At 42.3% G+C, this 57671-nt stretch carries 46 protein-coding genes and 1 riboswitch (1 of these 47 running past the window's edge); of the genes, 20 read left to right on the top strand and 26 right to left on the bottom strand.

Annotation, left to right across the window (positions count from 1 at the left end; all coding sequences use genetic code 11):
• From rsxC to gloA, 6 genes are all read left to right on the top strand, one after another.
• Nucleotides 1-1838, top strand: partial view of an electron transport complex subunit RsxC gene (gene rsxC, locus MSG37_RS19785; RefSeq protein WP_248472389.1) — the 3' portion only. Its footprint begins 631 nt before the window's first position; only the last 1838 of its 2469 coding nucleotides appear in the window; the start codon falls outside the window, past its left edge; it ends in the stop codon at nucleotides 1836-1838.
• A gap of 3 nt (nucleotides 1839-1841) precedes the next feature.
• Nucleotides 1842-2894: an electron transport complex subunit RsxD gene (gene rsxD, locus MSG37_RS19780; RefSeq protein ID WP_248472388.1), complete on the top strand. Its 1053-nt coding sequence runs from the start codon at nucleotides 1842-1844 to the stop codon at nucleotides 2892-2894.
• 17 nt (nucleotides 2895-2911) lie between these two features.
• A complete protein-coding gene (gene rsxG / locus MSG37_RS19775; RefSeq protein ID WP_248472387.1) occupies nucleotides 2912-3550 on the top strand; it encodes an electron transport complex subunit RsxG in 639 nt (212 codons plus the stop codon).
• Nucleotides 3543-4238, top strand: coding sequence for an electron transport complex subunit E (locus MSG37_RS19770; protein WP_248472386.1), 696 nt, complete (start codon nucleotides 3543-3545; stop codon nucleotides 4236-4238). Before rsxG ends, MSG37_RS19770 begins: the two co-directional genes overlap by 8 nt.
• A gap of 44 nt (nucleotides 4239-4282) precedes the next feature.
• Nucleotides 4283-4924, top strand: coding sequence for an endonuclease III (gene nth, locus MSG37_RS19765; RefSeq protein ID WP_248472385.1), 642 nt, complete (start codon nucleotides 4283-4285; stop codon nucleotides 4922-4924).
• 413 nt (nucleotides 4925-5337) lie between these two features.
• Complete coding sequence (gloA, locus tag MSG37_RS19760; RefSeq protein ID WP_248472384.1) at nucleotides 5338-5748, top strand: lactoylglutathione lyase; 411 nt, start codon at nucleotides 5338-5340, stop codon at nucleotides 5746-5748.
• Nucleotides 5749-5823: 75 nt separating this feature from the next.
• Here the strand turns inward: gloA and MSG37_RS19755 are convergent, their stop codons facing one another.
• The 5 genes from MSG37_RS19755 to MSG37_RS19735 form a co-directional block, all read right to left on the bottom strand.
• Nucleotides 5824-8340 (bottom strand): TonB-dependent receptor, encoded by a 2517-nt coding sequence (locus tag MSG37_RS19755; protein ID WP_248472383.1) that lies wholly within the window; start codon nucleotides 8338-8340, stop codon nucleotides 5824-5826.
• A 612-nt stretch (nucleotides 8341-8952) separates the two neighbouring features.
• Nucleotides 8953-9372, bottom strand: a complete 420-nt coding sequence (locus MSG37_RS19750; protein WP_248472382.1) for a DUF4402 domain-containing protein — start codon at nucleotides 9370-9372, stop codon at nucleotides 8953-8955.
• Nucleotides 9373-9535: 163 nt separating this feature from the next.
• Nucleotides 9536-12607, bottom strand: a complete 3072-nt coding sequence (locus MSG37_RS19745) for a carboxypeptidase regulatory-like domain-containing protein (RefSeq protein ID WP_248472381.1) — start codon at nucleotides 12605-12607, stop codon at nucleotides 9536-9538.
• Nucleotides 12608-12613: 6 nt separating this feature from the next.
• Nucleotides 12614-13396 carry a hypothetical protein gene (locus MSG37_RS19740; protein WP_248472380.1) on the bottom strand — a complete coding sequence of 261 codons (783 nt, stop codon included), beginning with the start codon at nucleotides 13394-13396 and terminating at the stop codon, nucleotides 12614-12616.
• Nucleotides 13397-13522: 126 nt separating this feature from the next.
• Nucleotides 13523-13990, bottom strand: coding sequence for a hypothetical protein (locus MSG37_RS19735; protein ID WP_248472379.1), 468 nt, complete (start codon nucleotides 13988-13990; stop codon nucleotides 13523-13525).
• A gap of 558 nt (nucleotides 13991-14548) precedes the next feature.
• On the opposite strand from MSG37_RS19735, the gene MSG37_RS19730 reads away from it, so the two are divergent.
• Nucleotides 14549-15061 carry a hypothetical protein gene (locus MSG37_RS19730; RefSeq protein ID WP_248472378.1) on the top strand — a complete coding sequence of 171 codons (513 nt, stop codon included), beginning with the start codon at nucleotides 14549-14551 and terminating at the stop codon, nucleotides 15059-15061.
• 110 nt (nucleotides 15062-15171) lie between these two features.
• On the opposite strand, the gene ruvB is transcribed toward MSG37_RS19730, so the two are convergent.
• The 6 genes from ruvB to MSG37_RS19700 all read right to left on the bottom strand — a co-directional run bounded on the left by ruvB (nucleotide 15172) and on the right by MSG37_RS19700 (nucleotide 23160).
• Complete coding sequence (gene ruvB, locus MSG37_RS19725; RefSeq protein ID WP_248472377.1) at nucleotides 15172-16185, bottom strand: Holliday junction branch migration DNA helicase RuvB; 1014 nt, start codon at nucleotides 16183-16185, stop codon at nucleotides 15172-15174.
• Between the two features lie 10 nt (nucleotides 16186-16195).
• Nucleotides 16196-16813, bottom strand: coding sequence for a Holliday junction branch migration protein RuvA (gene ruvA / locus MSG37_RS19720; protein WP_248472376.1), 618 nt, complete (start codon nucleotides 16811-16813; stop codon nucleotides 16196-16198).
• Nucleotides 16810-17331 carry a crossover junction endodeoxyribonuclease RuvC gene (ruvC, locus tag MSG37_RS19715; RefSeq protein ID WP_248472375.1) on the bottom strand — a complete coding sequence of 174 codons (522 nt, stop codon included), beginning with the start codon at nucleotides 17329-17331 and terminating at the stop codon, nucleotides 16810-16812. Before ruvC ends, ruvA begins: the two co-directional genes overlap by 4 nt.
• A gap of 7 nt (nucleotides 17332-17338) precedes the next feature.
• A complete protein-coding gene (locus tag MSG37_RS19710) occupies nucleotides 17339-18082 on the bottom strand; it encodes a YebC/PmpR family DNA-binding transcriptional regulator (protein WP_248472374.1) in 744 nt (247 codons plus the stop codon).
• Between the two features lie 136 nt (nucleotides 18083-18218).
• Complete coding sequence (gene aspS, locus MSG37_RS19705) at nucleotides 18219-20012, bottom strand: aspartate--tRNA ligase (protein WP_248472373.1); 1794 nt, start codon at nucleotides 20010-20012, stop codon at nucleotides 18219-18221.
• Between the two features lie 337 nt (nucleotides 20013-20349).
• Entirely contained in the window at nucleotides 20350-23160 is a 2811-nt protein-coding gene (locus MSG37_RS19700) for a transporter substrate-binding domain-containing protein (protein WP_248472372.1), read from the bottom strand.
• Between the two features lie 150 nt (nucleotides 23161-23310).
• Here MSG37_RS19700 and cmoA point away from each other — a divergent pair, with 150 nt between their 5' ends.
• From cmoA to MSG37_RS19660, 8 genes are all read left to right on the top strand, one after another.
• Nucleotides 23311-24042: a carboxy-S-adenosyl-L-methionine synthase CmoA gene (gene cmoA / locus MSG37_RS19695; RefSeq protein WP_248472371.1), complete on the top strand. Its 732-nt coding sequence runs from the start codon at nucleotides 23311-23313 to the stop codon at nucleotides 24040-24042.
• On the top strand, nucleotides 24039-25031 hold the full coding sequence (gene cmoB, locus MSG37_RS19690; RefSeq protein ID WP_248472370.1) for a tRNA 5-methoxyuridine(34)/uridine 5-oxyacetic acid(34) synthase CmoB: 993 nt from the start codon (nucleotides 24039-24041) through the stop codon (nucleotides 25029-25031). The genes cmoA and cmoB overlap by 4 nt, the downstream gene beginning before the upstream one ends.
• Nucleotides 25032-25053: 22 nt before the next feature.
• Nucleotides 25054-25809, top strand: coding sequence for an ATP-dependent zinc protease (locus MSG37_RS19685; RefSeq protein ID WP_248472369.1), 756 nt, complete (start codon nucleotides 25054-25056; stop codon nucleotides 25807-25809).
• An 11-nt stretch (nucleotides 25810-25820) separates the two neighbouring features.
• On the top strand, nucleotides 25821-27329 hold the full coding sequence (locus MSG37_RS19680; RefSeq protein WP_248472368.1) for an inactive transglutaminase family protein: 1509 nt from the start codon (nucleotides 25821-25823) through the stop codon (nucleotides 27327-27329).
• Nucleotides 27329-28279 (top strand): alpha-L-glutamate ligase-like protein, encoded by a 951-nt coding sequence (locus tag MSG37_RS19675; protein ID WP_248472367.1) that lies wholly within the window; start codon nucleotides 27329-27331, stop codon nucleotides 28277-28279. Before MSG37_RS19680 ends, MSG37_RS19675 begins: the two co-directional genes overlap by 1 nt.
• Nucleotides 28239-30053 carry a M3 family metallopeptidase gene (locus MSG37_RS19670; protein ID WP_248472366.1) on the top strand — a complete coding sequence of 605 codons (1815 nt, stop codon included), beginning with the start codon at nucleotides 28239-28241 and terminating at the stop codon, nucleotides 30051-30053. Before MSG37_RS19675 ends, MSG37_RS19670 begins: the two co-directional genes overlap by 41 nt.
• A complete protein-coding gene (locus MSG37_RS19665; RefSeq protein WP_248472365.1) occupies nucleotides 29998-31083 on the top strand; it encodes a DUF3541 domain-containing protein in 1086 nt (361 codons plus the stop codon). The genes MSG37_RS19670 and MSG37_RS19665 overlap by 56 nt, the downstream gene beginning before the upstream one ends.
• 88 nt (nucleotides 31084-31171) lie before the next feature.
• On the top strand, nucleotides 31172-32065 hold the full coding sequence (locus tag MSG37_RS19660) for a LysR family transcriptional regulator (RefSeq protein ID WP_248472364.1): 894 nt from the start codon (nucleotides 31172-31174) through the stop codon (nucleotides 32063-32065).
• Between the two features lie 3 nt (nucleotides 32066-32068).
• On the opposite strand, the gene MSG37_RS19655 is transcribed toward MSG37_RS19660, so the two are convergent.
• Together MSG37_RS19655 and MSG37_RS19650 are read right to left on the bottom strand one after the other, a co-directional pair.
• Nucleotides 32069-34576 carry an ATP-binding protein gene (locus MSG37_RS19655; RefSeq protein WP_248472363.1) on the bottom strand — a complete coding sequence of 836 codons (2508 nt, stop codon included), beginning with the start codon at nucleotides 34574-34576 and terminating at the stop codon, nucleotides 32069-32071.
• A gap of 224 nt (nucleotides 34577-34800) precedes the next feature.
• Entirely contained in the window at nucleotides 34801-35052 is a 252-nt protein-coding gene (locus MSG37_RS19650; RefSeq protein WP_248472362.1) for a chemotaxis protein, read from the bottom strand.
• A 230-nt stretch (nucleotides 35053-35282) separates the two neighbouring features.
• Here MSG37_RS19650 and MSG37_RS19645 point away from each other — a divergent pair, with 230 nt between their 5' ends.
• Nucleotides 35283-35669 (top strand): response regulator, encoded by a 387-nt coding sequence (locus MSG37_RS19645; RefSeq protein WP_248472361.1) that lies wholly within the window; start codon nucleotides 35283-35285, stop codon nucleotides 35667-35669.
• Between the two features lie 676 nt (nucleotides 35670-36345).
• Here MSG37_RS19645 and thiH read toward each other — a convergent pair.
• The 7 genes from thiH to MSG37_RS19610 form a co-directional block, all read right to left on the bottom strand.
• Nucleotides 36346-37488: a 2-iminoacetate synthase ThiH gene (thiH, locus tag MSG37_RS19640; protein ID WP_248472360.1), complete on the bottom strand. Its 1143-nt coding sequence runs from the start codon at nucleotides 37486-37488 to the stop codon at nucleotides 36346-36348.
• Entirely contained in the window at nucleotides 37481-38245 is a 765-nt protein-coding gene (locus tag MSG37_RS19635) for a thiazole synthase (RefSeq protein WP_248472359.1), read from the bottom strand. The genes thiH and MSG37_RS19635 overlap by 8 nt, the downstream gene beginning before the upstream one ends.
• Nucleotide 38246: 1 nt before the next feature.
• Nucleotides 38247-38462, bottom strand: a complete 216-nt coding sequence (gene thiS / locus MSG37_RS19630; protein ID WP_248472358.1) for a sulfur carrier protein ThiS — start codon at nucleotides 38460-38462, stop codon at nucleotides 38247-38249.
• Nucleotides 38463-38610: 148 nt separating this feature from the next.
• Nucleotides 38611-39474, bottom strand: a complete 864-nt coding sequence (locus tag MSG37_RS19625) for a HesA/MoeB/ThiF family protein (RefSeq protein WP_248472357.1) — start codon at nucleotides 39472-39474, stop codon at nucleotides 38611-38613.
• A gap of 2 nt (nucleotides 39475-39476) precedes the next feature.
• The gene (gene thiE, locus MSG37_RS19620; protein ID WP_248472356.1) at nucleotides 39477-41066 is read right to left on the bottom strand and encodes a thiamine phosphate synthase; all 1590 of its coding nucleotides are present in this window, start codon (nucleotides 41064-41066) and stop codon (nucleotides 39477-39479) included.
• 2 nt (nucleotides 41067-41068) lie between these two features.
• A complete protein-coding gene (thiC, locus tag MSG37_RS19615) occupies nucleotides 41069-43066 on the bottom strand; it encodes a phosphomethylpyrimidine synthase ThiC (RefSeq protein WP_248472355.1) in 1998 nt (665 codons plus the stop codon).
• A gap of 144 nt (nucleotides 43067-43210) precedes the next feature.
• A riboswitch (TPP riboswitch) is annotated at nucleotides 43211-43309 on the bottom strand.
• Between the two features lie 205 nt (nucleotides 43310-43514).
• On the bottom strand, nucleotides 43515-44663 hold the full coding sequence (locus MSG37_RS19610; protein WP_248472354.1) for a hypothetical protein: 1149 nt from the start codon (nucleotides 44661-44663) through the stop codon (nucleotides 43515-43517).
• Between the two features lie 279 nt (nucleotides 44664-44942).
• On the opposite strand from MSG37_RS19610, the gene MSG37_RS19605 reads away from it, so the two are divergent.
• Entirely contained in the window at nucleotides 44943-45638 is a 696-nt protein-coding gene (locus tag MSG37_RS19605) for a hemolysin III family protein (protein WP_248472353.1), read from the top strand.
• Nucleotides 45639-45754: 116 nt separating this feature from the next.
• On the opposite strand, the gene MSG37_RS19600 is transcribed toward MSG37_RS19605, so the two are convergent.
• The 5 genes from MSG37_RS19600 to def form a co-directional block, all read right to left on the bottom strand.
• A complete protein-coding gene (locus tag MSG37_RS19600; RefSeq protein ID WP_248472352.1) occupies nucleotides 45755-46270 on the bottom strand; it encodes a tRNA-uridine aminocarboxypropyltransferase in 516 nt (171 codons plus the stop codon).
• Nucleotides 46271-46414: 144 nt separating this feature from the next.
• Entirely contained in the window at nucleotides 46415-49771 is a 3357-nt protein-coding gene (locus MSG37_RS19595; protein ID WP_248472351.1) for an error-prone DNA polymerase, read from the bottom strand.
• A complete protein-coding gene (locus MSG37_RS19590; RefSeq protein ID WP_248472350.1) occupies nucleotides 49771-51417 on the bottom strand; it encodes a DNA polymerase Y family protein in 1647 nt (548 codons plus the stop codon). Before MSG37_RS19590 ends, MSG37_RS19595 begins: the two co-directional genes overlap by 1 nt.
• Nucleotides 51418-51456: 39 nt before the next feature.
• Nucleotides 51457-52545: a hypothetical protein gene (locus MSG37_RS19585; RefSeq protein ID WP_248472349.1), complete on the bottom strand. Its 1089-nt coding sequence runs from the start codon at nucleotides 52543-52545 to the stop codon at nucleotides 51457-51459.
• A gap of 274 nt (nucleotides 52546-52819) precedes the next feature.
• Nucleotides 52820-53311 (bottom strand): peptide deformylase, encoded by a 492-nt coding sequence (gene def, locus MSG37_RS19580; protein WP_248472348.1) that lies wholly within the window; start codon nucleotides 53309-53311, stop codon nucleotides 52820-52822.
• Nucleotides 53312-53565: 254 nt separating this feature from the next.
• Here def and MSG37_RS19575 point away from each other — a divergent pair, with 254 nt between their 5' ends.
• Nucleotides 53566-55284 (top strand): MFS transporter, encoded by a 1719-nt coding sequence (locus tag MSG37_RS19575; RefSeq protein WP_248472347.1) that lies wholly within the window; start codon nucleotides 53566-53568, stop codon nucleotides 55282-55284.
• A gap of 113 nt (nucleotides 55285-55397) precedes the next feature.
• Here MSG37_RS19575 and MSG37_RS19570 read toward each other — a convergent pair whose 3' ends face one another.
• Nucleotides 55398-56069, bottom strand: coding sequence for a hypothetical protein (locus tag MSG37_RS19570; protein ID WP_248472346.1), 672 nt, complete (start codon nucleotides 56067-56069; stop codon nucleotides 55398-55400).
• Between the two features lie 211 nt (nucleotides 56070-56280).
• Here MSG37_RS19570 and MSG37_RS19565 point away from each other — a divergent pair, with 211 nt between their 5' ends.
• Together MSG37_RS19565 and MSG37_RS19560 are read left to right on the top strand one after the other, a co-directional pair.
• Complete coding sequence (locus tag MSG37_RS19565; RefSeq protein ID WP_248472345.1) at nucleotides 56281-56634, top strand: methylated-DNA--[protein]-cysteine S-methyltransferase; 354 nt, start codon at nucleotides 56281-56283, stop codon at nucleotides 56632-56634.
• A gap of 113 nt (nucleotides 56635-56747) precedes the next feature.
• On the top strand, nucleotides 56748-57521 hold the full coding sequence (locus MSG37_RS19560; protein WP_248472396.1) for a DUF3108 domain-containing protein: 774 nt from the start codon (nucleotides 56748-56750) through the stop codon (nucleotides 57519-57521).
• The last annotated feature ends 150 nt before the right edge of the window (nucleotides 57522-57671 follow it).

Here is a 57671-nt window from a genome sequence, read left to right as displayed (position 1 = left end):
AAGATAATAAGCCTGAAGCAATAGACGCGATGCAACATGCACTCAATAGCAGTACTTTGGCTAACGGAACGACTCGCATTACAGCCGTACCGACCAAGTATCCGTCTGGTGGGGAAAAACAACTTATCCAGATCTTAACAGGTCAAGAAGTACCATCGGGGGCAATACCCGCCCAGCTTGGTATGTTAGTGCAAAACGTCGCAACCGCTTACGCAATTAACGATGCAGTAGCAAATGGGCAAGCACTTACCCAGCGCGTTGTCACAGTTACAGGCCTAAATAGCCAAACTCCAGGCAACTATTGGGTGCCAATTGGCACACCAGTGAAGCACATTCTTGATACCTTAGGTTTCAACGGCAGCGTAGCAAACGATAAAATCATTATCGGTGGCCCAATGATGGGGCACTCGTTACCTGATATTTCCGCGCCGGTGTTAAAAGGTACCAACTGCTTATTGTTACCTGATAACTCTGAAATCGCTGATTCTGTGGCTGAAAAGCCGTGTATCCGTTGTGGTGAATGCGCCGTGGCCTGCCCTGCACTATTGCTACCACAACAGCTATTTTGGCACTCAAAAGCCGAAGAATATGACAAAGCCGCTAGCTTTAACTTACACGACTGCATCGAGTGCGGCTGTTGTAGTTATGTTTGCCCAAGCGATATTCCATTAGTGGAATATTACCGTATTGCTAAGTCAGCTATACGTACTCAAGCAGAAGAAAAGCGCCAAGCCGATTTCGCAAAATTGCGCTTCGAGGCTCGTTTAAAACGTCTTGAAGATGAAAAACTTGCCCGTGAAGCTAAAGCTAAAGAAGCTGCTGAGCGACGTAAAGGCAGCATGTCTAGCGGTGATAAGAATGCCGTTGCCGAAGCGATGGCAAGAATTAAAGCTAAAAAAGCTGCTGAGGCTGGCACTGAGCCTGCACCAAGTAGTGACATTGCAGATAAAAAAGCGCAGATTGCAGCAGCGCTTGCCCGTGCTAAGGCTAAAAAGGCCGGCGCAGCATCTCCTACCTCAGAGCCAGCAGCAACCAAGGAGTCAGCTCCAGCAGATGCAAATGATAAAAAAGCCCAGGTAGCAGCAGCGATTGCGCGTGCTAAAGCCAAAAAAGATGCAGCAAAAGTCGATAATACTGCTAACACTAGTGGTCAATCTAAAACTGATGCAGTTTCAGCCAATACAGCTCCTGCAGCGGATGATAAAAAAGCAAAAGTTGCCGCGGCTATTGCCCGTGCTAAAGCTAAAAAGGATGTGGCTAAAGCAGGAAATACTGCAACACCAAATGATGCTATTGCTAAAGCTGATGCTGCAACTGCTGATACAGCTTCGGTTGCTGATGACAAAAAGGCGAAAATCGCTGCAGCTATTGCCCGTGCTAAAGCCAAAAAGGATGCGGCTAAAGCAGGACACCCAGTAAAGCCTGACGATGAACTTGCTAAACCTGAAGCTGACACAGTGCCGGCCGATGAGGCTTCGCCAGCTGATGATAAAAAAGCAAAAGTTGCCGCAGCTGTTGCTCGTGCTAAAGCTAAAAAACTTGCTGAAAAGGCTAAGCAATCTACTCAAGATACAGATATAGCAACCGAGTCTGAAACTGTAAGTGAGCCCATAGAAGCTGCAATGCCTGAAATCAAGCAAGAAACAGTGAGCAACATTGATAGCGTTAATGCTAAAGAAAGCACTAATGCTGAAAGTTCAGTAGATGCATCTGTTTCATTAGTTGAAGAGTCAGCTCCAATGTTAACTGCTGAGCAGCAAAAGAAAGCCCGTATTGCTGCCACTATTGCTAAAGCAAAAGCAAAGAAAGCACAGGCAAAACTGCAGGAAAAGGAATAAATAATGGCGTTTAAGTTAGCCTCGTCACCACATTTGAAGGTAAAACTTCAAACACAAACAGTTATGCGCCGCGTCATTATGTGCGCAGTTCCCGGGATCGCAGCTCAAAGCTATTTCTTTGGTATTGGCGTGTTAGTGCAAATACTGCTTGCTGTCACGGTTGCCCTTGCAGCCGAAGCTGCAGTATTAGCACTGCGTAAGCGCGCAATTATGCCAACAATTAGCGATAACAGTGCAGTGTTAACGGCAATACTGCTAGCGGTAGCCATACCGCCAATCGCCCCATGGTGGTTAGTTGTAATCGGAACCTTGTTTGCTATCGTACTGGTTAAACAGCTTTACGGTGGTTTAGGACAAAACATCTTTAATCCAGCAATGGCTGCTTATGTAATGCTGTTGATCTCCTTCCCAGTGCAAATGACCAGTTGGTCAATACCAACTGTTATTGCGCAAAATCCGATGGATATCAGTCTGACGCTGCAAGCTATATTTGGGTCTATGTCTGCAGAGCAACTAAACCAATACAAGCTAGGTTTTGACGGGTTAGCAATGGCAACCCCACTTGATACTGTTAAAACTGACTTAGCACTAGGTTTAACCATGACCGAAAGTCTAAGTAAGCCGATATTCTCAGACGGCTTCGGTGTCGGTTGGTTTTGGGTAAATATGGCCTACCTTGTTGGTGGCCTAGTAATGTTGAAACTAAAGGTTATTCGCTGGCATATCAGCGCAGGGATCATAGGCTCACTGTTTATCTGTAGCAGCTTTGGTTACTTACTCAGCCCTGATACGCATGTTGGGCCGCTCGTTCAGTTATTTTCCGGTGCAACCATGATTGCCGCGTTTTTTATTGCAACAGACCCTGTTACAGCGGCAACCAGCATTCGCGGTAGATTAATTTTTGGCGCGCTAATAGGTGTATTGGTTTACGTTATCCGTACTTTTGGTGGCTACCCTGACGCTTTTGCATTTGCAGTGTTACTTGCTAATCTTTGCGCACCGTTTATCGACTACTACGTTAAACCCCGTACATATGGTCATAGAACCGGTAATTAGGATAAAGAGACTTTATTTTGAAAAAATCCATGTTGAAAAACGGTTTATTACTTGGTTTATTCGCACTGCTTTGTACCGGGCTAGTTGCAATCGTCAATCAATTTACCTATGACAAAATTAAGCAACAAGAACAGCAAGAGCTTGCTCGAGTGTTACATCAGATCATTCCTGATGAAATCCATGACAATGAATTAACCAGTCACTGTATTGGCTTAACCTCAGCAGAGTTTTTAGGTACAGAGGACACTCTGCCAGCTTATATCGCTACAATGAATGGTAAAGGTGTAGCCATTGCCGTTGAAGCCATTGCTCCTGATGGGTATAACGGCAATATCAAAGTCATTATTGGCATTAGTCACGAAGGCGAAGTGTTAGGGGTACGTACCCTTTCTCACCAAGAAACTCCTGGCCTTGGCGATAAAATTGAGCTGAGAAAGTCTGACTGGGTTAAGTCATTTGATGGATTATTATTACTGTCAGATAAAGATAAGCGTTGGAACGTTAAAAAAGATGGCGGTGAGATTGACCAATTTACTGGCGCAACAATCACCCCTCGAGCTTATGTAAAAGCCGTCAAAAAAGCCGTTCAGTATTTTAATGCTAATAAAGCCACATTACTGTCTGCACCTGCAAATTGTGAGGTAGGAAATGAGTGATTTTAAAGAAGTTGCCAAGCAAGGATTATGGAAAAATAACCCTGGCTTAGTACAGCTATTAGGCTTATGTCCACTACTTGCGGTTACAGCTACCCTAACCAATGCATTAGGCCTTGGGTTAGCAACCATGCTGGTACTCATTGGCTCAAATATTCTAGTCTCTTTAGTACGTGATTTTGTACCTAAAGAAATTCGTATTCCGGTGTTTGTAATGATCATTGCTGCGCTAGTAACCACAGTGCAATTGCTAATCAACGCTTATGCTTACGGACTTTATCTATCATTGGGGATCTTCTTACCTCTGATTGTGACTAACTGTGTGATCATTGGTCGCGCCGAAGCCTATGCCTCACGTAATAACGTGGTTAAATCTGCATTTGATGGTTTAATGATGGGAGTAGGCTTTACCTTAGTACTTTGCGTACTTGGTGCAAGTCGTGAAATATTGGGCCAAGGCACCTTATTTTATGGCGCTGATCAGCTATTGGGAGATTGGGCTAAATCGCTGACAATTCAAATCTGGCAAGTGGATACCAGCTTTTTATTAGCCATGCTGCCACCTGGTGCATTTATTGGTATGGGTCTGTTAATCGCTCTTAAGAACGTAATTGACCAGTACTTGGCAAATAAGCAACCTAAAGTTGAATTAGAAGCCCCTACTCGCGCGCGCATCACTAAGGTTAATTAAATCAACGTCAGTGCAAGTGAATAATAAAAACACGAGAGTGAAAAATGAACGCAGAAAAACGCCGCTTAATTTTAGAAAGGCTTAGGGAAAATAATCCTCATCCAGAAACAGAGCTAAATTTCTCTAGTCCATTTGAATTGCTCGTTGCCGTAACATTATCCGCTCAAGCGACCGATGTCAGCGTGAATAAAGCCACTGATAAATTATTCCCAGTGGCGAATACCGCTCAGGCGATTGCCGACTTAGGTGTTGAAGGATTAAAGCAATATATTAAGACTATCGGTTTATATAACAATAAAGCGATCAATGTGGTAAAAGCCTGTGAAATCCTCGTTGAAAAATACGATGGCGAAGTACCAGAAAACAGAGAAGCATTAGAAGCTCTGCCAGGCGTTGGTAGAAAAACGGCTAATGTGGTACTTAATACCGCTTTTGGCTGGCCTACAATCGCCGTAGACACCCATATCGACCGAGTATCTAATCGTACTAAGTTTGCTATGGGTAAAAACGTGGTTGAAGTAGAAAACAAACTGCTTAAAGTGGTGCCAGCAGAGTTTAAAGTCGATGTTCATCACTGGCTTATTTTACACGGACGCTATACTTGCATAGCTCGTAAGCCTAGATGCGGTAGCTGTATCATTGAGGATTTATGCGAGTTTAAAGATAAGGTTTACCCGGAAGATTAGTTCTCTTACCACGCCTCAGTCTAAAAACAAAAAAGCCGCTATTTGCGGCTTTTTTTGTATCTCTATGCTATTAACTATCTTGCGGTTACGCCATTCGATAAGTAAAACTCTCACTTATACCACGACCTAACAAAATAGCTTTAGTACATACAAATAAAGAAAACAGTTAAAAACGCAGCAATCACAGCAGTAAGACCGAGTGACATTTTTAGTTCAGTTTGCATAGTGCTCTCCTTTAAATACTTAACTAATAGTATAAGAAATATGGGACTTTCTCAGAGTAATTTAGAGATTTTGTGATCCATGCACTGACTAAAGAAATTGATCTGGCTCAATTTTTACAAAGTGTGTCTATCAATGAGAATTTCGATATACTTCGGCTCAACTATTCCCCTACTTGTTGGAAATCTAACATGGCACAACTACTACATACCATGCTCCGCGTTGGCAATCTTGAGCGCAGTATTGAATTTTATACGCAAGTTTTAGGCATGAAGCTGCTTAGACAAAGTGAAAACAGCGAATATAAGTACACATTAGCCTTTGTTGGCTATGATGAGGAGTCTACAGGAAGCGCTGTAATTGAGCTTACATACAACTGGGGCACTGAGAGCTACGATCATGGCAATGCTTTTGGTCATATCGCAATTGGCGAAGAAGATATCTACGCACGTTGTGAAGCGATTACCGCGGCCGGTGGTAAAGTTATTCGTCCTGCAGGTCCAGTCGCTGGCGGCAGTACTGAAATCGCTTTTGTTGAAGATCCTGATGGTTATAAAATTGAATTTATTCAGATGAGTTCTGCGGAGAAAGGTTTAGGTTAATTTTTTACCTTCTCTTTTTGCCAATAAAAAAGCGCCTTACGGCGCTTTTTCTTTAGGTTAAATAGCTAATGCTATTTAGAACTTCATGGTTACACCAGCGAAGTATGTACGACCAATTACATCGTAAACTTCTGGTACTGTACCGCCGTCACTACCGTTAGAAACTTTTGATGGCTCTTCATCAGTAAAGTTCTTAACACCAGCGCTTAGCATCCAAGCATCGTTGATGAAGTAAGATGCTGATAGGTTGTGGTAAAGAACAGAATCTACCTTATCACCTGTTGCTAGGTCATCCATTTCACCGATATAACGGTTGAAGTACATTACAGTCCAGTCATCTTGACCCGCTTTGATGCTGAAGTTGTTACGAACTTCTGCGTAAGCACCGAAATTACCATCGATTGTACCTGTGTAATCTTTACCGTCTTGCTCGAAGTTCAACAAGTAAGTTGTATCGTTGCTTACGGTCCAGTCTAGGCTCAATGCCTCAAAGTTATAGGCTAAGTTGAAGTCAATACCGCTTGTATCTTGGAAACCAACGTTAGTTAGTGAGTTGGTCAAGTTAGACAAATCACCATCTGCACCAATGTTGAATGTTTCACAAGCTGATGCGTCACCTGCATAACACGCATCGATACCAGCTTGCGTGTCAAGACGCGTAATTGCGTTCTTCACTTTAAAGCGCCAGTAATCAACAGTTAGCGACATACCATCTACATAACTTGGCGAATAAACTAAACCAGCAGTGTATGACTCAGACTCTTCTGGCTTAAGATCTTCATCAGAAGTACGGTTTACTAGGATCTGTGGGTCTTTTTCGTTACCCCATGGATCAACTAGGTAGTCGTAAGAACCTGAGTTACCGCCATATAGTTCGCTTACGCTTGGCGCACGGAAACCTGTTGCAGCTACTGTACGCAGCATTAAGTCATCAGTTGCTTCGTAAGTAAGACCAATCTTCCAGGTTGATGCATTACCAAATGTTGAGTAATCATCAAAGCGTAGTGCAAATTCACCGGTTAGCTTATCAGTAAATGGTACGCTAACTTCTTGGAATATTGAGATAACATTGTAGCTACCATCAGTTGGATCTTGCTGCGCAGCAGTACTTTCACCAGCAACAACAATTGGATCCGGATTGTAATAACCGCTCTCGTAGCGATACTCTGCACCGATTGCGAATGCTACAGCACCTGCGTCTAGATCAAATAACTCACCATTTAGACCAGCTGAGAATACATGCTGCTCGTTACCACCGTCAGCTTGCTCATCATAAGAAACGCTGTTCAGTACATCTTGATCCGTCATTGGCTGGCCAGTTAACCAAGGATCTTGGTCAGCATAGATAGCATCAGCCATCAAGTTCGCGTTAATAGAGTTTTCTACGCCAGTCTTAGCTTTGTTATTACCGTAAGTGTATGAAGCATCCCAGTTCATACCCGTATTGATGTCTAGTGAACCTTCAAGGCCTGCAGAAATACGCCATGTATCAGTGTCCTGGTTATAAATACGTGGACCCACGTCATTCATACGCTTTCTGTAGTTAACTTGGTCGTTCTTATCAGGAGTAATACCCGCATCGATCATGTCTTGATCAAGCTCTAGACATGTCATTGGATCATCACCAGGCGCACAAACATCTAGCATGATGTTAGCTGGTTGTGGTGCTAACTGCTGGTTAGACTTACGCTTGGTATATAGGATGTCACCAGTCATTACGATGTCATCACCTAGCTCTTGCGTCATGTTAGCGAATAGGCTGTAACGCTTACTTGGTGTCTGGTAGAAGCTATCTTGAGTAAAGTCATAACCTTCTTCACGGTCTACCCAATTGCCATTCTCATCTTTAACTTTACCGCCCAAAGAACCGTTTGGAATGAATGAGCTGTTACCTGGATCAGTCCAGTCACGATCAGACTGAATAACACCTTTACGCTCAGAGTATGCAGCACCAAATGTGTAGTTACCGGTATCGGTGTTAAAACCGTATAACGCGCTGATCTCACCATTTTCGCCATCGCTCTTATCGGTCATGCCGCCTTGAACGTCAACTTGGAAGCCTTCGAAATCTTTCTTAGTGATAATGTTTACTACACCAGCAATAGCATCAGAGCCATATACTGCAGAAGCACCATCTTTTAGAATTTCTACTCGAGCAATCATTGCTACTGGGATTGAGTTAAGATCCACAGAACTGTTTGCGCCAGAACCTGAGTTAACCATACGACGGCCGTTCAATAGTACTAGTGTACGTTGTGAACCCATACCACGTAGATCAACTTGCGCTACACCGTCCGCGCCGTTGTTAGTGCTTGAACCAACAGCTTTACCGCCCATAGACGTTTGTGCTTGAAGTAACTCATCAACAGTAGTAAAACCTTCAGCACGAATTTCTTCAGCGCCAATAACGGTTACTGGAGATGCTGTTTCCATATCTTGACGTTGGATACGGGAGCCGGTGACAGCGATGCGTTCTACATCTGCACCCGCTTCTTCAGCTAAGGCTATGCTAGATGTTGCAAATGCAGTGGTTGAAACCGAAGCAATCAAGCCAAACTTGATTGCAGAGGCCAATTTAGATGGTCTGTTCATTATGTTGTACTCCCTAACCTAATTATTTTTATATACGTCATTTGTTATTCCTGACGTTGGTATCGATACTGCAATTTCACCTTTCAAGCGTCAATCGAGCAATTTATTAACCATTTACCCGCAATGGTTAATAAAAGGTAAACAAAAGGAAAATCAACATAACAAGCAAACAATCAAGCAGTGTGATTAACATCACGGGCCAGTGGTAAAAACTATATTTGTTTAAATTATTAGTTCTTTTAACTAAAACTGGCGCAACCTTTTATTAACCAAACCAAACTAAAGAAGTGTGATCCGGGTCACACTTTTAACTTGGTAAATTTAGTAAAGACAGCTAGTGAAGTTCAAATTGTTAGATGTTGCTCATGTTTTTATAAGCAAAATTAGCGTAGCGGTAAGCGTGGGTTAAGCGAAAAGGTGGGCCGCATCACGTAAATGTGAAAAAATGTTGCGCGAAAAATCAAGATGTGGACAAAGTTAATATTAAGTCGAAATCGCACAAAAAATCATATGTTCTATAAATTATAGTGACTAGTTTGAAAAGAGAGACCATAGAGAAAGCTAGGTCTTGTTGTAACTTGTTACTAACGATTAAGTGCCGCTAATACAAGATTACTGATAGTTAACTTCAATCGTATAATGAATGCTTTTGATACCTTCGGTTGCATTTTTAGTAATTGAAAGTTCTCCTCCTATATAAAGCTCAGTTGTAGCCGTAGACAATAAGATCGATATTGACTGCTGTCCGTTGGGCAGAATCGGCTTAAACTTTACTTCATTATTTTCGGCGCTATTAACCTTGATCTGCACCTGCTGTGAACTATTGCCATTAACAATTAGCTTGCCTAACGAATAGTTGCTGCCTGCACAAGCATTCCCCTTATAACCTGTGTCTGTCACTTCACAAACTCCTTGCGGGATATTATAGATCTCACCCATTTCCAAGGGCTTAGCTTGCTCAATAGACACTGGCAGTACTAAATTAAAATGAGCATGAGCAATTGCTGTTGCCAAACCAAATAGTCGCTGCATATGATTTTCTCAACAGTTCATAGGAGGAGTTTGTTAACTATAGTTGCATACCACGATATTTCTAGCGCTGCTTATATCTGTTCAAAAAATCTTGAAGTCCCCATAGCTGCCAAAAAATAAAGCAATAAAACCTGAATTTCTCAAGCTAAAGCCAGTTTCGCCATTAATCGTTAATCCCCAACTGCGGCAACTGCAAAAACTCGCCAGGCATTAACTTCACGCTGCGAATAGGCTCATTGTCTAAAAAGAGTTGGTAGTCACCTGGAAGAATTTGATCAAAGATGAATACTCCATCATATTCAACCCGCGCTTGGTAAGTCATATCGCTATTTGTTGATTGCAGCTCTAACAATTTTCCTGTTGCTGCTAAACCGCTTTCTTGCCAAACCACCTCTCCTTCGAGTTCAGCGGTATACATAACAGGAAACAAGATAGGTTGAATATGTCCAGGGTGCGGGTTAACACTAATGATATGTGCCGCTGGCAGTAAAAATGGATCGGCCAAACTATTTTCATTCAAGGTTAACTTTTGCTGCCTATTGGTTTGTAGTTGAGTAACAAGTAGCTCGCCGTTTTGATCGGTTTGTTTATTTGATTGACTATGCCCAGAGAATCTAAGTCCAGATATTGGTTGTTCTTCCGCTTCAAATTCACCATTTGCGTTATCATCTTGAAAAGCGATGATTTTCACCGTTCCTGTATTGATATAGCTCATTCTATCGATAAGCCAGCGATCTTGCTCTGTATCCCATAATACTGCGCTATTCCACTTCATTTGTGCGAACCAATCGCCATTGGATGCATTATCAATATCCAGTCGCAAACTGCCAAAGTCGAAAAAATAAGCAATGGAGTTTCGTATACTAAACTCAGTGTCACTATTAGGTTGATAACGCAGTTCAACTTGATAATTAGCATCGTCATTAATAGCAGTATTTAGATTTGATACCCATTGGTTTAAAGTCAATTCTGGGGATATCTCTACGTCAACATAACTGCGTACTTGCCAATCGTTTAACCTGCCTGAAATTGCAATTCTGTCGCTCCAACTATCAAGCTTATTTAAACTAGACCAGCGAAGTTCGTTACTTAGTGATAAAGAGTACAGTTGACCTGAAAGTAGGAAGTTTGCTTGTGCATTGTCGCTACCAAAATTAAGCGCCTGCCAACGGCCATTTAGTCCCCAATTCAATCCTAGATCAGCAAAAGAACCGCTTAAACTGGTAAATGCTTCTTGCTTGATCCGACCGCCAACATTATCCCAGGTTGAATAATTACTATACTTTTGCCACTCAGCTTGCCAATCGATATCACTTTGGCTGCCTTGAATTGCAGCACTCGTAGCGTAGCCTTGTTCGCTTTGAACATAATTCAGCTGGATTAACTGAGCATCACCAACATAATTAACCGATAAACGCGGTAAAAATTGCCATTGCTTTAATTCATCTTGTTGTTGAACTAAAGCTAAGCCAAGGGTCATGTCTTCTCTTGCTGCCCAGTTTATATCTGCATAATACTGTTTTAAGTCATCTTGTTCGCGTGCAATACCGCCAACATTAACTCCAATGCTTCCTTTTTCGAGTACTGAGCTATCAAGTAGTTTGCTAAAAGATTCGACGCGACTTTCACCGTTAGGCCCATAAAAACGCAATTGATACTGGTTTAAACCAATATAATATGGCACTTCAATAAATCGATACAGTCCATCAGATTGCACGCGTTGTACGCCAATTAGAGTATTATTACGATAAAGTTCTACATCCCAGCCTGGCTCCAACTCACCATCAACAACTATGGTACGTAGATCTGCCGTAAACTCACTGCCAGCGCTAACTGTAAAGCCTGCACCTCGAGTTGAAGAAGACACCAAAGATAGGCTGTGGGAATCGACATCACCTAAACGGTAGAAATTAATCCATTGATCTTGGATAACTCTCTCAAGGTAGCCATTAAAGGTTGCTCCGCTTTCTGTTTGAGAATATGCCGCATAACTGTTGTGGCCAAATAGATCAGTCCTTGCCTGAATATAACTGTCTAATTCAGTTTTAGCCACATCATTGAGCGATTGGGTTCTTACGCCTAGATCAACATTCAGTGCTAAATCACCAACAACGGCATATTCTTTATTAACAGCTCGTACAGTTCGCTCATCTGCGCTATTTTTCTGTGCATTGAATAACTGGTATTTTTTCTGTCTTTCAATTAATTGGCTAAGCGGAATATTCTCCGAAGCGGCAATTTCAAACTTTTGCCTCGCTGAATCAAAGTTAATCTCAATACCAAATAGCTGCTGCAATACTTTAGTCTCGATATAAAGATCCCAACTGTCATGATAAATCACCGATGATGTTGCGCTGCAATCTAGCCCTTGATTCCAAAACAGCATCAACTGCTGACCTATTTGTATCGTTTGCGACTCGTCTACAAACCAGCCATGTGCCGACAGAGTATCGATATCGATTTGCAAAGGTAGCAATAACTGCTCAACAATAAACTCTAAAGGTAAATAAATCCGGCTATTATCTTGATAAGCGAACATTTCATTACTTAACAACATATCTGCATAAAAAAGCTGAGTTACCAGAAATAATGCTTCGTCAGCCATCTGATTTGTATAAGGAATAGCTAGCTGATGCTCACAAGCATTCAGTTCTGTCTGAGATAGCGCCACAGAGTTAACCGGCAACACTGGCATTTGAGGAACTTCAGAGAAAGTAGTTTCAGCCGCTTTTTGATTATTATGTGGGTTAGGTTGCAGTGGCGCAGCTGTTGGTAAACTTTTAATACTGCTTTGTTTCGCTAAATAATTTTCTGAGGCAATTTCAAGATTGCCATCAACAGGTTCATCAACGATGGATTGACCTGCTGTCGTCATTGTTACCGCAGAATCCTTATTGCTGCTTCGCTGCGGCAACATTGCTTTATCAGGCCTTAGTTGCGTTATCTGAGCCGGTGAAACTTGCGATACTTGTTCTGGTTGAATGACAGTTTTTACGATGGCTTTTTGTTGGCGATTTAGCGGATTTTCAGATGGGGTGTCGTTAACAATAGTCGGCGTTGCAGAGTCGCTCTCTGTGATAGCTAATGGCGTAAGTGTTTTTAGATTAGCGTCATTAACAGGTTCGTTTATTGATGTGCCTTGTGATACTGGTTTGGGCGCAAGTAACGCGATCAGAAATATCGCTGCTAAAGTAAGCCAGCGACAAAACTGTAAAATGCCAAGTAACGCGCTCAACGTCGGCTATATTATCAAGTTAGCCTCTACGGTTTTTGCTTGAAAAAGCGAGTCATTCTCTTGATAACGAATAAGTAGCTTGGTCCCTGCTGCAACGGGCTGATTCAAAGGTATTGAAAACTGGCGTTGGTTAACCTCAGTGTATATGGCGACATTTTTATTTGCCCCGACGATTTGCTTGGTTTGCGGATTAATCACCTCTATATCACCAATGCTACTGCGATCACCAGTTCTTAGCAGCGTCACCTCAATAGATTGCTTATTGCTATTAATCGCGCTTTTTTCAATCTTAAGTTCGCTGGTTAAATCCCCGACTCGCATCACAACCGGGATAGCAACTTTCATATAAGCAGAAATAGACAAACTGAATGTGTCAGCATTTTGCTCTGCTGCATCAGTGCTACTTATAGGTGCTAAAGGGATCTGATGAAAAACGATATAACTACGATATTCGCCTTGGGCAATATTTCTCGGTAAACGAGCAGCTAAACGAACTCGTACTCCCTGCTCAGGCTCTATATTAACTCGACGGGGTGAATAACGTACAAAACTTGCTAGCGAGTGGGTAGCTTCTTGCTTTGATAATTCGACATACTCGCCATTGCTGAGCATTTTTTTATCTTCAAAATAGATATTGTAACGAGCAGAACTCGTGCTTTTATTGACTAAAGAGAAAACAGCACTGGTATTTTTACGGTCAAGTTCTACACGAGTAGGATTAACAAGTAGGTTGGCAGAGGCATCAAACGCCAAAAGTGCAGCAATACAGCAAAGTAAAATTTTTTTCATATCTACGCCTAGCTAATATACGAGGTTTACCCTCTTTTATTGTTTTAAATAGCTTACTTCGGCACCGACTCTCGTCGATTAAAATAGGGACTATAAAGTCATTTTACTTATAGCCCCTTAAAAAATTTAGTAAGTCACGCTCAATGTATAACTTAGAGCGTGAGTACCTGCAGCTGCTGTTGCAGCTGTAATATCTAGATTACCAGCAACATTAATAGTCGCACTATTGCCAGCAATAGTCTCAGAAGCATTTGCAACCGTTGGCGTAAATACTACGCCATTTACACTGCTATCAGCACCGGATACTGAAACATTAACGACACCATTTGCACCTCCAACGGTGAATGAACCTGCAGCAGATGTTGCTCCCCCCGACACACATGCACTTCCCGTTGCAGAACCAAGGTAATCAACCGCACAGCTGCCATCAGCAGCAATCGACACATCACCAAACTCCATGACTGCAGCTTCAGTTACAGTTAGTGGGTAGACTAGATTGAAATTCGCTGTGCCCGTTGCATCCTCAGCAGTAACGCTAGCAGAAAGTAGTAGTGATGATGCAACAAGAGTAGAAAGTAGTATTTTATTTGTCATTATCCATTTCCTAAGTTTTATCGAATATTTTCATATTTTCGCTATGCTAATTAAGGATTATTAAGCCACTGATCTACCGTAGTAATTATCTTTAATGCGTTGCTTGAAACAAAACTTATAACAATTTCATTACATTCTTCAATAGCTGCAAAGTCCACTTCATAAAACTGTAATAAGAGAAAAATTCGATAAAGCATAGTCCATAAGTTTTATGTGGTTTTAAGAAAACACCAAACAGGATTAAAAACCAACTAAACAGACTTTGACACACAATTAATTCCAACTAAAACAATATTTGCAGTATAAATAATTACTTATTTTTATTATGGGTTACAAATACTTATAACTTAAACAGCTAGTATATAATTATTAAACATAACCCTTTAGTCTAGAGTGAACACTCAAAAATATACTTTTATACTAGATAAAATCTCTTTCAGTCTAATTTTTGAACGACTAATTACTGTTGTTTCTGTCCGGTTGTTATTTTACGGCTTTTCCAACTGTTAACTTTTCAGTAACATAACGAGACCCATTAAAACTATAACAAGGGGAAATATGTTTAATTCATTAAATAGCACAAGACACCTCGCTGTTTATCGAGCGGTATTGGTATTAACAGCCACCCTCATGAGCTACGTTTTAAGTACATCAATAGCTCACGCTGCGGTTATCATTACTGAGATCCAGCCACTGAAGTACCCGACCACCGTTAAGAACCTAAACAAATCCACAGTAGTTATCGTAAACTGGAAAGGTAATCTTGGTGGGGGAACCAATGCAACCTTGCTCGATAATGACTATTACCAAGGTAAATATTTAGTCACTTCTGACAGCACGAAACCAATAACTATTGAGTTTTTTCAGCTTGCTAATGAAACCAAAGTAAATTTAAAAACGTTGAGAGTTAGGTATAAAAATAAAACTTATAAGAGTTTTCCAACAATTGCGCTTGAAAACCCAGGAGTGAATGGAGAAATAATTTCTATTGGCGCTAAAGTAGCGGCGGGGAAAAAAGCGACTGCCGGGCAAAAGTTTCCGCAATATGTACTCAGAGTAACGGAGCAGTAGCAGTACTGCTCCAGTTATAATGACTTATACCCCGTATAAAACCAGCTCAAAAGATTAAACATTTCGGCCAATAAGTATACTGTGACTTAAAATAAGCTTTTTATTAATCGCTAAGCCTCTGGCTTGATGATGTTAAAGTGGCTATAGGCTCTGTTAGTCGCGATACGTCCTCTTGGTGTACGTTGTATAAAACCTTGTTGAATTAAAAATGGCTCAAGCACATCTTCAATGGTTTCGCGCTCTTCACCAATTGCCGCTGCTAAGTTATCTAAACCAACTGGGCCGCCCATAAACTTATCAATAATCGCCAGTAACAACTTTCTGTCCATGTAGTCGAAACCCTCAGCGTCAACATCAAGCATATCTAACGCTTCATCGGCAATCGATTTAGTTACTGCACCGCTATGTTTCACTTCAGCGAAATCTCTAACGCGTCTAAGTAAACGGTTAGCGATCCGCGGTGTGCCTCGCGAGCGTCTTGCGACTTCTATTGCGCCTTCATCATCAATTTCTAGCCCCATCACTTTAGCTGAGCGCGATACAATGCTTGAAAGATCTTTTACATTATAAAATTCAAGTCTAAGCGGAATACCAAAACGTGCCCTAAGTGGCGAAGTTAATGCACCTGCACGAGTAGTGGCGCCAACGAGCGTAAAAGGTGGCAAGTCCAACTTTATTGAACGGGCTGCAGGCCCCTCACCTATCATAATATCGAGTTGATAATCTTCCATTGCTGGATACAAAATCTCCTCGACAACAGGGCTTAAACGATGAATTTCATCGATAAACAACACGTCATTAGGCTCAAGGTTGGTCAATAGTGCTGCCAAATCTCCCGCTTTTTCAAGCACAGGGCCAGATGTTGACTTAATATTCACACCCATTTCATTAGCCACAATCATAGCTAATGTGGTTTTGCCTAAACCGGGCGGGCCGTAAATCAACATATGATCGAGTGCTTCACTGCGCTTTTGCGCAGCTTCAATAAAGATTTTTAGTTGTGCACGGGTATCATCTTGGCCTGTGTATTCATCAAGCAGCTTAGGCCGCATTGCGCGATCAACGGCTTCGACTTCGTCTCGGTCTAACACATGTGGCTGTATTAATCGGTCAGCTTCAATCATCTACAGTTCCTTAAAGCATCGATTTAAGAGCGGATTTAATTAACATCTCAGACGTCATATCTGCAGTATAAACTGACGATACCGCCTTGCTCGCTTGAGCAGGTTTATAACCAAGAGATAATAACGCTGCAATTGCATCTTCTTCTGCAGTGTTAACCACTTCAGGTGCTTTATAGTTAGATTGCAAAACAAATTCTCGCTCTGAGCCAACCGATGTTTCCATCAAGCTCTTAAGCTTGTCACGCATCTCAACCAATAAACGTTCTGCGGTTTTCTTACCTACACCAGGAAGCTTAACAAGTGTTGCTATATCATCGCGCTCAACACAGGCAACAAACTCACCGGCAGTCATGCCTGAAAGAATGGTTAAGCCTAGTTTTGGCCCAACGCCGTTTGCTTTAATCAATAATCTAAATAAGCTTCTTTCTTGCTTTGAAATAAAGCCATAAAGCAGCTGCGCATCTTCTCTCACCACAAAGTGAGTAAAGATCACCGCTTCTTGACCTAGCTCTGGCAGCTCATAAAAACTGGTTAATGGCATTTGAATTTCATAGCCAACACCCGCAACATCCACCACAACTTCAGGTGCTTGCTTTTCAATTAATACACCGCGTATACGACCTATCATTTATATCGTCCATATGTTCTTACATTTGCTCTGCCGCCCAAGGCAACTAAGCTTTGGCAAGTATGATAATGACACACCGCCACACCAAGTGCATCAGCCGCATCAGCCTGCGGTGCACTGGGTAATTTAAGCAGTTGTTGGATCATATGCTGTACTTGTGTTTTTTGTGCGCGGCCTGTACCAACAACCGCACTTTTGATCTGCGTAGCACTGTACTCTGCAACCGGTAAGTTAGCCGCCGTAGCCGCAACAATTGCAGCGCCACGAGCTTGACCAAGTTTTAACGCCGAATCTGCGTTTTTGGCCATAAAAACCCGCTCAATAGCAAACTCGTCAGGCTGATATTGTCTGATGATCTCTGAAAGGCCATCAAAGATCTGTTTTAATCGCTGTGGTAACTCATCAGAACTGGTTCGAATACAACCACTGCCAAGATAAATCTGCTGCCGACCAACACAGTTAATAACACCATAACCGGTGATCCGAGAGCCGGGATCGACTCCCAAAATAATTGCCATAAATTACTTATTCCAAACTTTCCATGACTTCGTCAGAAATATCGGCGTTATGGTACACCTCTTGTACATCGTCATGATCTTCAAGATTATCGATTAAGCGTAAAAACTTAGGTGCTGTATCAGCATCAAGTTCTGCTTTTGTTGAAGGCACCATAGTCACTTCGGCATTCACTGACTCAAGACCTGCAGCATCGAGTGCATCTTTAACCACACCAAAATCTTCAGGTGATGTTAGTACATCAATTGAGCCATCTTCATGGGTGACCACATCTTCAGCACCAGCTTCTAAAGCAGCGTCCATCACAGTGTCTTCATCAACCCCTTCATAAGAGATAATACCTTTTTTATCAAATAGGTATGCAACTGAACCGTCAGTTCCTAGATTACCGCCAGATTTACTGAAGGCATTACGCACACCAGATACGGTACGGTTTTTATTGTCCGTCATGGTTTCAACCAACACCGCGGTGCCGCCCGGACCATAGCCTTCATAAATAATGGTTTCTAATACTTGACCATCTAACTCACCTGCGCCGCGCTTAATGGCACGTTCAACGGTGTCACGGGTCATATTATTTGATAACGATTTGTCGATAGCCGCACGCAATCTAGGATTTGAATCTGGATCTGAGCCGCCCTCTCGCGCTGCTACAGTTAATTCTCTAATAAATTTGGTAAATAGCTTTCCGCGCTTTGCATCTTGAGCAGCCTTACGGTGCTTAATATTGGCCCATTTACTATGACCTGCCATCTCTATCTCCTTAATTTATACCCAAACAACCTAAACAGGCTTTACAACTTAATTTGCTTTTGTTGGATGTAAGTCACTTGGGTATATTTTGTCGAAAAAAAAGCCGAGTCTTAACTCGGCTCTTAATCACACTTTATTATTCAGCGTCTTTAGCATCAGCTTTTGGCTCAGCCTCAACAACACTGACACCGAGTTCAGCTAACTGAACCGGATTAGCAAAACCTGGCGCGTTAGTTAACGGACAAGCTGCTGTGGTTGTTTTAGGGAACGCCATAACGTCACGAATTGAGCTAGCACCTGTCATCAACATGATGATACGGTCAAGACCGAATGCTAAACCTGCGTGTGGTGGTGTACCGTAACGCAATGCTTCTAATAAGAAACCAAACTTCTCACTCGCTTCTTCGTCATTAATACCTAGAATTCTAAATACTGCTGACTGCATTTTGCTATCGTGAATACGTACCGAACCACCGCCTAATTCACAGCCGTTTAGTACCATGTCATATGCATCAGAAATAGCAGCAATTGGATTCGCTTCTAGCTCTTCTGGTGTCATGTTACTTGGCGCAGTGAATGGGTGGTGCATTGCATGCAAACCGCCGTCAGATGTGCGTTCAAACATTGGGAAGTCAACAACCCAAAGAGGCTTCCACTCGCCCTGTAGCAAGTCAAAGTCTTCGCCCGCTTTAAGGCGTAGTGCACCCATTGCTTCTGCAACGATGTTAGCTTTATCAGCACCAAATAGGATTAGATCGCCAGTTTGTGCGCCAGTACGCTCAAGTAACGCTTTAACCACATCTTCGCTTAGGAACTTAAGTACTGGAGACTGAATGCCTTCCATACCTTGAGCAAGGTCATTAACCTTCATCCAAGCTAGACCTTTAGCACCGTAAATAGTCACATACTTAGCGTATTCATCTAACTGCTTACGTGAAAGTTTAGCGCCGCCAGGAATGCTTAGTACCGCAACGCGACCTTCAGGATCGTTTGCTGGAGCGTTAAATACCGCAAACTCAACGTCTTTAACGATGTCAGCAACATCAATTAGTTCTAGCGGGTTACGTAAATCAGGCTTATCAGAACCGAAACGACGCATCGCTTCTTCGAATGTCATTTTAGGGAACTCGCCTAAATCAACATTCAATAGCTCTTTGAACAGGCCGCGTACCATTTCTTCAGTCTTGTCCATCACTTGAGCTGATGTCATGAATGAAGTTTCAATATCGATCTGGGTAAATTCAGGCTGACGGTCAGCACGTAAGTCTTCATCACGGAAACACTTAACGATTTGATAATAGCGGTCAAAACCAGACATCATCAACAACTGCTTAAACAATTGTGGAGATTGCGGCAATGCGAAGAACTGACCTTTATAAGTACGGCTTGGTACTAGGTAATCACGTGCACCTTCTGGCGTCGCTTTAGTCAGAATTGGGGTTTCGATATCTAAGAAACCGTTGCCGTCTAAGAAACGTCTAACAGCACTAGTTACTTTAGAGCGGAATACAATGCGATCAGCCATTTCAGGACGACGTAAGTCTAAGTAACGGTACTTAAGACGTTGCTCTTCAGTGTTGTGCTGGTTTTTGTCCATGTTGATTGGCAATGGCGCAGAGCTATTTAAAATAGTTAGCTCTAGACCTAAGATCTCAATCTCACCAGTACGCATGTCAGCGTTAACTTGGCTATCTGGTCTTGCTCTTACAAGGCCTTTAATCTGAACACAAAATTCACTGCGTAGTGTGCTTGCAACATCAAACACTTCTGGAAGGTCTGGATCGTAAACAACTTGAACAATACCTTCTCTATCACGTAAATCGAGAAAAACTACGCCGCCTAAATCTCGGCTGCGGTTAACCCAACCCACTAGGGTCACTTCTTGACCTACGTGAGACTTATTGACGTCTCCACAATAATGACTGCGCATTTAACTCTTCCTTTATTCCGCAAAGCGATGCTTGAGGATCTGGTTCAAAACAAGACAAAACGGGCATTATAGAGAAATATTGCCGTTTTCCAAATAACTTATCGACTAGTCGGCTAACTATCCACCAATTTAGATTAAAAACTTATCTTAAGCTGTCAATGAGCTATCACTAGTTTACTTAGGTTTTAATAACTCTGGGCTGACATACTACAAACTTTTCAAGTCCGGTATGCGTAATCGCGACTTAAATAAACAATTCTTGGGCTCATTTGCTCTCGCCAAGATAACAACGCTCATTCAAAACTCATCTGGAAAATAACCCAGCCCAAGTTTAGCGCTATTGACTGCGGTACGCCCTGCCGCCTGAGTGTTTAGCGCGATACATTTGCTTATCCGCAGTTTTTAATAGGCCATCTATGCTATTACCGTCTTTAGGGAATACTGCAATACCTATGCTGGCAGATGCTGAAACCTCTGAATCTTGTAAAGTAAATGGCAGTGCTAAACTCGCCAATAGAGTTTCAGCAACCTCATAAACTGACTTGATGTCTTTTATATCATTCAAAATAACCACAAATTCATCACCGCCTAAGCGCCCAATCGTGTCAGAGCGACGGATCCCATGTTTTAATACACCACTGACGTGCACTAAAAAGTCGTCACCTGCATGATGGCCGAACTGATCGTTTATCAGCTTAAAGCCATCAAGGTCGATAAAGATAACCGCAAACTGCGCCGTGGTGCGCGTATGTAACAAAATCGCTTGCTCTAACCGATCCTCGATAAGCGAGCGATTAGGTAGCTGAGTCAAACTATCATGCTTAGCAAAATGGGCCATTTTGGATTCAGCGGTTATCCGTCTATCAACCTCTTTACGCAAGTGCCTAATCGCGAATAAAGCCACAATAACCACAAGCATTAATACCACAAATATCACTAAGCCAAATTGCAGCTGTTTGTGGTATTCATCACGACCAAACTCGATTGTTTGTGCCACCCATTTTTGATGAATGTTTTTTTGAGTTTCAGGGTCAATACTGGCTAATACTTTATTCATTAATGGTAACAATGCTTTTTTACTTAAGTGCACACCAATGTGACTACGTTGCTCAGCAAAGTCGACCAACATCGACATTTTCAAACTTGAATAATCGCCATTCCTTAATCCATTACTCAAATTAACAACTTTGTCGATAAACACATCAGCTTTGCCTTCACTAACCACCTGCAAGCCCGCTTGACTATGAGGCACCAACACTAACTTTAAATCTGGGTATTGCTGCATTAATTGCCTAACAATATGATAGCCCTCAACAACGGCGACCCGCTGACCACTGAGCTCATCTAAACCGAATACATTAATATTGCTATATTGAGTAACAAGTCCCCAAGGTGATGGCCAATAAGGTGCAGAGAAACCAATTTGACCTTGTCGCTCCGCAGTTTGTGCAACGCTGGCAACCATATCAACAGATCCAGAAATAAGCGCATCTAATAATGTTTGCCATTCATCAAACGCCTGTGTGGTCACTTTTAAGTCAAGCTCTTTAGCCACAATATTGACTATATCGCTGTTAATTCCCGAATATTCACCATCAAGTTCAAATTCCATCGGCCGCCAGTCACGTAAATAACCAACCTTTATTGGTCCAATGTTATTTATAATCGCTTGTTGCTGAGCAGTTAACTCAACCATACCGCCCTGCTCACGATAAATGCGGTCATCTGGATTTAGCATCCATTTGCGCTCAATAGCTGCCAGCTCAGCTAAAGAGATCTGCTGAAAGCCGGCAGCCACTCGCGCCGAAAAACCAACATCTTTATTGCGATTTAACACATACAGGTCAGTTTTAAATTCAAGTCCGCCAAACTGATGAAACAAATCCCAATTTTGATTAAGTAACAAGTGATGCTGAGTCCAAGCACCGGCGGCGACAAATGCACTTATTTCACCTTTTTTTGCCATTTCAATCATTTTACTCACTGAGGAGTAGTAACGAATTTCTGAATCAGGCAGCGTATCAATTAAATCGGTTAAATAAGGAGAAGTGGGTGCAACTCCCACTACTTTACCTTTAAGTTCGTCCAAAGACATAAGTGGCTGTTGGTAGGAAAATAATCGACTAGTGACTTGGTAAATGGTGTGGGCACGATTTAGCCCCGTTTGTATCGAAGCGCTTTCAGGATAACCAAGGTGTACATCGGCTATGCCCCTTTTCACGTAATCAACACTTTGCTTCATGTTCCCTGCAACAAAGCGGATTGGTAGGCCCGTTTTTTCTGACCATAATTTCCATATATCGACCAGCAAGCCATGAGGTAAGTCATCTGCGCCTATGTCTACATAAGGCCCTACACCCGACTGCATTGCGATAACTATGTCATTTTGGTAGCGTTTATCTCCGAGCCACTGCTTAACATAACTATCAATAACGTTTTCAGGAATGGCCTCGAATCCCGCAGAGATCTGCTTTAATAATTCCTCATTAGATTTTAGTAACGCCGGATAAAAAGACATCTTGGCAATCGATTTACGATTATCCTTTGGAAACTGCACCGAAATAGTGTTATTTATTTGGCTCTCTCTTAAAAAACCTTCCAAGCTAACAAATACAAAAACTTCACCATTGATAACTGCTTTAAGTAATTCAGTCCGGTTTTCATAAAAGCTAAAGGTCAGTCTAGGTTCTTGCTTTTGTAACAGTGCTATTTGCGCGGCGCCTCGAACAACACCAATTTTATAAGGTAATAGATCAGCTAAATTTTGCGGCTTAGGTAGCTGGTAATTGATATACAAAAAACTCTGAAAATTTAATATTTTTGGCCCGAACTGATACAAATCTTCTCTGGCACTAGTTTTAGCCATGCCCATATGCACATCTGCAACCCGATTATCCAGATTAGTGGTTGAATCAACCCAATTGGTTGGTTTAAAAATCACTTGAGTGTTGGTTTGTTTTGACCATTCAAGCCAAATATCCACTAGGAGTCCGCTTGGTTGATTATTTTCATCAACAAATTGAAACGGATAGGTATCATTACTCATCGCAATAATAATTGGCGGCTTAGCTTCAACTGCGCTAGATATTGCAGGAAACGAAACCAGCAAGACTAAAAAGGCAAGCAACAAACAAGTGATAGTTTTCAATTACATTTCCCAAAAAGGTTAAATTTTTGCTTATTTTTTGTTTTATTATTGCTATTAGACAAAATTTTATGGGGAATTTCCAGTGCTAGCCTTGCTGCTAAGTGTCATGTTTAGCTAGAATAAAGTGTTGAACTCCCACGATCTGATCACATGAACTCTTCACAAGACAATCTTTTTGCCAAGCCTTACAAACAAGTCAGCGACTTTCAATTCGATGACAAAGTAGCCGGTGTCTTTAATGACATGATCAGGCGCTCAGTACCTGGCTATGGGCAAATCATTAATACTATTGGTGATCTGGCACAAAAATATGCTGCGCCAAATACAAAAATTTACGACTTAGGTTGCTCGTTAGGCTCAGCAACGTTAAGCATTCGCCGCCGAGTAGAGGGACGCAACTGTCAAATTGTGGCTATCGATAATAGCGAATCGATGATTGAGCGTTGCAATGAAAACCTTGCTGCTTATGTCAGTGAAACCCCTGTAGAGCTAGTTTGCGGTGATATTAGAGATCTCAAAATTGAAAATGCGTCACTTGTTGTACTCAATTTTACTATGCAATTTTTAGCGCCGAGCGATCGTGAGAATTTACTGAAAAATATTTACCAAGGACTGATACCTGGTGGCTTACTGGTCCTTTCTGAGAAACTGTATTTTAAAGAAGACAAAATTCAGTCAACGCTAGATGATTTACATCTCGATTTCAAAAGAGCAAATGGTTACAGTGAGTTAGAAATCAGCCAGAAGCGTAGCTCGTTAGAAAATGTCATGAAACCTGATACGCTAGCCGAACATGAGGCAAGAATTAGAGCCCAAGGGTTTGAGCAGTTCAGTGTATGGTTCCAATGTTTTAATTTTGCATCAATGGTGGCAATTAAGTGATTAGCTTTAGCTCGTTTTACAAACAAATTTCAGATTCTAGCCTGCAACACTGGCTGGAAACCCTGCCAGCGATCCTTGGCCAATGGCAGCGCGAACATAAGCACGGATCACTACCTAAGTGGGAAAAAGTGCTAAATAAACTGCACTATCCTGAAGCAGACATCATTGACTTTAAAAGCAGTGTAAAAATTGGTTCAGGTGAGCAACTAAGTGATGGTGAACGTGAAAAGCTTGAAAACCTATTAGGTATTTTTAAGCCGTGGCGCAAAGGCCCATATTCATTACATGGTGTTGAAATCGATACAGAATGGCGCTCTGACTGGAAGTGGGATCGCGTTGTACCACATATTTCACCACTGGCTAATCGTACCGTTCTCGATGTGGGTTGCGGTAGCGGCTACCATATGTGGCGCATGTTAGGTGAAGGTGCTAAACACGTTGTTGGTATCGACCCATCACCACTATTTATGTGCCAGTTTGAAGCAGTTAAGCGCTTAGCCGGTAACCAGCACCCTATTCACTTCCTGCCATTAGGGATTGAAGAATTACCTGCACTTGATGCATTTGACACTGTATTTTCAATGGGCGTGCTGTATCACCGCCGCTCTCCTATTGATCATATCTATCAATTAAGAGATCAACTACGTACTGGTGGTGAACTGGTACTTGAGACGCTGGTTGTAGATGGTGATGAAAACACAGTTTTAGTACCAAATGACCGTTATGGAAAAATGAACAACGTATGGTTCTTACCCTCTGTTGCCGCACTTATGCTGTGGTTAAAGAAGTGCGACTTTACCGATATTCGTTGTGTTGACGTGGATGTCACCTCGCTAGCAGAACAAAGACGCACCAAATGGATGCCAAATGAATCATTGGTAGATTATTTAGACCCTAATGATGTTAGCCTAACGGTTGAAGGTTATCCGGCGCCTAAAAGAGCGACGATTATCGCCACTAAAAATCAGCCAAACAAAGACTTAATCTAGCCAATAGTAAATGGGAAGCACTATGTTCAAGCAGATAATTTGTATTGCCGCAGTCACAACCGCTCTTGCAGGTTGTGCAACGACTAACGACAAGAATGCACCAATTCCAGTTGATGCCACTGCGCTTGAAGCCAGTTTAACGAAGCAAGAAACTAATATTCTTGCGGCAATTAATAATTGCGATCAAGCGCAATCTGCGGGGTTCGCAGCGCTTACAGCTCAAATTGACGAACTCAATAACAAAGTTGCTGAAATAAACATAAAACCAGAACCCGCGGTTGTGCCGGTCGTCGCACCAGCACAATGCCCACCATCACCGATTGGCGATAAGTTTATGCTTGGCGCCGTAGAGCATGTTTATATTGATGAAGTGAAATCAAGCTTCGAGACCCGTATCGATACCGGTGCAGAGTCATCTTCACTTGATGCTCGAAATATCATTTTATTTGAAAGAGATGGTAGCCAATGGGTTCGTTTTGACGTGTTCACCCAAGGCGAAAAGCAACCCGCTAAAACCTTCGAATCAAAAGTTGAACGTTTTGTACGTATTAAGCAAGATGCAGAAGATAAAAGTGATCGCCGTCCAGTGATCCATGCTCATCTTGAAATTGGTCAGTACAAAGCTGAAACGGATTTAAACCTGAGTGACCGTAGCCATTTAGAGTATCCACTTTTACTTGGCCGTAAGTTTATGCAAGATATCGCCGTAGTAGATGTTGGACAAACCTTTATCCACGGAAAAAAACAAGACGCTAAGTCGTCTAAAGCCAATAAATAGGATAATTGCAAATGCATTCTAGAAAACCCTTTTACATTTTAGTCGCATTGCTATTTATTAGCGGTATTGCGGCTAGCGTTTATCGCGGCATAGAGCACAGCGTACCTTTTTTACCAGGTAAGCAAGTGCAAAGCTGGGCTGTTGACGCCAAAGTGAGCTTTCGTGGTACAGGCGAGCCTGCAGAGGTATCGTTCTCTCTGCCTGAAGATCCTGCTTATGAAATTTTGGTAGAGAACGCGACCTCGCCAGGTTACGGCTTAACTATTACGAATAATGCCATTGATCGCCGCGCAATTTGGTCGATTCGCAGTGCAACCGGTACTCAAGATCTTTATTACAAAGTCACGCTCATTCCAACAGGCCAAGACAAGCTTTTGGAAGACAAAGAGCCACAAAGCCCATCTACGTACACATGGCCAGCAACAGAGCAAGCTGCAGCAGAACAGGCTATTGATGAAGTATGGTCAAAAAGCGCGACTAACCTTTCTTTTGCTCAACAGCTAAATAAAGAATTAAACGCCAACGAGCGTAGCCAGAATATTGAGCTACTGCTGACCAGCAATTCACCAACTAAATTGTTTATCCGTATGCTGCATAGCAAAGAGATCCCAGCTAAAGAAGTCAGTGGTCTTTATTTAGAAGATCAGCGCCGTAGACAGCAATTATCTAATTTTGTTGAAGTGTATAATGACGGCCAATGGCATCTATTTAACGCAGAAGAAGGCACTCAGGGCCGTCCTGATAACCTACTGCTGTGGGATCGCTCAGGCACATCAGTACTGGATGTGATTGGCGGCGTAAACTCTCAAGTTAACTTCTCAATGCTGCAAGACACGCGTTCAGCGTTGGCAACAGCAATTGATGTAATGAAAAACGACAATGCGTTAGATTTCTCGCTATATCAATTACCACTAGAAGAACAAAGCTTATTCAAAGGTATTTTACTGATCCCAATTGGCGTACTTATGGTCGTGTTCCTGCGCGTACTTATCGGTATTAAAACATCGGGTACTTTCATGCCGGTGCTAATTGCCCTCGCCTTTATTCAAACTACGCTGTTTACAGGCTTAATTGGTTTCCTATTGATTGTGGCATTTGGCTTGATGATCCGCTCATATCTGTCTGAGCTCAACCTCTTGCTCATCTCCAGGATCTCCGCGGTAATTATCGTGGTGATAGGGATTATCGGCTTATTTACCTTGCTGTCGTATAAGTTTGGCTTAAGCGAAGGTTTAACCATTACTTTCTTCCCGATGATTATCTTGGCATGGACCATTGAGAGAATGTCTATCCTTTGGGAAGAAGAAGGCCCGAAAGAAGTTATCGTGCAAGGTGGCGGTAGCCTATTTGTGGCAACCCTTGCCTACTTAGCAATGAGCGCAACTTGGGTTCAGCACTGGGTATTTAACTTCTTAGGTATTCACTTGGTCATTTTGGCATTAGTGTTATTAATGGGCCAATACACAGGATATCGCTTGCTTGAACTTAAACGCTTCAAGCCACTAGCTGGAGAAAAATAATGTTTCTAGCTAAGCCATCAGATTTACGCCGTAACGGCGTGCTTTGTATGAATAAACGTAATATCGACTACATCGGTCGCTATAACCCGCGTAAGTTTTACAAGCGAGTCGATGATAAATTAACCACTAAGCAATTGGCATTGGCGAATAATATCGCCGTGCCAGACCTAATTGGTACGGTATCTGAGCAACACGGCATTGCTGATATTCCTGGCATGGTAAACAACACTGACGGCTTTGTGATCAAGCCATCCAAAGGTTCTGGCGGTAAAGGGATCTTGGTGGTTACCAAAGTTGAGAATGGACGATACTACAAGCCCAATGGTCAAGAAGTCACTCCTTCAGAAGTGGACCGTCACGTTTCTAACGTACTCAGTGGGCTATTTTCATTAGGCGGTAAGCCTGATGTGGCCATTGTAGAGGGCTTGATTCAATTTGATCCTGTGTTTGATGGTTACTCTTATGAAGGTGTACCAGACATTCGTCTGATCATCTTTAAAGGCTTTCCAATTATGGGCATGTTACGATTATCTACTGCAGCATCTGACGGCAAGGCAAACTTGCACCAAGGGGCTGTGGGTGTCGGAATTGATATTGCAACAGGCAAAGGCCTCCATGCTGTGCAGTTTGACCAACCTATTGATCTGCACCCTGACACGCAAAAAGAGCTAATTTCGATACAAGTTCCTCAATGGGATACGCTATTGCATACAGCTTCTATGGCTTATGAAATGTCAGAACTTGGCTATCTAGGTACCGATATGGTTCTGGATAAAAATAAAGGCCCGCTTTTGCTTGAGCTAAATGCTCGCCCAGGATTAGCGATCCAGATTGCTAATGGTCGCGGTATTTTACCTAATCTTCGCCACGTTGAAAAAATGGGCAACCATAATATGACAGTCGAAGAACGTGTGGCCTACGCCAAAATCCATTTCAGTGCCAACAGCTAATCTGCGTCAATGGCTGTTAAAGCCAGCTATTTGGTGTTTGTTTTGCTTTAATACGGCAGCTTATGCTGCCGTATCTCCTATCCCACTGTTAGTCGAGCAATGTCTTAGTTATCAGTTTCCTGTTAAGCCCAATTTAGATAATCAAGCTAACAAGCCTAACGAAAACAATAATTTTACTATAGAAAACCAAGCCATCGAGCTTGAACGAAACCTCATTGGCTTTTTCAATATCAACGATAGACTCAAGTATTATCGTCAATTTCCACTCACATACGCTGATCGTGAGCGTGTGTTGCAATGTCAGTTATATCTAGCTGACGAGCTAGCGCTATTTTTTAAGTCTGCAGAATTTCAATCCATTCGCTTTAAACTCGCCGCCAGTCAAGATCCGAATATTCAAGCGCTAGTAAAACGCATCAATCGTTTAGCAAAAAACACCGAAAACCCCTACGATAAAGCGCAATTACATACGGCGCAGGCGGCTTTTAAGCAAGGTGTGAGTAGCCAGTTATTAAGCCTGAATTTTATTGGCCAGCGTTGTAAATTAGATCAGACTGCAGCGATTACTGAACAAGTAACAACTGAGCAAGTCACACCTCAGCGCGACAAATCCTTTAACGACTCTTTAGCCAGCTATTTAATTAAACAGCCCAATGAACAATGTAGAAAAGAAGTGTGGCAAGCATATCAAGGTCGCGCATCGGTAAAAAACCACACCGCACTCATGCAAATCACAGAGTTGCGCCAACAACAAGCCACACAAGCAGGTTTTACTGACTATGTCGATACTATGCTGAGTCAGCAATGGCTAGCTAAGCCGAGATTAGTCGCTAAATTTTTAGATGCGCAAACTCAAGCTATTAATATCGCCCCTTGGGATCTCGGCCAGTTACTCGCAAAAGCGCAGTCAACAAAAGTCGAGTCATACAGCTCAAAGTTATGGCTACAACAAATAGGTGCCCAACTCGAAACGCTTGGGATCCGCTTTTCTGAGGTTAATCCAAAGCTGTATCGTATTTACCATGAACAGCGATTAATTGGTGAGGTTTATGTCAATCTTGGTAAAAGGATTAAGGCCAAAGCGATTCGTCATACTGTGGTTGGCCAACAGTTTGGTCAATTTGAGCTAACACTTCCCACTAATTTAAGCCAATATAAAACCCAAAGTCAGGTGATTAACGTATTTGCGCAAATTGTTAGTCAGCTAGCCAGTGGCGATAAGTATTATCTTAATAATACCCTAGGCGAAACCCAGGACAGCGCCAAAATCGACCAGCTTTGGCTACAAACTTGGCTTAGAGCTAAGCTTTTACCGACACCGACATTCGATAGCAGAGAGGCAATATTGCAGCGTTATTCAGCGCAGCTACAGGTGTTTCGCGCTAAGGTCGCATTCAATACTTATTTAGCGGCAGACAGCAACAACAAATTCGATTTAAGTAAAGCATTTACGCTCGCATTTGGTAAGAGTTGGGATAAAATTAGCGATTCTGCCTATAGTTTTAGTGGCATTGTGTACCAAGGACCAATTTACTACCAGAACATCTGGCAACAAGCCGTAGCCAAGGATATTTACCAGTCGACAAAAGACTGTCAGAATCAAAAACTTGTTTTCAACAACTTAGTGGTTAATGAAACCGCTAGCGATTTAGCAACTCGATTGCAATTATTACTAGGGGAGCCAATAACCAGTGACTCACTCATCAAAAGGACTCAATATGCCTTCAATCCTCAAGATCAGCACCCTCGCAGCTGCACTTTTTTGCGCCAATAGTTTTGCCGCCGACCTTGCTGTAACAGAGTCAACTAAGGCACAAGTTTATCAAGGGATCAAAAACAACCTTGAAGAGCATCTATTTGAATTGCCTCCTCGCGTGCAAGGTCACTACGGCATTCGTCAATATCGGATGACTGGCGATGCTAAATACGCCAATGCTGCACTTGTTGATTTATACGCTGTCACTGAAGCTCAAGCGTTTTACGCCTGTAATAGTGATAAGCCCGGCTTTATCTCTGAACAAGCAGAACAAGCAATTTCGGTTCTGGGTAAAGGACCACGTGCTAAAGCACGTAAAAAGGCATTACAACCCTTCCCTGAATTCATTTTCTATACCGATGTATTATTGCGTTACTCAAGCCGTATTGATGAGTTTGGTTTTACCGGTCCATGTCATGAACAGCTTACTGCAGCACTGAAGAAAGCCGACTTAAAAACCGGTTTAACTGATAAAGCCATGATAGAAACGTGGGCTGCGCAGCTCATTAACTACGTTTATTGGGCAAAGCAGATTGGTGTAGGTGATTATCTAGCAGATTACAAACAAGCATTTATTGATGTTTATCCTGACAATAAAGACAAAACGCTAGATAAAAAGCAGTACCGCAACAAATTATACGGTATGACCCACTTCATTTTTGCCGCGAGTGAGTACTACCAACACAATGTCGATGCAAAAGAATTTGCTTGGATTTTAGATCATTTTGAGCACAATATTGACCGGATCTTAAAAGACGCCACGGACGATATTATTGCTGAAGTTGGCATTAGCTTCTTATTAGCTGGCCAGCCAAACAACCCTGTTGTAAAGAAAACCCAGCAGCACATCATCAATGCATTTGATCAAAAAGAACAAATCATTCCATCACCAAGAGGTAACCCAGATCTGGTGATTGGCGAACACAGAAACGTGTTAGCGATGATGTTACTTGATTGGCCGGAAAAATTACATAAAGGCCCATACCTTTCAGAGTTAAAGGCGACTAAAAAGTACCTACCAAAACAAGTTACGCCAATAAAAAAGTAATTCGTTCAGTTAAATAAATTACCTTTAAAGGGCCCCTAGGGGCTCTTTATTTAAGATTCGCAACACCATTTCAGATAATTACACTCCTATGGACAGAGCAAAATCAACGCTTGAGCAGTGGCGAATACTGCAAGCAGTGGTCGATTTCGGTGGTTACTCTCAAGCCGCAGAAAAACTCAATAAGAGCCAGTCATCACTTAACCATGCCGTCGCCAAATTGCAATTGCAGCTTGGGGTACAACTACTTGAAGTCAAAGGTCGAAAAGCCTATTTAACCGAATGCGGTGAAGTGTTACTACGTCGCTCTCGCCACATAACCCAATCAGTTAATGAGCTCGAAATGTTGGCTAATAACTTGGAAACGGGTTGGGAGCCCACATTAACCATTGCCCGAGAAATAATTTACCCAATGGAGCACTTAGTTGACGCTCTTAGTGAGTTTTTACCACAAAGCCGTGGAACAAGAGTCACGATTGTCGACACCGTAATTACCGGCACAGCAGAATTAATCAATCAACAAAGTGTTGATCTTGCGATTTGTGGTGGACCGCCTCCCAAAGGCCATATCGCTGAGCCCTTGCTCGATATAGACTTTGCACTTGTTTGCCATCCAGAGCATCCACTGGCTCAAATAGGTATTATCGACGATGATCAAACCCTAGCACAACATCTACAAATCGTTATTAAAGATACAGCCTTAACACCAAATACAGACTTAGGTTGGCTGAAAGCCGAGCAACGCTGGACGGTGAGTAATTTCCATGAGGCGATTACCATTTTGAAAAAAGGCATGGGATTTTGTTGGGTACCACAAAACCTTGTAGACAAAGATCTCGAATTACAACGATTAACTAAACTACAACTACAAGGCTCTAGTAAACGTAGAGCAAATTTGAGCTTAGTGATCCCCAACCGAGATAAACAGGGACCTGCCAGCGAATTACTTGAAGCCATTATTAAGCGGCACCACCAAATTGAATAAGCGCTAATGTACTTTAGCGAGCTTATCTAGCAATACTTCTCGTTTAAATGGCTTAGGCAAATAATCATCCATGCCTGAGTCAAAACACTTTTGGATATCATCATCTAAAATTGAGGCGGTTAAAGCGATAATGGGAACTGGTTGAGTCGCCAATTGCTTTTCCAAATTCCGAATCGCTTTTGTCGCTTCAAAGCCATCCATCACCGGCATCATACAATCCATCAAAATAACTGAAAACTGACCACGATGCTTTTTAAATTGCTCCAGTGCTTCTTTCCCATCATTGGCAATAAGATAAGGTAGATTAAGCTTCGCTAGATTTATTGATACGACTTGTTGATTAACCTTATTATCCTCAACAACTAATACCATTTTGGCTAATGCAGTTGGCTGTTTTTCTGCAGACGTATCTCCCTTACTATATGCATAATCCTTTAGCTCTGGAGCAGTTAAATTGTTTGAACCGCTGTTTATTATGACATTTGATTCAGGAGCCGGTTCGTTATCAGCGTCAGTTCTGTCTAATCGTTCAACCTGTTGTTTACTCTGCAGAGCAACAGATTGCAGCAGACTATCTAAGCGGCTGCCAAGCAGCGGTAAAGTTATGTAACCTGCGACTGTATCACCAAAATCTTCTTTATAATGATGATTCGCCCGAGCAAGTAAAATAGCAATATTCGGATAACTGCGTGAGACATCATGCAAAATAATCACGCTCGATTGCTTTAATAAGCCTCCAATATTGGCAATATTGCCGGTTAACACAAAAGGATAATGTAGGCCTTTTAAGTTTTGTATTAGCAAGGAGCTTGGATTAGTCGTGCAATAAACAACATGTGTATTACGCAGTTTAGGAGTAACGACTTCATCATTTTGTAGCTCGAAATTGAGTAAAAAGTAAAACTCACTGCCCTCGCCTTTACTCGATTTTATCGCGATCTCTCCTCCCATCATGTTCACCATTTTACTGGAGATGGAAAGACCTAGCCCAGTGCCACCATAATTGACCGAAGTATTCGTTTCCTCTTGTTTAAACTCTTCAAATATTTGCTGATGCTTACCTTCATCAATCCCAACACCCGTGTCTTTAACTGAAAACAACAATTTAATCGAGTCAGCTGTTTGCCCTTGGTTTTCTACCCTAAAAGCCACATAACCTTTGGCGGTAAATTTAACTGCATTAGAAGCCAAGTTCATAAGCACTTGACGTAGTTTTTGTTCGTCAGCTCGAATGTAGTTAGGAATGCTTTCATCAAGGCTAATTTCGATATGGATATTCTTTTGCTGCGCCTTGGGGGCAATCAGTGCTGCGGTGTCATAAATAATTTCTTTAACGCCACAGGTATGAGAACAGATCTCTAAATGACCAGACTCAATTTTAGACAGATCCAAAATATCATTAATCAACATTAATAGAGTTTGCGAGGATGAGTTAATCGTACTTAGATAATCTTTTTGAATCGCCGTTAATTTAGAATCATTAAGGATCTCTGTCATGCCTATAATGCCATTTAATGGTGTTCTTATCTCATGGCTCATATTAGCTAAAAAGGCGCTTTTAGCTCGATTAGCTCGTTGCTCTTGCTGCTTGGCAGAAATAAGCCCCGATTCCATTCGAGTAATTGCTAAATAGAGATAACAAAGAATTGCAGCGATACATAGAACCAACAAAATCTCAGTGATCAATTGGGTGTTTACGAGTGCAGAAATGCTATGGTCGACTTGAGCCGGAATGGTTTTAAAAAGTAGATTTAAGCTTTTTTCAATATTGTGAACATTTTGCCGAAATGCGCCGTGATAACCTTGAGACTCACTATAGCCCCGCCTTTGCATAGACTGTTGCAGTTGATAAAAAGCATGCTTAAAGTCGCTAAATGGTTGCTGTAACTCACTGCTTAAGCCCGAGCGGCTCTCTATATGACTTTCAATATCAGAAAACTGCTTAGATATTTCTTCCAGTAAACGCGGTTCAAAACTGTCAAAGAAATCGAATGTCGTCGATTGATTATTAATGATTAAGCTAAATAATGTTGGATCGTCTAGCTCATTGGCCCGTAGCTGTAACAGACTAGCATTGCGGTCAAATACCTGTAAAAGACCCACTTGATGATTGCCACCATGTAATCGATAAATCTCATTGGTGAGCAAAGTAAAAGAGCTAATATATTGATCAAGTTCGCGCTGTGCTTGCTGGCTGTTAAATGAGATATTTAGGCCACTTTCAGCAAGTAAATGGTTAATTGATGTTAATTGTTGCTCTAGGCTTAATTTTAGCGATTGTAGCTGAGTAATATATTTAGGCTGTATACGGCTGATAAAGTCCTTTTCGTTACGCCGGATCATTAATAGCGTATTTGATGACTCAACAACCTTTGATTCAAGCTCTAATAACGCGGCTTTACTACTAAATACATACTGTGTAACTAACACATTAACAATAACCAGCGTAAAAATGGCTATACTACCTGCAAGCAAAAATTGCTTTATGGTCCAACTTCCTTGTTTAAACATACTGCAATGACTCTAAAAGCTTGTAATCATCTAACAATAGATTATTAGTGAAGGATTCACCAATAAATAGCTGATTCAAAGCGTAAAACACCATCCTAATGTGATTAAGTTTGGTTATTAGCCACATCCCAATGATAGAACCAGTTACACTTTTACATGCATAAAAAAACGCATCTAAAATGCGTTTAATATTGATACCTTAATCAAGCGTTTGTATAGCTCACTTACACCTTTATATCGATCAAACTACCAATCATATCCGATGATGTTTGAATAACCTCTGCAGATGCTTGAGCATGAATAACAGCCTGATTGGCATCAACTAATGCCTCAACCGCACTTGTCCCCGCTGAACTCACACTGGTACCACTTGCAGATTGGCTGGCACCTGCCACATCAATTGTAGCTTGGGTTAAATCAGACTGTGCTGACTGAAAACCATTTTGTCCTGAAATAATACTTGGTGGGATCTGCATAGCATCACCTTTAAAAGTTACTATAAGTGATTAAATTATCTTCTAAACTCTATTCGATGTACAGAAAATTCAAAACAAACATACACATATTAGCTCAATCTATTCCGCTGTAGACTACAATAAATACAGTGTTAATTTCCGCGCAATAAATAGCCTTTAATATAAGAAAATGATAGCCTTATCGTATAAAAATAACGCTATAAAACTGATACGTTGAAGAGGGTCGCTAAATGGATAAAGTACGAATTCTGGTCGTTGACGATGATCCTTTCTGCTCAAGCCTATTATTATCAATCCTAGGCGATGACTATCAAGTAACCACGGTCAATTCAGGTTTAGACGTTATAGATATTTCTACGGTTCAAAAGCCAGACTGTATATTTTTAGATATCATGATGCCTGATAAAAATGGCTATCAGGTACTCAAAGATCTAAAAGATAACCCGCTAACCACCGAAATTCCTGTCGTTATTGTCAGCGGTTTAGCTGAAGATTCTGACCAAGATCTCGGTCTTAGGTTAGGTGCCAGCGGCTATATTGCTAAACCTATCAACCCAGCAGAAGTGTTTAGGGTACTAAAAGAATGCAAATGTAATACTGCTTTTACATCAAAATAGTCACTCGCGTTATGTTAAGGTGTGGCTCCCTATTGCAACCACTTATTGTTTTAATCACTGAGAAATAGTGGGGATTGAAACAATTAGTCTCGCTTATCTTGTTTTTTTATAGGCGTTTTATCAAATATAAAAAAGTAAGAGGCAAAGACTCCAGCTATGGTAAGAACCGCAATAAGTATAGTTTCCAGCATAATAGCTAACCTCTTTTTACTGTTTAGATCTCAATACTCATTATGTAAGCATTGACGAGTATTACAATTGCTGTAGTTGATAGTGGCTATTGTTAATATTGCTCTCTTTAAGAGTGTGCAGGTTTAATCGAACTATCATTAGCAGAATAAGTATTAGCAAAAATTAGTGCTGAATGCCACTACCGTAAAACGTCTTGTTGCAACTTTTACACTGCATTTTTATCGGTAATGGCTGTAGCCCTAACAAGCTTAAAATACCCAAGCCCACTGGAAAACTGATTAAGTTTGGTAAAAACCTAAATCTCACTTTTACCTGTTTGCTCTGGCAATAACGGCACTGGCAAAATAGGTTCAACTCCATTTTCTTTTGTAGTGAATTCATCCTTGTTTTACCTCGACTTTTTACTTCCTTGTTATAACACTATCATTAAACTTAATTGCTAAAAAGCTAGCTAAACAATAGATAACTGACCGATAGCTAATCGCTACCACACCATTTCCCAGTCTTTCCATACAGGATTCAATCCGCGTTCAAGCATAGCTTTAGCGACCAGTTGCGGCGAGCGCTCATCGCTAATTTCAAACTGATCGAGCTCAGTATTTGGCTCAACATAACCACCAGGTTGAGTAGAGCTACCAGCACTTACGTTTGTCACCCCAAGTGCAAATAAGTTATCCCGTAGTGTTGGCGTTTCTCTAGTCGACAAACTGATTTCAAGCTGTTGATTAAAAAGCCTAAACGCACAGATCATTTGCACTAAGCCTTTATCTGTAAGCTCAACTTTTGGCGCCACGCCGCCAGTGCAAGGCCTAAGTCTCGGCAAAGAAATACTGTAGCGACTTCGCCAGTAGGTTTTTTCTAAATAAGCTAAGTGATGGCCCATTAGTAATGCATCTAGACGCCAATCATCAAGACCTAGTAATACTCCCAGGCCAATTTTATCAACGCCAGCTCGCGCTACGCGATCCGGTGATTCAAGCCGATAAGCAAAGTCACTTTTTTTACCACGAGTATGGTGCTCGCCATAAGTCAGTGGATTATAGGTTTCTTGATATAGCATCACTGCATCAAGCCCTTCTGCTACAAGCTCCTTATAATCTTGCTCCTCTAGCGGCTGCACTTCCATAGCTACATGGCTAAACTCTTTACGTATAAGTGGCAGCATTTGCTTAAAATAAGGCACACCCACTTTGGTTTCATGTTCACCGGATACCAGCAAAATTGAGTCATAGCCCATGGCTTTTATCGGCCGAATTTCATCGCGAATTTCATTTTCAGATAGGGTCTTACGCTTGATTTTATTGCTCATGGTAAAACCGCAATAATCACATTCATTCGCGCAAAGATTCGATAGATAGAGCGGAATATACATGCCAATACTCGCGCCAAAACGTTGCCTTGTAAGGGAAACTGACTGCTGCGCCATCTGCTCTAAATATGGCTCTGCGGCAGGTGATAATAGCGCCAATAGACTATCTAAATCGCCAGCTGGTCGCTGCAAAGCACGCTCAACATCTTCGCCCGTAGTCGAATAAAGCCTGAGCTTAAGCTCTGCTTGCGACAGTTGTTTAAATACATCAACAAAACTTTTTTGTGTATTTGCCACTTTGTCTTCAGCGTTATTCATTCAAAAAACCTGTCAATGGGCTGGTATGCTGAGCTTGTTGACTCACAAGCCCTAATCCTGCCATATAAGCTTGCCTACCTGTATTAACGGCTTGGGCAAAGCATTGCCCCATTGCAATAGGATCGGCACTACTTGCAATTGCGGTATTCACCAACACAGCATCAGCGCCCAACTCCATCGCATGGGTCGCCTGCGAGGGTGCACCAATACCGGCATCAACAATCACTGGCACCTTGGCTTGCTCAATAATGATTTTCAAGAATGTTTCAGTGGCCAAACCTTGATTAGAGCCAATAGGACTGCCCAGCGGCATGACTGCTGCACAGCCAACCTCTTCAAGGCGACGACACAGCACTGGATCGGCATGCACATAAGGCAGCACCACATAGCCTTGCTCACATAAAATTCGCGCAGCTTCTAAAGTCTCAATAGGATCTGGCATCAGATATTTGGGGTCGGGATGAATTTCAAGCTTTACCCAGTTTGTACCTAACATTTCACGCGCTAAATGAGCCGCAAAAACCGCTTCCTTTACGTTTCTCGCCCCTGCTGTGTTAGGCAGTAGTTTTACGCCACTATCAAGCAGCGGTTGTAATATATTATCGCTACCAGTATTTAAATCGAGGCGTTTTACGGCCAAGGTCACTAACTGAGACTGAGAGGCTTTTATCGCTGCCAGCATGGTTTTAGGCTGAGCGAATTTACCAGTACCGGTAAATAATCGTGATTCAAATTGATGATCCGCTATGGTTAACATATCAGCCTCCGGCTACCACTGAAAACAGTTCTAATTTATCGTTCGCTTGGCATTGAGTCTGTTGCCAAGTCGCTCTAGGCACTACGCTACCGTTTACCGCAACGGCGATAGTCGCTAACGTTATGCCCTTTTCTGAGCCGTACGCTTCTAGTACGTTATATAAACAAGTTTCAAATTCAACTTGTTCGATTTCATCGTTAATAAAAATGTTAATCATCGCTGAGCCTTTACCTTCTCATTGATTATGTCTAGCTACATTATTGTTTGCGTCACTCACGCTGCCTAAGGGCAGTAAGCTATTTAAGCTGTTTGAATTACTTAAACAATTTGAGTTATTTCGGTTGCTTGCGTCACTATTTTCCGTGTTAGCCATTAACACACTCATGCTTGCTGAGCTCATGGCCACACACCAAGCAGCTATCATCCCGTATAAGCGTTAATTGCCGCCAACTAAATTGTTTGCCATCAAACCGATATAAATTGCCCACTAACTCGTTATTTCCCAGTAATAGCTGCAGAGCTAACAAGCTCTGCATAGATGCAAGCGTGCCAACCATAGGTCCTAATACACCAACGGTTTGACAAGTTTGATTGACCTGCATATCTGCAGGGAATAAGCAGTGATAGCAGCCACTATCTGGGCGAGCCTGTTGCTCTACACATAAAAGTTGGCCTTGAAAGTGCGCCGCGGATGCCGAAACTAAGGCAATTTTGTGCTCAACAGCAATGCGATTAACCAAGTGACGTGTACTGAAGTTATCACTGCAATCTAACAACAGATCATATTGGCCTTGAGCGCCAAATATTAGCTGAAAATTGTCATGGCTTAAGTGTTCATCCACAGCACGAACTTGAGTATTGGTATAGGCAATACTTAACTTAGTTTTCGCCACTTGTGCTTTATTAAGACCAAGATCCTGATCGCTAAATAACAGCTGACGCGGTAAGTTTGAGACTTCTACCTTATCGCCATCCACCAGCGTAATATTGCCGACACCTGCAGCAGCAAGATATTGCGCAACTAAATTACCTAACCCGCCCACGCCAATCACGATGACATGAGCATTAGCAAATTGGAGTTGACCAATTTCGCCCACTTCAGCTAGCAGCACTTGGCGTGAGTAACGTAAAAAATCACTATCGCTTAGCGCTGCAGTAGTCCTTTTGGCTTTGGCGCTACTCTTAACCTCAGTGCTGCTGTTATCTGCAGTTATCTCTGCCTTAACCACTATTACGCCTCCACCAGCCAAGCAGCTGTTAGTGCTTTAAATGCAGCTTGCGGGTCTTGTGCCTCAGTTAATGCACGCACCACGGCAATATCGTCAACTTGCGTTGCTTTAACACTGGCAAGGTTTGACGCATCAATCCCACCAATTGCCACTATGGGTAATGTCCCTTTCATCAACGACACGTAGCGAGCTAACTTTGTTAAGCCTTGAGGCTTTGATGGCATAACCTTAGTTGTTGTCGGGAAGATATGGCCGAACGCGATATAAGATGGCTTGTGCTGATAAGCTAACAAGATCTCAAAGTAGCTATGGCTAGACAGCCCTAGTGCCAGCTTTGCAGCGCGCAGCTGCTCTAAGTTGCTGGCAATGAGATCTTCTTGACCTAAATGCACCCCATAAGCTTGATGCTTAATGGCCAATTGCCAGTGATCATTAATAAATACTCGCGCCTTGTAATCACGGCCAAGTGAAATAGCCTGAATAATGCTTTGCTCAAGTGTCGGCTCACTAGGATCCTTTACCCTTAACTGGATTGTTTTAGCACCCGATTTGAGTAAAATTTCGAGCATTTCAACATCAGCAACCACTGGGTAAAGCCCCAATGGCTCATCAATCTGCTTAAAACGGCTTTGACTGACGGCATCGTCACTCGAACTAAGTGACACAGGTTTAAGATCACTTGCAGTAATGGCTTTAATGGATGGAAAATTGCTTAAATCTTTAGGCCAAGCCGTTCTAGCCAAGCAGCCTGGGCCTCGACCAACTTGATAACTGGCCTTAAGCCCAGCATTAACATAAGCCTTCGCGACCACGACAGCATCATTAAGCACAAAGCCATGAGCCATTACAGCTGCAATTGCCGAAGATAATGTGCAGCCTGTACCGTGATTATTATCGGTATCAACGCGCTGACTTGATAGCCAAAAGCTTTGCCATTGATGTTTATCAGAAATCCCATCAACATCGGTGCAAACCAGTAAATCGTTCGCTTGTTGATGACACCAAGCTGGCCCATTATCACCACCTTTTGCTAGCACTGAAGTATTTAAGGTTGCAGATAATTTCTTAGCGGCAGCAATGCACGCATCAACGTTCGTAAGCTCAGTTGCAGCAAGTACAGCCAATTCACTCACATTTGGCGTGATTAACGTTATTAACCCTTTTAGCGGGGTAAAGTCTAAGCCAGCACCATTTGCTAGCGCATCACCACAGGTAGCCACCATGACGGGATCTAAAATAACCGGCACGTTTTTGCCTGATTGCAACCAATTTGCTTGCTCAGCAGTTAACCATTTAGCTAACAGATTTATTTGTGCCTGATCGGCAAGCAAGCCAACTTTTATCGCTGCAGGCGGCAAATCACTGGCTAAAGTATCAAGTTGAGATTGCAGCATTGGGTTTGAAACTGATTCAACCAATGCCACAGTAACCGAGCTTTGCGCCGTTACCGCAGTAATAACACTGCAAGCGTGGGCTTCAAGATCTGACATAGTAGACAGATCAGCTTGAATACCCGCACCACCGCCACTATCTGAGCCCGCAATAGTCCAAACAATTGGACGATTCACAGATAACGCATCTGGGTTTGCCATGGTTAATCCTCTAGTGCTACATCAGGCTGTTTATGGCTTGCTTCATGGTAAAGTTCAGCGCCTTTAGCTTTAAACTCAGCAGACATTTGCGCCATTCCTTGAGCCTTTTCAGCAGCAAGCTTTGAGCTTTCTATAGCCCCATAGGATTCATACTCAGCAGCAGATTTGATATCAATCGCTTTTGACTCAGCATCTCTCTCCTGAGCTGCGGCATAATCGCGTACTTCTTGGGTAATTTTCATCGAGCAAAACTTAGGGCCACACATAGAGCAAAAATGAGCCACTTTTGCCGACTCTTGCGGTAGTGATTCATCGTGATAAGCACGGGCAGTTTCAGGATCTAAACCTAGGTTGTATTGGTCCTCCCAGCGGAACTCAAAACGCGCCTTTGATAGCGCGTTATCGCGAATTTGTGCGCTTGGGTGGCCTTTTGCCACATCACCTGCATGAGCAGCAATCTTGTAGGCAATCAATCCTTGTTTAACATCTTCTTTGTTTGGCAGGCCTAAATGCTCTTTAGGCGTGACATAACACAGCATTGCGCAGCCATACCAAGCAATCATTGCCGCGCCAATACCTGAGGTAAAATGATCGTAACCTGGCGCAATATCGGTCGTTTGCGGGCCTAAGGTGTAGAACGGCGCCTCATCACAAGCCTCAAGCTGTTTATCCATATTCTCTTTAATAAGATTCATTGGAATATGACCCGGACCTTCAATAATGGTCTGCACGTCATATTCCCAAGCAATTTTCACCAGCTCGCCTAAGGTTTCTAGCTCAGAGAATTGCGCTTCATCATTGGCATCGGCAATTGATCCCGGGCGCATACCATCCCCTAATGACAGCGAAACATCATAAGCTGCGCAGATCTCACAGATCTCTCTGAAGTTTTCATAAAGAAAATTTTCTTTATGGTGCGATAAACACCACTTCGCCATGATAGAGCCACCACGCGACACAATGCCGGTCAAGCGTTTAGCCGTCATCGGCACATAACGCAGCAAGACGCCGGCATGAATCGTAAAGTAATCGACGCCCTGCTCGGCCTGTTCAATTAACGTATCGCGGAATGTTTCCCAGTTAAGATCTTCAGCAACGCCATTCACTTTCTCTAGCGCTTGATAGATAGGAACCGTACCAATAGGTACCGGAGAGTTACGAATGATCCATTCCCGGGTCTCGTGAATATAACGACCGGTAGATAAGTCCATTACCGTGTCTGCCCCCCAACGGGTAGACCAAACGAGCTTTTCAACTTCTTCTTCAATCGATGAGGTCACTGCTGAGTTACCGATATTGGCATTTACTTTCACCAAAAAGTTACGCCCGATAATCATTGGCTCAGCTTCAGGGTGGTTAATATTCAGCGGGATAATCGCGCGGCCGCGGGCGATTTCTTGTCTTACAAACTCTGGAGTGATCGGCTCACCAATCACTGCACCAAAGCTTTCACCTTTATCTTTTTGGGTAAGAATGGGATCTGTGACTTCAGATTTGGCCATGTTTTCACGGATGGCAATGTATTCCATCTCTGGGGTGATGATACCTTGGCGAGCGTAATGCAACTGGGTAACACGCTTGCCCTCTTTTGCACGGCGTGGCGGTAATAAAGACTCAAAACGTAAGTGATCTAAACCATCATCGGCAAGACGTTGCTGAGTAAAACCTGAGCTTGCTCCTTGTAATTGCTCAGTGTCGCCGCGCTCTTCAATCCAATTTTCACGAAATTTTTCAAGACCTTTACGCACATCAATCTCTGCATCAGGATCTGAATAAGCACCAGCGCAGTCATACACTTTTAATGGTGGATTAGCTTCAAAAACAGGGTTTTGTTCATCACCACCAATCAAGGTATCGGCTTGGTGGATTTGGCGCATACCGACTTTAAGATCCGTACGGCTGCCTTCAAGATAGATCTTTTCTGAATTAGGGTGCTGTAGTGGTTTTAGGTTATCAATAAACTGTTGTGCTTGAGCACGGGTTTCGCGACGATTTGACATTAGCAAACTCACTTTTTGTAAGAAATGAAGTTGCTTGCCAGGAGAAAATGAGAATGTGAAAAGTTGAACATATAACAGGTGATAAAACACCAGTTACACGTAACCACCGAAATGCTGCTTTTGCTTATTATAAAGTCATTTTATGCAGTTATTTCGCTTGTTTCCTTCGCAGGTTCTAGCCTGATCAGGTTCAACGGATCCCGAATTAACGGTCTCAGCCATATGGCACTCCGACAAGATGAACTGGCAGTATAGACCTATCCGCAGGTAAGATACAAGAGCTTAAAAAGTTATTAGACCAGAAGTTGATAACAAAAATTTTGTTCTTCAACTAACTGAAATTTAATAACTAAAATTAAATTCACCACAAAATTTGTCTACTAACGCGAATATTAATCAGTCAACTATGTCCAATAAACCTTGCTTATTAGTATTCTAAATTTACACGTTAACGGCTTATCATTCGCTGCTCTAGCCGTTTATCTATACTCTCATTCATCGCTTTTTTGACTTTATCTTCTCCGCAATTAAACCAATATCCAAGGTTTTCTGCATAGGGGTTAATTTGGTTGCCATTTTTGACAACCCGGTAGCAATCATCACCGTGTTTTACAACTCTATTAGGGTCTAATCTATGCTGAGTGGTGATAATTTTACTGTACTCATCCTCCTGTAAAAATATCAGCTCTTGCATATCGCCATCCATTTCGCTTAATGAGCGTTTTTGAGTATATTGGGCTGCACTGTTTGCCACTAATTCATCGAGCTGATTCACTCGCTGTCGCTGCAAATAAGACTGGGTATAGCCACTGGTAACTGAGGTATGATTTAAGTTGTTACTTTGGATTTTATCTGTTTTATATTCAGCGGTTTCAGTCGCTTTTTCAGGCTGAATCTCTTTAATTTTATCATGCATTTTCGGTGCTAAATCCTCTGCAGGTTTAGTATCTGGCTTAGCTTTTATTGTAGAGGCCTGTTTCGTTGATGCCACTGTAACATTGTCTACTGTGTTAACCCTTTCAAGCTCGTCTGCTTCAGCTTTAATTGTTTTTTCAGTCTCCATTTCAATTTGTGAGTGTTCAGTCTGTAAAATGGTTTTATCTAAAGGTGCAACGTACAAGTAAGATTGTATCGCTGCTACGGACTCTTTTGGCTTGGTTTGCTCAGAGACATTCCAAAAATAATTAACCAACACAATCAAAATAATATGCAGTAGTAATACCGCAATAAGCGTCCAAAATATTCGTGCCTGGGTAAGTGCTGAGTAAAAGCCTGAATTGCCGCAAGCACTAACAGGACTTTTGCGATGACTATGGCTATCACTGTGACTATTGGGAATTGCGTCTAATAAGTTCGCAACAAACGGGCTATGGGGAAAAAGCTCGGTTTGAATACTAGCATCTGTCGAATTGATGGCATTAATGCGATTAACGCCATAAAATACCGTTATCAGCTTATCGTCATTATCAAGTGCGTTTTCACTACGATTATGCGCTGTAAATATACCAGCTTGCTTTGAATTGCTTAGGCTGTTTTCTCCTAGGCCATTTTGACGGTTATTTTTGCAAGCTGGGTTACAGCTAGTGTGGTCTGACATTCCTTGTGTACATCCTTGAGTTATCCCTATTGCTGTTTTAAATCCTATTTAGCACTATGTATTTGCTATTGTTACTGGCTCTAAACGTTATATAGCCGGAGTCTCTCATTTAACGATAGTTTAGAACAAACTTATTAATATAAGTTCCCTACCGCGAATGAGGAGTTATGAGTTATCACAAAAAATTTTAGCGTACACGTGTTAGCTAAAGCGATAGCTTTTCAAATCAAAGCTGTTACACTGCCCCTAATTGTGGTCTAACCAGAAGTCTTTTATACGATGGCAGTAGAGCAAGCGACAGTATCAAACAAGCAAACACCTCAAGTAGCAGCGAAGCAGATCACTCAAGCGAGTTACTGCGCTAAAGAAGAATTGGCCAACAGTATTAGCCATGGTCTTGGCGTCGCGATTGGTATTATTGGGCTACTTTTGTGCTTGCTAAAAGGATATGACCACCTTAGCTTTGTTCAATTAACAGGTGTGGTGGTTTACTGCGCGAGCTTCATCTTATTATTTCTTTGCTCTACCCTTTATCACAGCGCCACATCACCGCTTTTAAAGCACAGATTGAAGATTGCCGATCACTGCGCGATTTACCTTTTGATTGCAGGCACTTATACGCCTTTAATGCTTATCACACTCACAAGTAGTGATGCAGATTGGGTTTTGATAGCCATTTGGTCACTCGCGATTGGCGGAGTGCTATTTAAAACCTTGTTTATTGGCCGCTTTAAGGTGTTCAGCTTAATTTTGTACCTTGTTATGGGTTGGCTATGCGTGACAGTGATGCAAGACTTAATCGCCAATATGTCAGATCTAGGGTTTTATTTGCTTTTAGGTGGCGGGTTATTTTATAGCTTAGGGGTAATATTTTACGTAGCAAAGAAGATCCCGTTTAATCACGCTATTTGGCATCTGTTTGTATTAGCCGGCGCAGTGTGTCACTTCTTGTGTATCTATCTTACTGTGATTTAACGGTATGAATTTAACGGTATTAGCACTTGGTCGATTGGCATCATCAAGCCTAATGCTGCGTCCATCAAAGGCTCATTCGAGAATAAGGCGCTACCAGCGCCTTATTAATAGTTAACTTACTGGCAGAAACGCTGAAACTCTTCCTGTAAACATTGAGCCTCTGCGTTCATATTAGCTTGTTTAAACAGCTCAATAATGCATTCCACAGTACATAACCCGCCTTCCACTTGATTACGGCGCAAAGTAAATTCTGATTTAGTGGTTTCCGTAAGGCAATAACGCGCTGCGGCCTTTAAATAAGGGCTTTGACGCAGCATTTTTCGTGCCTCTTGCCATGTCGCATCTATGATGACTAATGTTTCCGGTAACTGTTTCAGCTCTCTTTGCTGCGTCAGCACATCGTCTGTATTTTCTAACGATACTTCTGTTGCTAAGGTCTCGGTAGAAAGAGTCTCTTTTGGGAACAAAATCGCAGTATCTGCTAAAGCCAATTTATCAAGTAATAAGGGTGATGGTGTCACCCGAGACCAAATAATGCGCTGACAATAATCACCTGCATACTGCAGCGCAATATTGCCGGTATTGGTAGCTCGAGTCGCTTCGCGCTCATGAGTTAAAAGGATAATTTGCAACGGTATGACTCTTAAATAAATTACGGCCGCAGTATATACCTAAAGCGCTGATGTCCCAAAGCTTCATCTAACCAGCCCTTTTTTACTCAACATGACAATGAAGCTTAATCATAAAAATCATGGCCAGACTCACTAGGTTAATACTTAGTGAAAATCACGGGAACGAACAGACAATTTATCAAGTTCGTGAGAAATATCTTCGAGTTTTCCGGCAACCACATGAGTCACTCCAGATTGCCGCTCTAACACACCACTGACTTTCATAATCTTTGAAACTAAATACGCTTGTCGCTGCGATCGAGCCGTTGCGCTCCACACTACAAGATTAACATTTCCGGTTTCATCTTCTAATGTAATAAAAGTCACGCCTGATGCAGTACTTGGCCGCTGCCGACCAACAACTAATCCAGCAACTGTAACAACTTGACCACTACGACACCCCTCAAGCGCTTCTGCAGTGATGCAGTTATGCAAGCAAGAGCGAGCTAAACGAGATCTTGCTCTAAGCATTGCCATCGGGTGCTCGCCTAGTGTCATGCCTGTATAAGCATAATCTGCTTGCATCGACTCTGCAGCCGTAGGTGGTGCCAGCTTAGGAGTCGACTCTCGTTCAACCTGGATATGCTTAATCGTGTGCGCTCGTTGCTTAGAGCCATCTTGTATTAACTCGCTATTAGGTGATTGATGCGATTTATCTTGAGCACCTTTTACTCTATCCAGTTGATTAAGCTCATCCTCTGCAAAAAGAGGTAAACTTTGCTGACAAGCCGACAACTGCCAACGAACTTGGTGCCTATGCCCTGCAAGGGTTACAAACGCATTCGCACTCGCCAAGGTTTCAAGTTCATGGCAAGCAATCCCTAGTTGATAGATCTGCTCAAGCTGATGAAATCCCTGTTTAGGCCTTACCTCTACAAGGCGAGCACACTCTTTTTGATTGAGTCCTTTTACTAATCTAAAGCCTAAACGTAACTGCTGCTCACCATGTTCATTAGACTCTAAGGTATGCTGCCACTGACTTTGATTAACACACACCGGCAAAACATTTACCCCATGGCGTTTCACATCTTGAATTAACTGTGATGGGCTATAAAACCCCATTGGCTGACTATTTAATAAAGCGCAGCAAAATGCCGCCGGATAGTGATATTTCAAATACGCTGAAACATAAGCAAGTAGCGCAAAACTTGCAGAATGTGACTCAGGAAAACCATACTCGCCGAAACCTTTTATTTGCCGGTAAATTTGCTCGGCAAACTCTGTTGAATACCCCCGACTTTGCATACCGTTTAACAGCTTAGTTTCAAACTGTTGCAGCTCACCAGAACGTTTCCAACTGGCCATTGCTCGCCTTAATTTATCGGCTTCGCCGCCGGAAAATCCTGCTGCGACCATAGCTAATTGAATCACTTGCTCCTGAAAAATCGGCACCCCCATAGTGCGAGATAATACCGCTTCAACTTCAGCACTTGGGTAACTTACCTGTTCTAAGCCGTCTCGACGCCTTAAGTAAGGATGCACCATATCACCTTGGATAGGGCCCGGACGAACAATCGCTATTTGCACCACTAAATCGTAATAACACTTAGGTTTAAGCCTTGGCAGCATTGAGGTTTGTGCCCTTGACTCCACTTGAAATACGCCAATGCTGTCGCCTCGTTGCAACATTTGGTACACCTCGGCTTGCTCCCAACAAATATCCGCCATTGAAAATGGTTTAACTTGCTGAGTTTGGTAAGGCTCTAAACTATTATCTAAGCTATGACGGTTTTGCAGTGAAAGATTATCGTAAGTTTGGTTTTGAGTATTGGACTGTGCCTGAGTCTGAGAGTGGGTCTGAGTAATAAGCTCAAAACATTTTCGAATAGCTGTTAGCATGCCTAAAGCCAACACATCGACTTTCAGCAAGCCTAAGCTTTCTAAATCGTCTTTATCCCACTGAATAACCGTCCTATCTGCCATTGCAGCATTCTCAACTGGCACTAACTCACTTAATGGCCCAGATGAAATAATAAATCCGCCCACATGCTGAGACAAATGCCGCGGAAAACCTAAGATCTCCTGCACCAAGGGCAATAAATACTGACCAATTCCCTCTTTTGGCACCAAGCCTTTAGCCTCTAACTGACTTAGCCAATCAAACTCACTATCGCGCCTATCGACACTGTGCAGTATATGCTCAATATGTTGCCTATCAATGCCAAGCGCTTTGCCCACATCACCCATGGCACTTTTGAAACGATAGCTAATCACCGTAGCAGCAAGGGCTGCGCGCTCACGGCCATACTTGCTATAGATATATTGGATGATCTCTTCACGGCGCTCATGCTCAAAATCCACATCAATATCAGGCGGCTCATCACGCTCTTTTGACACAAAACGTTCAAAAAGCATATTGACTTTGGTTGGGTCAACTTCGGTGATCCCCAAGCAATAACACACCACAGAGTTTGCGGCAGAGCCGCGGCCTTGATGCAAAATATGTTGTGATTTAGCAAACTGAACTATGTCGTAAATGGTTAAAAAGAAATACTCGTACTGCATATCTTTAATTAACTGCAGCTCTTTTACATATTGCAGTTTAACGGCTTTAGGCACCTCATTATTAAAACGCCAAGTAGCCCCTTTTTCGACTTCTTGGGCTAAATACTCACTCGCAGTTAAATGACTAGGAACCACTTCACTTGGGTATTCATATCTCAACTCATCTAAACTAAATTCACACTGTTTTGCTATCACTAAGCTGTTATCAATCCAAGCCTTAGAATAACGCTTAGCAATGGCATTTAACGGTTTTAATGCCGTTTCAGTGTTCGCAAGTAACAGCGCTCCAGCATGCTCTAATTGCGTGCCATAACGGATGCAAGTCAACACATCTTGCAGCTTTTGTCGCTGCTCACAATGCATGCGTACATTACCCGCTGCCACGCATTCAATCTGTAAATGCTCTGCGAGTTTTTGCCATAATTGCAGCTTTAATGCTTCACCAGCCAGCAAGCTCCGCTCCATGAGCAAATAGCAACGATTAGCAAATGCTGAAACTAACGCCAAACCAACTGTCAAACACTGCGCTTGATATGCCTGTAACTGATCTTCGATCTGCACTCTTGTATCTAGCTCAGGCTCAAGAGGCTGCGGCTTCCACAATAAAATACACTCATCTAACCCATCTAAAAGCTCAGTAAATTGCAGTTGATAAGCGCCTTTTTCTGCTCGACGACGCGAAGAGGTTATAAGCTGACTAATCTGTCCGTAACCTTTGCGATTTTTAGCTAAGAATACGAATACACCTTCAGCTAAACGAAACTCCGCACCAACCAATAAGCGGATTTGATGCTTCTTAGCCGCTTCATGGGCTTTTACTATGCCTGCAAACGAACATTCGTCTGTAATCGCAATTGCGCTGTAACCAAGTTTCGCCGCTTGCTCCACCAGCTCATGAGGGTGAGAAGCGCCTCTTAAAAAACTGTAGTTTGAAATAGCGTGTAGCTCTGCGTACATTAACCAAACCATCCGTGCAGATAAAAACCACCTTGCTCTTGATAAACCCAGCACAGGCCGCCATCAACATGGCTAGCAATATAATAGTCACGACAATAACTGGCTTGTTGCCACCAGTGAGTTTGTAATCGCTCAGGCCCCTTTAACAGTTCAAACTCTGTTGTTGCTATTGCCTCTGGCTGAGCAAGTAGCCAAAAAGGTCGGCAAGCCCCCAGCGCCAATCTATGTTTTTGCTGCTTAGTTTGTATCTTGCCAATACTGCTAAGTGCTGTACTTTGCCAACAATGCTCAGGTAAGTGCTCAGATACTGAGGTGATCCCTTTAACTTTATCGCTGCCAAGCCGTGCTTGTAAGCTCGATAGCAAGTATCGACCAGCATCGTTTTTCCCAGCTTTTGTATGAGTTAATAAATGAGTTTGCCCTTGAGTGATTGGCGCAAATTTATTGGCATAAATACATAGTTCAACAACAGGCTGATATAAGGTTACGCGCTCAAGTTGCATACGACATAAACTAAGCAGTTCGGCGCTTCTATGTTCAGCGAAAGGGTAGTAAATTGTCAGTTCTAAAGGCGCTAGCTCTCGGTCTCGATAGCCTAAACTTAAGGTCAGTGTTTGCAGTGCCCACTGGCGCTGCACTAAATAACCGGCGAGCTCATCTAGCATTCGCCTTAGCGGGAAGATAATTCCCGGCATGGATTCAACTTCATAGAGCAAGGTTAGCTTTTGCTGATAATGACTTGCAGGTTCAAAATACGACATTGGTTGGGGTAATTTGCCACTGATCTTAGCCAATAATTGCAGTAAGGGTTGACCGAAGCGCTGACCAAGATCTTTTTCGGGTAATGCGGTTAACATAGATAACGTATGCAACCCCATATTGGTAAATGCCTCGGATAAATAGTTGGATACCGGTAAAGCCTGAATGGGCAGAGTATCTAGCAACAAACTATTATGTTCATGTTGTAAATAACGGCTTTGCAGCTCCGCTTGATGTTCAAACTCTGATACTTGCTCATTACGCTGATAACCTTGCTCAAACGATGCCTTATTCAAGCTATGAGACAATGAAATAAATCGCGGTGCTTGTAACGCTAAAAGCTGAGCTGCTAGCGGTGTTTCAGCAATAGCAAGCTGTACGTCTAGCCCAAGTGCTAACGCCTTTTGTCCATATTGCTGAGCCAGGTTGTCAATGCCATCAAACACTAAGCCCATGGAGCTAACTTCTAATACTAAACAGTCATCAACAAACTCATTCACAGAGAACTTGCCTGCTTTTTTTACCAAGCTTTGGTTCAATACCGCACTGTCATTAGTCAGTTCTTGCTTGGCATATTGAGCCGCTAGCGAGCAATGCAGCGGCGCAACTCGGGCGCTAAACCCATAACTCCACTGACAGAGCCAGTCAGAAGCTTGTTGAGTCACATGAGCGTCAAATTCTATCAGTACCACTTCAGCTAATAAGCTTTGCGCAGTGCTAATACTCATGCCACGGCGAATTCCTGATTGTGTTGCACTATGATCACAGGCTAATACCTGTAATGACTTAGGTTCAAATAGCACACAGCCATCAATAGATTGCTGTTGATGTAAATACCTAAGGTATTGAAATGCCCATTGGGGATAATAAGCTGCAAGCCATAACATGTTGGTTTTCTCGGCAGTTCTTGTTCAGTTAGCGCTGAATCAATTAGGCGCTGAATGGATAGCGTTATTGACAATACTGAGTTTGAACGTCTGCTCTATTTGCAGATCTTTATCGGTTAATCTTCTGTGAGACGCAACATCTACTAACGCTTCTGCCGCTAATCTAGGTGTTAAATAGTTAGCCGTCCCAAGCAAACTTTCTTTTAAATGCGGTGGCAGTAACGACAAACTAAATGCTTTACTCGGCCAGCCACCACGACGCTTAATAATGTTAATGCTGCTATCGCCACAGCGCTCCACAGCCCGAATAGTATTGGCACTATTAGCATTGACTCTCTTTTTAGCCAGGATCTGATCTTGAGAAAAGAGTTGCTTGTTAGACGTTACTTTAGTGCTCATTTGCTTACGGCGGAAAAATGAGCGTTTAAGGGTTAAGCGTAAATTAACCGGATGTGAGTTATCCGCCAACTTGCTCGGTAAATATAATAGACACAATGCTTGGCCTTTTTCCGCGGCCAGTTGCAGTCGTCTCGACTCAGTAATGGATAGATAACCCAGCCATGCCAATACCAAAGGTACAGCGCCACTACTCAATGCTTGTTCTATGGCCCATAACTGCTCTTTTCTGTCGCTGCTATCAATCCAAATTAAACGTTCAACTTCAATTCCTTGTAGTTCAAGCGCTTGAGGGTTGGGAATATAGGGCGGTGCAACCAGCATGACTAATGACTCTGCATGGTTTGTATGATCTGCATCTGTCTTGCTAACTTCAGAGTGCTGCTCTGAAGCAAGCGTTTGCGATACAAGACGTTGACCAATCAATTGCTGTAATAAAGGCAATACCAGCGTTAATTCACCTTGGCCGGGATTATCGTATAAACATTCACATACACCTTGTTTAGGCCAGCCATTATCAGCCAAGTGCTTATTAAGTAGCGAAAAACCGGTGCAATATGCCTCGTTCTGATGCTGCCATTGCTCGCCTAACCAGAGATCTTGTCGCTCAAGTAAATTAGCTAGCGGCGGTTTTACTGTTAACCCACTGCTTGAACACTGATTAGCTTGCTGACTGGCAGCAATACTTGCCTCCTTTAATTCATCTACTGTTAACGCTTTGGCGTAGCTCATCTTATGCACCTAATTTCGTCAATCAGCTGCTCACCTTTCATTTGTCACTTAGCATTACTTTGCTTAAGACTAGTTGCTTAAAAATAGCTGTGAACTAGGCGAACATATTCAACGAACCAACAAATACTGTATAAAAACACAGTATAGTTATCTTTTATTAGATCGCAAGTGATCTTAACTGCAAAAAAAAGCGCTCCTCTATAAGAGGAGCGCTTAATTGATTAATTTAGCATCGCGTTATTAACGAATGAAATAACCCGACTAAGTTAATAACTTACTTGTATTTTTTTACTTTCTTCAATGCAACTTGTTGCTTCAGCATAGAAAGATGATCAGTAAACACGATACCGTTAAGGTGATCCATTTCGTGTTGCAGAACAATCGCTAAGAATTCGTCAGTATCGATCTCAAACGCTTTACCTTCACGATCAAGCGCTGTGACTTTAACCCCTTCGTGACGATTAACCTTAGCGCGGTAACCTGGGATAGATAAACAGCCCTCTTCACCTTGGTATTGACCACGTGACTCAACGATTTCAGGGTTAATCAGCACCATAGGTTGATCGCGTTCTTCAGATAAATCGATAACTAAAATAGCATGCAAACTACCCACTTGAGTTGCCGCTAGGCCGATACCATCATCGGTGTCATACATAGTTTCAATTAGATCGTCGATAAAACCTTGCACAGATTCAATATCTGTTACCGGCACAGCTTTACGCTTCAAGCGCTCATCGGGGATCGTTAAGATGTCTAACACTGCCATACTTTTATCACACTAATGTTAACTAAAAAATTCGCGCTATTATGACCGAATCATCAATAAAGGCAATCTCGACTTATATTTAAAGTCAGCAATCCCTCTACTGGAGGGCTTATTAACGCAGTAATCGACGAATTTCAGCCCTATAAAATCACCATATCTGCCTACTAAAGCGTTTCTATTTTGCACAATTTGCTCCACTTTTTATTAACATGTGATAGCATAAATCAAAATGTATAAAATATACGGAAAATAATATGACCTCTGCAGGACGCACTGCGCTGCCCCCTACATTCTTCGTTGCCAATACAATGGAGATCTTTGAACGCCTAGCCTGGTATGGTTTTTTCGCCCTATCATCTTTATATATGACCTCACCACAAAACCAAGGTGGATTAGGTTTTTCAGAGCAAGAACGCGGCCTACTACAAGGTATGATCCCTTTCTTCCTCTACCTATTCCCGGTATTAACCGGTGCGCTCGCAGATAGGTATGGTTACCGAAAAATGTTTTTAGTTGCCTATGCCATTATGTGTCCGAGTTATTATCTACTCGGCCAAGTTGATACCTTTATGGGATTCTTTGTCGCTTTTATGGGGGTTGCTGTTGGCGCGGCCTGCTTTAAACCTGTCGTCACAGGCACTGTAGCTCGCACAACCGATGAAACCAATCGTGGTTTAGGTTTTGGCATTTTCTATATGATGGTTAATATCGGCGGATTCTTAGGGCCTTTCATCGCCGGCTATGTAAGAGCCATTAGCTGGGACTGGGTATTTATTATGTCGGCTTTTTGGATAGCAGTTAACTTTATTCCGGCCTATTTCTTTTATAAAGAGCCTACAGATCAGAGCCAACAAAAAGGCAAGCCGCTTAAAGCGGTATTTCAAGATATCCAAGAAGTACTGGGTAATGCTCGCTTTGCCATTTTATTCTTCGGCACGTTAGTGATTTTGATGTCTTATGGTGCTAAATGGATAACGGGTGAAACCACATTAATCATTTATGCCATTTGGTTCGCGGCACATATTATTTGGGATAAACTGGCTTCGACTCACAAGCAAGCTCCTTGGTACGCCCAAAAGATCAGTCTAGGCAATAAGCCCTTTGTGATTTACTTACTGATCTTATCTGGCATGTGGATGGTGTATCAGCAGATATTTATCACGCTACCTATCTATATTCGTGACTTTGTAGATACAAGCGATCTAGTATTAATGCTTGCGCCTTACCCTGATCTACTGCAATTTTTTGCACCTGTTGATGTTAATTTACTGCAAACAGAACTGACTCGCCTTGCAAGTGAAGTGACGAGCGGCACACTAAACGCCAAGCAGGCCTACTTTGAACTGGTGCACACTAAAGTGATGGTACCAACCACTGAAATAAGCCAAGCATTAACCGCAATAGCGCAAACACCAACAATTGCGGCGCAGTACGCACAAACTTGGGCTGTTGAGTATCGACAAGTTAATCCTGAATACCTTATTGGGCTGAACTTCTTATCCATTGTGGTCATGCAATTGATGATCAGTCGTTTTGTAGAGCGTTTCCAAGCGCTACCCGTTTTGGTTGGCGGCACCATTATTCTGGCTCTTGGCACAGCTATTGGCGGTATTGCCCACGGCGCAATTATGGGCGGTGCTATGGTGCTGACCTCTATTTTAGTCTTCTCAATTGGCGAAATGGTTGCTTCACCAAAAAGCCAAGAATACGTAGCAAGCTTTGCACCTAATGATAAAAAAGCCATGTTTATGGGCTACTATTTTGTCTCTTCTGCTATTGGCTTTTTATTAGCGGGGCCTTTATCGGGCTATTTATATTCTGAAGTTGCTAAAGGCGCTGATAGACCCGACCTTATGTGGTACATCATAGGTGCGTTAGGCCTATTAACGGCGTTAGGTTTAGTGCTATTTCATAAGTTTGGTACCACACCACAAGCTGAGGATAACGAGCTTGAGCTGGCTGAAGTCAATTAGAGGTATAAGCTCCACACAGAACTGATGTAGGTGCTACCCCCCAACAAAAAGCCCATATTGCTTATCAATATGGGCTTTAAAATATAGCTAACATCAAACTTACAGCAGAGAAATTAGAACTGCGAACGGATAGCAAATACCCACTGGGTATCTTCGTTTTCAATTTGCTCTAATTTTTCCCAGTCATATTGGTAGCGAATCACCCAAGACCACTGCGGATTAATTTGATAACCCAGTGCTAACCAGCTTTTGGCATCATAACGCTCAACACCATCAATACCGGCGTTACCTTGCAAGTAAAACTCACTGTACCAATGCTCGGTCATCGGCTTTAACACAGTCATGCTAGCATTCGCTGCCGTGCTATCTTTATAGCGCTTAACCGCTAAATGGTTAACAGCAAGCTCGGTAAAGACTTGCGTAGCAAACCAACCTTGGTGCTCGGTCATTAAACCCATTTGGTATTGATAGTGGCTTGATTTACCTTGTGGAGTATCTGTTTTACCGTGATCAACAGAGGCTCTAAAATTAACGTTACTGGCTGAATACAAATAACCTAAATGCCATTTATCACCATCAACATTAGTATTAGCTGAAAACTTTTGATGACTGGTTGCGAAACTACCACCGACTTTAAATGTATCGTCATCAAAACCAATATACAGCGAGTCATTTAAATTCAATGGGTCGGCAATATGGCGAAAGTCACCAGCAAAAGCTGGCGTCGACACTGCAGAGAGTAATAACAAAGACCCGATAACAGGACGTAAAGCCTTTACTGACATTATATATACCGTGAAAAAGGCGCTATTATTACTTTAGCGCTAACTGTCAGCAAGAGCTTTTACCTTATATTACAAGTGCGTAACCAATGAGGAACAGCAGAGATTTTAATTAACAGTTGCAACGCAGGATCGGCATTTTAGGCATACATATTTATTAGACTGTTGATCTCAATATTATTAGAACTTACCGTAATGCGAGGAGGTAAGCCTTATGCAACAAACCAGTAAACCTTCCCCGATGACACAAATTTGGCATATTGTGTCTATGATCCCAGAAGGAAAAGTATGCTCCTACGGTAAAGTCGCTGACTTAGCAGGTCTTCCAGGTAGAGCGCGTTATGTATCTAAAGCCTTAAAGGCTGCACCTAATGAACTAAAATTACCTTGGCACAGAGTGATTAACAGCCAAGGTAAAATATCGTTTGCCGAGCATAGTGAACCCTTTATTGAACAGATGCAGCGGCTGCGTAGTGAAGAGATCATTGTTAACCGCGGTAAAATAAAACTATCAGAATATGAATGGCGCCCCGATATGGCAACCTTAGTCTTGTCAATGCCGTTTTAACGAACAGACATGAGGCTATTTACATGATTAATTCTCTAGCTTTTCCAAAGGAGTGGCCTTTGCTTAAAACACTTTCATCAAAACAGCTATTACCGCAAAAATTAGTGGCACTCTTGGCGCTTGGTTTTCTATTAACCAGTCACAACAGCGCAGCCAACACCACAGCACTTACGCCACATATGGCAGAGTACGAAGTCTATTACGGCAGCATAGAACTTGGCCGAGCGCGTTATATTCTAGAAGCACCTGAGGGAAACCTATTTAAATATCGATTTGACAGTGATATTGGCCTATTAATGCTGTCGGACAAACGCCATATTCGCAGTGAATTCAGCTTAGAGGAAAACAACCACCTTGTACCTATGCGCTACTCCGTTGAGCGTACAGGCACAGGCCCAAGCTTTCGTGAACAAGCGGCTTTTGCCAAAGCACAAAATGTGGTGCATAGCCGCTATAAAGATGAGCGTGCAAAATTCCCTTACGATACAGAATTGTTTGACCCTCTAATGGTGCAGCTACAATTTAGGCTCGATATGGAAGCCAATAAAGACGCATTGCATTACAGCATGGTTAAAGAAGGCGAAATCGATGACTATGATTTTAAAATCGTGGGGAAAGAGCGCGTTAATATCGACAGCGGCAGCTATCAAACCGTTAAGTTTGAAGTGGTACGTGATAGTAAAAAGCGACAGACATTCTTTTGGATGGCACCGGATTTAAGCTACTTGCCTATTCGGTTATCTCATTTTGAAAAAGGCAGTAAACAATTAGATATTAAGCTGCTGAATTATCGATTTGAAGCAACGACTCCAACAGAGCAAGCACTAAACAATGAGGCTGCTCCAAAGCTTGAGAGTGATAATCTTGAAAGTAACAAACAAGGCTAATCTACTACAGCTAAGCTAACTAAGAAATCGAGTCGCTTTCGAGCTTAGAAGCAAATCATAAAAGTCGATTATAAAAGTAAAAGATCCACCTTCTGAAGAAGGTGGCTTTGATATAACTCCCTAAAAGGGAGCTTTCCTGCCGTGCGTTAA

It is taken from the genome of Shewanella sp. 1CM18E, from assembly GCF_023161665.1.
Taxonomy (GTDB): domain Bacteria; phylum Pseudomonadota; class Gammaproteobacteria; order Enterobacterales; family Shewanellaceae; genus Shewanella.
Note: the sequence above shows the minus strand (reverse complement) of the source record. Positions and strands in the feature narration are given on the sequence as shown.

What these genes read in the sequence shown, in the direction of transcription:
- MSG37_RS19635 (WP_248472359.1), bottom strand. Translation starts at nt 38,245, where the DNA reads ATGTTAACCATAGCGGATCATCAATTTGAATCACGATTATTTACCGGT.
- thiC (WP_248472355.1), bottom strand. Translation starts at nt 43,066, where the DNA reads ATGTCAAATCGTCGCGAAACCCGTGCTCAAGCACAACAGTTTATTGAT.
- MSG37_RS19610 (WP_248472354.1), bottom strand. Translation starts at nt 44,663, where the DNA reads ATGTCAGACCACACTAGCTGTAACCCAGCTTGCAAAAATAACCGTCAA.
- ruvA (WP_248472376.1), bottom strand. Translation starts at nt 16,813, where the DNA reads ATGATAGGTCGTATACGCGGTGTATTAATTGAAAAGCAAGCACCTGAA.
- MSG37_RS19685 (WP_248472369.1), top strand. Translation starts at nt 25,054, where the DNA reads ATGTTCAAGCAGATAATTTGTATTGCCGCAGTCACAACCGCTCTTGCA.
- MSG37_RS19680 (WP_248472368.1), top strand. Translation starts at nt 25,821, where the DNA reads ATGCATTCTAGAAAACCCTTTTACATTTTAGTCGCATTGCTATTTATT.
- rsxD (WP_248472388.1), top strand. Translation starts at nt 1,842, where the DNA reads ATGGCGTTTAAGTTAGCCTCGTCACCACATTTGAAGGTAAAACTTCAA.
- MSG37_RS19650 (WP_248472362.1), bottom strand. Translation starts at nt 35,052, where the DNA reads ATGCAGATCCCACCAAGTATTATTTCAGGACAAAATGGTTTTCAGTCA.
- MSG37_RS19645 (WP_248472361.1), top strand. Translation starts at nt 35,283, where the DNA reads ATGGATAAAGTACGAATTCTGGTCGTTGACGATGATCCTTTCTGCTCA.
- MSG37_RS19660 (WP_248472364.1), top strand. Translation starts at nt 31,172, where the DNA reads ATGGACAGAGCAAAATCAACGCTTGAGCAGTGGCGAATACTGCAAGCA.
- MSG37_RS19730 (WP_248472378.1), top strand. Translation starts at nt 14,549, where the DNA reads ATGTTTAATTCATTAAATAGCACAAGACACCTCGCTGTTTATCGAGCG.
- MSG37_RS19595 (WP_248472351.1), bottom strand. Translation starts at nt 49,771, where the DNA reads ATGTACGCAGAGCTACACGCTATTTCAAACTACAGTTTTTTAAGAGGC.
- MSG37_RS19735 (WP_248472379.1), bottom strand. Translation starts at nt 13,990, where the DNA reads ATGACAAATAAAATACTACTTTCTACTCTTGTTGCATCATCACTACTA.
- MSG37_RS19770 (WP_248472386.1), top strand. Translation starts at nt 3,543, where the DNA reads ATGAGTGATTTTAAAGAAGTTGCCAAGCAAGGATTATGGAAAAATAAC.
- MSG37_RS19675 (WP_248472367.1), top strand. Translation starts at nt 27,329, where the DNA reads ATGTTTCTAGCTAAGCCATCAGATTTACGCCGTAACGGCGTGCTTTGT.
- MSG37_RS19585 (WP_248472349.1), bottom strand. Translation starts at nt 52,545, where the DNA reads ATGAGCTACGCCAAAGCGTTAACAGTAGATGAATTAAAGGAGGCAAGT.
- MSG37_RS19750 (WP_248472382.1), bottom strand. Translation starts at nt 9,372, where the DNA reads ATGCAGCGACTATTTGGTTTGGCAACAGCAATTGCTCATGCTCATTTT.
- MSG37_RS19590 (WP_248472350.1), bottom strand. Translation starts at nt 51,417, where the DNA reads ATGTTATGGCTTGCAGCTTATTATCCCCAATGGGCATTTCAATACCTT.
- MSG37_RS19605 (WP_248472353.1), top strand. Translation starts at nt 44,943, where the DNA reads ATGGCAGTAGAGCAAGCGACAGTATCAAACAAGCAAACACCTCAAGTA.
- MSG37_RS19655 (WP_248472363.1), bottom strand. Translation starts at nt 34,576, where the DNA reads ATGTTTAAACAAGGAAGTTGGACCATAAAGCAATTTTTGCTTGCAGGT.
- MSG37_RS19755 (WP_248472383.1), bottom strand. Translation starts at nt 8,340, where the DNA reads ATGAACAGACCATCTAAATTGGCCTCTGCAATCAAGTTTGGCTTGATT.
- ruvC (WP_248472375.1), bottom strand. Translation starts at nt 17,331, where the DNA reads ATGGCAATTATTTTGGGAGTCGATCCCGGCTCTCGGATCACCGGTTAT.
- ruvB (WP_248472377.1), bottom strand. Translation starts at nt 16,185, where the DNA reads ATGATTGAAGCTGACCGATTAATACAGCCACATGTGTTAGACCGAGAC.
- MSG37_RS19710 (WP_248472374.1), bottom strand. Translation starts at nt 18,082, where the DNA reads ATGGCAGGTCATAGTAAATGGGCCAATATTAAGCACCGTAAGGCTGCT.
- MSG37_RS19565 (WP_248472345.1), top strand. Translation starts at nt 56,281, where the DNA reads ATGCAACAAACCAGTAAACCTTCCCCGATGACACAAATTTGGCATATT.
- aspS (WP_248472373.1), bottom strand. Translation starts at nt 20,012, where the DNA reads ATGCGCAGTCATTATTGTGGAGACGTCAATAAGTCTCACGTAGGTCAA.
- gloA (WP_248472384.1), top strand. Translation starts at nt 5,338, where the DNA reads ATGGCACAACTACTACATACCATGCTCCGCGTTGGCAATCTTGAGCGC.
- MSG37_RS19575 (WP_248472347.1), top strand. Translation starts at nt 53,566, where the DNA reads ATGACCTCTGCAGGACGCACTGCGCTGCCCCCTACATTCTTCGTTGCC.
- nth (WP_248472385.1), top strand. Translation starts at nt 4,283, where the DNA reads ATGAACGCAGAAAAACGCCGCTTAATTTTAGAAAGGCTTAGGGAAAAT.
- cmoA (WP_248472371.1), top strand. Translation starts at nt 23,311, where the DNA reads ATGAACTCTTCACAAGACAATCTTTTTGCCAAGCCTTACAAACAAGTC.
- MSG37_RS19665 (WP_248472365.1), top strand. Translation starts at nt 29,998, where the DNA reads ATGCCTTCAATCCTCAAGATCAGCACCCTCGCAGCTGCACTTTTTTGC.
- thiH (WP_248472360.1), bottom strand. Translation starts at nt 37,488, where the DNA reads ATGAATAACGCTGAAGACAAAGTGGCAAATACACAAAAAAGTTTTGTT.
- MSG37_RS19570 (WP_248472346.1), bottom strand. Translation starts at nt 56,069, where the DNA reads ATGTCAGTAAAGGCTTTACGTCCTGTTATCGGGTCTTTGTTATTACTC.
- MSG37_RS19740 (WP_248472380.1), bottom strand. Translation starts at nt 13,396, where the DNA reads ATGAAAAAAATTTTACTTTGCTGTATTGCTGCACTTTTGGCGTTTGAT.
- thiE (WP_248472356.1), bottom strand. Translation starts at nt 41,066, where the DNA reads ATGGCAAACCCAGATGCGTTATCTGTGAATCGTCCAATTGTTTGGACT.
- thiS (WP_248472358.1), bottom strand. Translation starts at nt 38,462, where the DNA reads ATGATTAACATTTTTATTAACGATGAAATCGAACAAGTTGAATTTGAA.
- def (WP_248472348.1), bottom strand. Translation starts at nt 53,311, where the DNA reads ATGGCAGTGTTAGACATCTTAACGATCCCCGATGAGCGCTTGAAGCGT.